Source organism: Curtobacterium sp. NPDC089185 (assembly GCF_040685235.1).
Lineage (GTDB): Bacteria > Actinomycetota > Actinomycetes > Actinomycetales > Microbacteriaceae > Curtobacterium > Curtobacterium citri.
This window is the reverse complement of record NZ_JBFBHK010000012.1, coordinates 1-54,477: the sequence shown is the minus strand read 5'-3', so window position 1 is coordinate 54,477 and position 54,477 is coordinate 1. Positions and strand designations below refer to the sequence as shown.

Sequence of the window (54,477 nt, the reverse complement as noted above, 5' to 3'; positions counted from 1 at the left end):
GGAGCCCGGGTCGATGACGAGCGAGGCGCCGTCCTGCTCGAGGACGACGGTGGCGTGGTTGTACTTCGTCAGCTTCATGCAGCCAACTGTACAACACTGTTGTACAGTTGGCTGGTCCTTCAGTCGGCCCGGCGGGCCAGGCGCTCGAAGACCTCCGGCAGCCGGGCCAGCAGGGCGCGCTCGTCGTCGTCGAGCTCCGCACGCATCGCGGTTGCGAGCCAGTCCGCACGGCCGTCCATGTCCTGCTGCAGCGCGGCTCTGCCCGCATCGGTGATGCGGATGACCGAGGCCCGCCGGTCGGTCTCGGACGCGGTCCGCTCGACGTACTCCTGGTTCGTCAGCTCCGCCACCGTCCGGGACTGTCCCTGGTGCTTCACCCCGCGTCGCCGCGCGAGCTCCGCGATCGTCATCGGCCCCTCGCGTCCGAGGAACCCCAGCGTCGCCGAGTGCGCCGGCGGCAGGCTGTCGCCCTCGCGTCGGGCCGCGCGCACGAGGCGGCCGATCGACCGGCGCAACTCGGCGGCGAGCTCGTCGATCTGGTCCATGGGCCACGACGCTACCGCGGAACGGACGGGAGGCCCGTGGCGGTGTCGCCACGGGCCTCCCGTCCGTCCTGTGCTGACGTCCGTCAGCTGCTGCGCACGTCGTCCGCGGCGCTCTTCGCGTGGTCCTGGACGTCGGACGCGGCGCCCTGCGCCTCGTCCTTCACGGTCTGGGCGGCGTCCTGCGCGGTCCCCTTGAGGTCCTGCGCGTGCTCCTTCGCCACGTCGCCCAGCTGCGACCCGACGTCCTTCGCCTGGGACTTGACGTCCTCGACGAGGGGTGCCGCCTTGTCCTTGAGCTCACCGGCGAGCTGCTCCTCCTTGTCGGAGGTCGGGATGAGCGACGACGCGAGCCACCCCGCACCGAAGGCGATCAGGCCGACGGCGAGCGGGTTGCCCTTCGCCTTCCGGACGCCCTCGTGCGCGACGTCCTTCGCCCGGTCGGTCGCACCCGAGGCGGACCCCGAGACGCTCGAGCCCGCCGAGTGCGCGGACCCCATCACGGAGTCGCGGACGCCCTGGAAGCGGCTCTTGACCTTCTCGCTCTGCCGGTGGGCGATGGACGAGGGGCTGACCTTGTCGGCCAGGGCGTCGACGTCGGACCCGAGGGCACCGCGGGTGCGCTCGATGTCGGCACGGATCTCTTCTGGGGTGCTCATGGCTTCCTCCCGGTGTTCGGCTTGAGTGCTTCGGGGACTTCCTTGACGGTCTCGACCGTCTGCGGGACGCCCTGGATCTCCTTGATCTCCTTGCGTCCACGGACGTAGAGGATCGCGGCGACGATCGCGTAGACCACGGCGATCACGACGGCGGACCACGCGTTGCCGATGAGGTACCCGAGACCCCACCACGCGGCGATGGACAGGAACAGCAGGGCGAACAGGGCGGTGAGCCCGGCGCCGCCGAACATGCCGCCGGCCTTGCCCGCCTTCTTGGCGGACTCGGTGAGCTCCGCCTTGGCGAGGGCGACCTCCTGGCGGAACAGCGACGACAGGTCCTTCGACACGTCGGTCAGCAGTTCGCCCAGGGGCGTCGTGGCGGCGCGTTCCTCGGGCGTCGGCTCGCCCAGCGGGGTCGCGCCCGGGACCGTGTGGCTCATACGCCGCTCCCGGTGCCCGTCGAGGACTCGCCGGCCTCCTTCTCGTGCTTCACCTCGGTGGCGAGGGCCTTCGTCAGGCGTCCGGCGAGGATGCCGGCGCCCGCGGCGAGCGCGATGAACGTGCCGGGACGCTCCGCGGCGAAGGACTTCACCTCGTCGAGGAGCGACCCCGGGTCGCGGTTCTCGAGGTACCCGGCCGCGGAGCCCGCACGGTTCGACAGGTCGCGGACGACCTTCGCGGCGATGCCCTGCTCGTCGTCCTTGTCGGCCATGCGGCCGAGCTGCTCGCCGAGGCTGCGGAGGCCCCCGGCGGCGCGCTCCTGCTGGCCGGCCGCCTGCTCCTTGAGCGTGTCGGAGGCCTGGGAGTAGAGCTGCTTGGCGTGGTCGGTCGCCTCGGAGGCGACGTTCGACGCCTGCTCCTTCGCGGTACCGGCCACGTTCGCGGCCTTGTCCTTCGCGTCGCCGGCGACGTCCTGCGCGGCGCCCTTGGCGGCGTCGGCCTTGCCGCCACCGTCGGTGCCGCCGGCGCCGGAGCCCGCGCTGCCGGTGCCCGTGCTGGTGCCCACGGGCGGAAGGTAGCCGGTGCTCGTCGTCGTGGAGTCGTGCAGCGGTGCCGAGGCGCCGGCGGCGGACGGCGTCGCCGGGAGCTGCTCGTCGGCGGGCAGCGCGTCGAGCGGCTCGACGTCGTCGAAGCCCTCGGGTCGGCGGACGTCGCCCTCGGGCAGGAGGACGTCGTCGAACTCGCGGTCGGTGTCGCGCGGCGCGGGGGTGTCGCTGCCGAACGAGGGCACGGTCACGCCCGGGTACACCTCGTGTCCCTCGGACGCGGCGGTGCGGTCGTGGATGGGCGTCCCGGAGTCGTTCCCGGGTGGGTTCGTGGTCATGGTCGGCCTTCCGGTTCGGTCGCGGCGGGTACGGCACCCGTCGCGTGGACCCGACGGTGCGCGACCCTGCCTGCGCCACACCACAGGAACGTCGGCAAACGCGGTGACGCCCGCCCCCGACGGCCCGTCCAGCACCCCTCCGGCAGGATCGGGGGGTGCCGCTGGTCTCCGTCGTCGTCCCCGTGCTCGACGACGCCGAGCACCTGCGCCGGTGCCTCGCCGCCCTCGCGGCACAGACGCGGCCCGTGGACGAGGTGGTGGTCGTCGACAACGGCAGCACCGACGACAGCGCCGCGGTCGCCCGGGCCGCCGGCGCGACGGTGCTGCACGAACCGGTCCGCGGCATCGCCCGGGCCTCGGCGCGCGGCTACGACCACGCCTCGGGCGACGTGCTCGTCCGGCTCGACGCCGACTCGGTCCCGCCGCCCGGGTGGGTGGCGGCGGCGGTCCGCCTCCTCGGCGGCACGGGGGTCGTCGCGGTCACCGGTCCGGGCCGTCCGCACGACGGCGGTCCGCTGGTCCGACGGCTCTGGGACACGCTCTACATGGGCCCGTACTTCGTCCTGATGCGCGGCGCGCTCGCCCGGCCGCCGCTGTTCGGGTCCGCGACGGCGATGCACCGCTCGACGTGGCTCGCGGCGCGCTCACGGACGCACCGCGACGACCCCGAGGTGCACGACGACGTCGACCTCTCGATGGCACTCGACCCGGCGTGGCGGGTGGTCGTGGACCGAGCCCTGCTCGTCGAGGTCTCGGCGAGGCCCTTCTCGGGCGTCGCCTCGGCCGCGCTCCGCACCCGGCGGGCGTTCCACACGTTCCGGGTGCACGGCCGTCGGGCGAACCCCTGCCGACGGTGGGCGCGGCGGTGCCGGGCCGCGCTCCGCGCCTGCCTCCCGTCCCGCTCCCGGGGCGCCTGGTCCGGCCGCTGACGAGGGCCCGGCGCTCCGGTCACGATCGGGTGTCGGGCCGGCCACGGATCGGTCTCGGGGGCACCGGCGGTCGTCGCGCCCGGCTACCGTCGGGGACGAGCGGGCCGGCGCCTCCGTCGGACCGCGATCGAGGGGGAGAACCATGCGGCACGCGCCCGCCACCACACTGCTCGTCACGATCGGCCTCGGTGCCGCACTCGTCCTGAGCGCCTGCACGGACGGATCGACCACCGGCCCGAGCGCCACAGCCACGTCCACGTCGGCGGCGAGCACGGGTGCGGCGACGACCGCGCCGACGAGCGACGCCACGGCGGACGCCGGCAGCACGCCGAGTCCGACCTCGACCATCCCGCAGGTCCCCGGCGTCGACCACGACGGCGGCACCCTGCCCTCGTCGTGCAGCGGACTGGTCACCGCTGGCAGGTGGCAGTTCACCGACGACCCGCTCAACGACCCCTCGGTCGTCGGCGATCCCGTCGCCGTCCCGAAGACCGCCTTCACCCCGGTGCTGCAGCCCGGTGGCGGGCGGCTGTACTGCGTCTGGCGCGACCCGCGGGTGGACGTCACGAACGTGGTCATCGACGTCGCCGTCGTCGACTCGACGAAGGCGTTCGCCGCACTGCAGCAGCTGTCGGGCTTCGACTGCGACCGCGAGTCCGAGGGCTACCGCTGCCAGAAGATCTCCCAGAACCCGCAGTACCCGGTCACCGACGGGGACACCTACTTCACGCGTGGCGACATCGGCATCCGCATCACCCAGTCGAACGTCCCGACCGACGGCCTGCTCGAGGACGTCGAGGCGCACGTCTTCGGCTGACCCCTACCCGTCGTCCTGCCGGGAAGCGGGCCGGGACCGCACGTGCGCCCGCTCCCCCTGCGGCCCGTACAGGCAGAGCACCTCGGTGACCTCGTCCGTCGTGTTGCCGACCCAGTGCGGGGTGTGGGTGTCGAACTCGACCACCTCGCCGGGTCCGAGGTCGAAGTCGCGGTCGCCCAGCAGCAGCCGCAGGCGCCCGGACAGCACGTAGAGCCACTCGTACCCCTCGTGCGTCCGGAGGGTCCGGTCGCTGTCCGCGGGCTCCGGCGGGATGAGCTGCTTGAAGGACCGGACGCCGCCGGTGCGCCGCGTCAGCGGGATCACCACCCGTCCGCCGTGCCGCTCGGGCCTGAGGTGCACCCGCGGGTCCCCCGTCTGCGGCGCTCCGACCAGGTCGTCGAGCGGCACCTGGTAGGCGCGGGCGAGCGGCAGCAGGAGCTCGAGGGTCGGCCGCCGCTGGCCCGACTCGAGCCGGGAGAGCGTCGACACCGAGATCCCGGTCTCGTCGGCGAGCGCCGCGAGGGTGACCTGGCGGCGCTCGCGCAGCGCCCGCAGGCGTGGGCCGACCGCGTCGACCACCTCCGCCGTCGTCGGCGGGGTGATCCGTTCCTCCCGGCTGTGCACCATGGTGGCCATGTTGCCAGACCGGCAAGCATCCTTGCTGGTCTCGAGCAGGTCGCGCAGGCTGCGACCATGCAAGAGAACTTCGACGTCATCGTCATCGGCGGCTCGGCCGCCGGCCTGTCCGCCGCGCTCATCCTGGGGCGCTCGCGACGCTCCGTGCTCGTCGTCGACAGCGGCGAACCACGGAACGCGCCGGCCGCCGGCGCCCACAACTACCTCGGGCGCGAGGGCGTCGCGCCGACCGAGCTGACCCGGATCGGGCGCGACGAGGTCGCCGCCTACGGGGCCGAGGTGACGGCCGGGAGGGTCGTGGCCGCGTCCGTCACCGCGGGCACCGACACCGACCCGGTCGGCTTCTCGGTCACGCTCGACTCCGGCAGGGTCGTCACCGCCCGCCGGTTGGTCGTCGCCTCCGGCGCCGTCGACGTCCTGCCGGACGTCCCGGGGCTCGCCGAGCAGTGGGGACGCGGGGTCGTCCACTGCCCGTTCTGCCACGGGTGGGAGATCCGCGACCGACGCATCGGCGTCCTCGTGACGACGCCGAACGGGGCGCACCACGCGCAGATGTTCCGCGCCCTGAGCGACCGGGTCACCGCGTTCGTCATCGACCCGGACCTGCTCGACGACACCGCCCGCAGCGCCTTCCGGGCCCGGGGCATCGCGGTCGTCGAGGGGCCGGTGGCCCGGGTGCTGTCGACGGACGGGGTCCTCACCGGGGTCGAACTCGGGTCGGGCGAGGTCGTCCCGCTCGACGCCCTGGCGGCGGCGAGCACGGCGGAGCCGCGGGTCGCGTTCCTCGAGGGGCTCGGGCTCCGGGCCGAGGACGTCGTGGTGAACGGGTTCCGCTTCGGCGGCGGCCTGACGGTCGACGCGACGGGGCAGACGGGCGTGCGCGGAGTCTGGGCCGCGGGCAACGTGACGTCGCCCATGGCCACGGTGATCGCCTCGGCCGCCGCGGGGACCCAGGCGGGGGCCGCGGTGCACGGCGACCTCGTGCAGGCCGACATCGCGGCGGCGCTCGCAGCGGCCGCTGACCCGAGCGTCCCGACCGGTCAGTCGACGCGGTAACCGGCCTGGGCCGCCAGGAGGGGTGCGAGGGCGAAGAGCTGGTCGGAGCCGATCGTGGCACCGCGCAGACCCTCGAGCCGCTCCACCCGGTCGAGGTCGGCCTCCCGCAGGTCCACGTGCTCGATGCGGCTGTTCGTCCCCTCGACGGCGCGGATGCTCGTGCCGGGGAAGGACACCCGGAGCAGCCGGGCGTCGGCGACGTCGAGCTCGTCGACGACGCAGTCGCGGAAGACCACGTCGGTCAGCGTCGAGCCGCGCAGGTTCACGAACCCGAGCTTCATCCCGACGAACTCGACCCCGTTGAGCGTCGCGTCGTACAGCTCGGCGGAGCCGACCCGGCCACCGGCGACCCGGACCTCCCGCCAGGCACTGCTCGACGCCCGGAGCACGGGGGCGTCGAGCGTCTCCACCACGGAGTCGCGGACGCGCAGGCCGCGCAGGTCGGCGTCGTCCGCGCGGAGGGTCTCGACCACGCACTCCTCGAGCTCGAGGTCGGGCAGACGCTCCCCCGCCAGGTCGAGCACGGCGACGCGCTTGCCCTCGACGCGGTCACCCGTCAGCAGGTCGCCGGGGGCCGGCGTCCAGTCCTCGAGGTCACGGGGGTCGACCGGGGTGATGCGGGGAGCGACGGTGCCGGTGGGCTTGCCGGGGGTGCGGGCCATGCGCTCAGTCTGCCGTGGCGGCCCGACGTTCGAGCACGCTGTCGAGCCGGAGGTCCTTCGCCGGGCCGCGGGCCTCCCAGCGCACCGTCCACCGGTCGGCACTGCCGGCGAGCACGCCCGTGTAGTCGTCGGGCGCGCACGCGTGCTCGACGGACGCGCCCCACGCCCAGTCGTGGAACACCCGGCCGTCGGCGAAGTGCACGGTCCAGCGGTCGTCCTGGCCGTGGCGCACGACGAGCGTCCGGGACACCGGGGTCTCGCGGCCGTCGAGGCGCATGACGCCGGCCTCGTCCCAGCGGACCTCGTCGGGCGTCACCAGTGTCAGGGACGTCGTCCCGGCGACGTCACCGGTCACCCCGGCCCGGCGGTCGACGACCGTCCGGCGCAGGGTCCACTCCCCGATCAGGTCCGTCGGCAGCATCCCGCCAGGCTACGCGCGGAGGGCCTCGGCCCGGGCCGTCCGGTGCTCGTCGTCGGAGATCACGCCATGACGGTGCAGGTCGTCGAGTTCGGCCAGCCGCTGCTCGAGCGTCGTCGGCGGTGCGAGCGTCTGACTCTGCATCGCCCGGTACGCCAGGTCCTCCTGCAGGGTCAACGGGTTCTGACCGCGGTCGGACATGCGCTTGGCGCGGTAGATCGCCAGCACGATCGTGGCGACGATGCCGAGCACCACGAGGACCCCGCCGACCGTGATGATCGTCGCGGCGACGTCGAACGCCGGCGGGATCAGCGGGTTGTTCCCCTCGTCCGGGAACCCGAAGTCGTCGATCGACATGACACCCTCCCCCTGGGGCACGATCGCGCCCTCGTCGGGATCGTAACGCGCCCGTTCCTTCCCAGCACACCCGCGATGGAAGGTGGTTCCGGGCGTCCCTGGTCGAACGGATCGACCGGGTACGCCCGGAACCTCCGGGTACGCCCGGAACGACCAGGCATGCGAGGGCCACCACCGACGCCCGGAACGACCGCCCGCAACCGCTGCCGCCCGGGCCCCGCCTCAGCCGCGCAGCGGCCCCGACGCCTCCACGTTCGCGCCGTCCGCGAACCCGCCCACGAGCTCGCGCAGTGCCTCGTCCGCCGTGTGCCGCGGCTCCCACCCGAGCTCGCTCCGGGCCCGGTCGGTCCGCATGATCGGCACCCCCGCGGCGATGTCGAGCCACCCGGCGTCGGTCGGCTGGAGCCGGAGCCGCCAGGTGAGCGTGACGATCCCGCGGAGCAGCCGCAGCGGGATCCGCACGGCGCCGAGCATCCCGAGGGCCCGTGCGATCCGCGGCGGCGTCAGCACGGGGGTCGCCGCGATGTTGAACGCGCCCGCGGCCCGTCGGTCGATCGTCCGCCAGAACGCGTCCGCCAGGTCGTCGGCGTGCACGGCCTGGAACACGAACGGCAGCGGGAGCGGCAGGACCGCCCAGCGGACCCACCGCACGATCGACATCGGCACGAGGTGGCCGAGGAACAGCCCGCGGAGCTCGGCGGCGACCCCGCGTTGGAACACCAGGCCGGGGCGGAGCCGGGTCACGACGACCTCGGGGTGGGCGCGCTCGAACGCGTCCATCGCCCGCTCGTTCTCGGCCTTGTGGATCGAGTACGTCGCCGTCGGGATGCCCGTCGCCGGGAACGACTCGTCGACCGGCGTGCGCTTCCCGTCGACGTCGACGCCGCGGTAGGCGCCGACCGACGACGCGACGACGACCTGCCCGACCCCGGCGCGAGCGACGGCCTCGAGCACGTTCGCCGTGCCGGTGACGTTCGTCCGGTGCTGCGCGGGGATGTCGTGCGTCGGCTGGAGCGCCCACGCCAGGTGCACGACGGCGTCCGCGCCCCGGAACGCCGCGGTGAGCTCGTCGACCGCCCGCGGTGCCCCGACGTCGACGGCGCGCCACTCGGCGACGTCGTAGGGTGCGACGCGCGCGTCGGGCAGGCGGCGGGCGACGCCGACGACCTGCAGGCCGTCCTCGTCGCCCGCCCGGCCGTCACCGGTGAGCCGTGCCGCGGCGAGCCGCCGCAGCACGGCGGTGCCGACGTTGCCGGTGGCACCCACCACGACGACGCGCATCAGCGCACCAGTCCCGACCGGTCGCCCGTCACGCCGCGGCCATCGAGGGGTCGAGCACGACCTTGATGCAGCCGTCCTCCTTCTTCTGGAAGACGGAGTACATGTGCGGGGCGTCCTCGAGCGCCACCCGGTGGGTGGTCAGGTCGAGGGTGCCGAGCGGGTCCGAGGGGTCGGACACGAGCGGCATGAGGTCGTCGACCCAGCGGCGGACGTTGCACTGCCCCTCGCGGATCGTGATCTGCTTGTCGAACAGGGTCATCATCGGCATCGGGTCGGCCATGCCGCCGTAGACACCGGACAGCGACACCGTGCCACCACGGCGGACGAGGTCGATCGCCGCGTGCACGGCTGCGAGCCGGTCGACACCGGCGGTCTCGATCGCCTTCTGCGCGAGCTTGTCGGGCAGCAGCCCGGCCGCGCGCTGGGCGAACCCGGCGACGGGGTTGCCGTGCGCCTCCATGCCGACCGCGTCGACGACACCGTCCGGACCGCGCCCGTCGGTCAGGTCGATCAGCTTCGACACCATGTCGTCGTCGAGGTCGAACACCTCGATGCCGTGCTTCGCGCCGAGGTCGCGACGGACCTGCTCCGGGTCGACGGCGAGCACGCGGTAGCCCAGGTGCTTGCCGATGCGCGCGGCGAACTGGCCGACCGGGCCGAGGCCGAGCACCGCGAGCGTGCCGCCCTCGGGGACCTCGGCGTACTGCACGGCCTGCCACGCGGTCGGGATGATGTCGCTCATGAAGAGCCACTGGTCGTCGGCACCGGTGTCGGGCACCTTGATGGGGCCGTAGTCGGCGTGCGGCACGCGCAGGTACTCGGCCTGGCCGCCGGGGACCTGGCCGTACATCTTCGTGTACCCGAAGAGCGAGGCACCGGTGCCGTACTCCTTCACCTGGGTGGTCTCGCACTGCGACTGGAAGCCGTGCTGGCACATCCAGCAGTGGCCGCAGGAGATGTTGAAGGGGACGACGACGCGGTCGCCGACCTTGAGGTTCGTGACGGCCGAGCCGACCTCCTCGACGATGCCCATCGGCTCGTGGCCGAGGACGTCGCCCTTGTCGATGTACGGGCCGAGGACCCGGTACAGGTGCAGGTCGGAGCCGCAGATCGCCGTGGAGGTGATCCGCACGATCGCGTCGGTCGGCTCCTGGATGGTCGGGTCGGGGACGGTCTCGACGGACACCTTCTCGGTGCCCTGCCAGGTCAGTGCGCGCACGTCGCGTTCCTCTCGTGGTCGCTTCCGAGCCGGCCGGGAGGCACGACTCGCGTGACCTCCTCGCTACGCGCCCGCCCCGTGGTGCGTTCCCAGCCCCGTCCGCAGCGCGCTGCGGCGGCGGTGGTGGGGCGGGCCTCCCGTCCGCCCCGGTGGCCGGTCGGCCACCGGGGGTCAGCCCGTCCGCCGATGTGCGGATCCGCAGGCTCGACCACGCTGGGACCGATGGACCACGGCACCACCCGACGCGCACTCCTCGCCGGCGCGACCGGCGCCCTCGCGACGGGGGTGCTCGCCGCGTGCTCGACCGGCAGCCGACCCGCGGGGCGGACCGCCTCGGCGACCACTCTCCCGACGGCCACCGCCACGGGGACGCCGAAACCGACGCCGACACCGACGGCGACGTCGACCCCCACCCCGACACCGACGCGGCCCGCACTCACCCGCGTCCCCCTGCCCGCCGGGACCGTGACCGCCCTGCCCGCCCGTACCCCCGGGATCGCGTGGACGGTCGACGACGGGGCGTCCGCGGACGTCGTCGCCGCCTACGCCCGCTCCGCTTCGGCCACCGGCACGCGGTTGACGTTCTTCGTGAACGGCGACCGGCCCGCGTGGACCGAGCACGCCGACCTGCTCCGCCCGCTCGTCGAGTCCGGGCAGGTGCAGCTCGGCAACCACACGTGGGACCACCCGGCGCTGACGAAGCTGAGCGACCAGGCGATCCAGGACGAGCTCACCCGGAACCACGAGTTCCTCGAGCGGACCTTCGGCGTCGATGCGCGCCCGTACTTCCGGCCGCCCTTCGGGTACCACGACGCCCGGGTGGACCGTGCGGCGGCGGCGGTCGGCTACACGACCCCGCTGCTCTGGTACGGCACGCTCGCGGACTCGGGCGACATCTCCCCGGACCAGATCGTCGGCTTCGCCGAGCAGTGGTTCCAGCCGGCGCACATCGTGATCGGGCACGCGAACTTCCCGGGCACCATCGGGGCGCTGCCGCGGCTGCACGCCCTGCTCGAGGAGCGCCACCTGGCGACGTACACGCTCGACGACGTCTTCTCGCGCTGACCCGTCGCGGTGCCCGTCCGCGTGCTCGTGCCGCGAAACGCAACGTCGGCGGTTCCTCGCAGTGCCCTACCGCTGCGAGCAGTCGCTCCCGTTGCGTCTCGCGGGCGGCGGAGCCTGCGCAGGTGCGCTCGCGTCAGCCGCGCAGGCGGTCGCGCTCGGCCGCGGGCAGGTGCTCGGTCGCCGTCGCGCGCGCCGCCGGTGACAGGAACCGTCCCTGGCGCTCGAGGAACGCCACGAGCGCGGGCTCCGACGCCCGCTTCCCGGTCTCGCGCAGCACCCACCCGAGGGCGGACTGCACGGTCTCACCGCGCTCCCGGACGAGCCGGCCGGCGATCGCGAGCGGCACCTCGGCGTCGCCCTGCTTGACGAACGCCAGGGTCGCGACGGCCGCGACCCGACGGACCATCGCCACGTCGGACTTGGCGAGGGCGAACAGCGGTCCCGTCGAACCGCCGACGAGCGGCGCCCCGACGAGCTCCTCGGCGGCGATGTCGACCAGGACCGGGTCGTCGAACCGTTCGGCCTTCGCCGCGGCGAGGTACTCCTCGGTCAGCTCCGGGTCCGGGTGGGCGCGCATCGCCTGGACGAGCAGCACGACGGCCACCAGCCGCGCCCCGGGGTCCTCGCTCCAGAGCAGTGCGGACCGCTCGCCCGCGTCGAGGTCGGCGAACTGCCGCGCGACCCGGCGTGCACCCGCCACGTCGCCGGGGGTGCGGGCGAAGGCGGCGAGCACGGCCTCGGCGTCGCGGGTGTCCATCGCGACCACGCTAGCCGCTCGACGGGCACCCTCCGGCCAGGGCGATCAGGCGCTGCAGCGCCCTCGACTCACCGGAAGGAGAGCACCTTCAGCGGGTCGACGAGCGTGCTGCCCTGGCGGACCTCGACGTGCACGTGCGGACCGGTGGACTGGCCGGTGTTGCCGGACTTCCCGATCTGCGTGCCGACCTTGACGACCTGGCCCTTCTGCACCTGGATCGCGCTGAGGTGCGCGGTGAGGACGGTGGTCATGCCGTAGGTGACGACGATGTAGTTGCCGTACGACGCGTTGTTCGGGACGACGGACGTCACCGTACCGGTGCCGGAGGCGTACACGGGCGTCCCGACGGGCACCGGCGCATCCGTGCCCTGGTGGTAGCGCGGGACGTGCCCGGCGCCGCGGTCGTCGCCGTAGCGCCCGGAGATCTTGGTGCCGACGACCGGCCAGGACAGGCTGCTGACCTTCCGCGTCGACCAGACACGGGTGTCGGCCTTGCCGTAGAGCACGACGTTGCCGTCGACCTGCACGAGCAGCTGCCCGGCACCCGCTCGGCTGGTGCTCGACGCCCAGAGCGCCCGCTTGTCGACCGAGTAGACGACGAGGTTGCCGTCCGTCTGCACCGCCGCGTACGCACCCTTGTTCCCGCTCGTCCGGGAGCTCCAGACCGCCTTCCCGTCCACGGTCTGCACGAGGTTGCCGTCGGCCTGCATGGTGAGCTTGCGCGCCCCGCTGCCGTCCGAGGTCAGCGCGGTCCCGGAGGCGATGACCGACCCCGCGGACACGCGGTCCTGGTAGGTGCGGGCCTGCCACACGTACTTCCCGTTGACGTCCATGGACGTCATGACGCCGTCGGCGCCGATCTGCAGGTGCTTGCCGACGTGTCCGGCCTCGCCCCAGCGGGCGATGAGCTTGCCGCTCCGGACGATCGTGATCTGCCCGTCCGGGTTGACCACGGCGCTCGCCCCGGGCGACGTCGACGTGCCCGACGCCCAGAGCACCCGGCCGCCGATGCCGTACTCGACGAGGTTGCCGTCGCCCTGCATGGTGAGCCGGAACTGGCCGTTGCGGGAGGTGAGCGAGTCCCCGGGGTTGATGAAGGTGTTGGCCTTGACGGTCCCGACGTACGTGACCGCCGCCTGGGCCGGGGCGGCTGCGACGACACTGCCGGTGAGGGTGACGGCGATCGCCGCCACGACGGCTGCGAGCCGTCGGGTGATGCTGCTGCGCACGGAAGGAGGTTCCCCTGATCGGTGTGGTCCCGTGGATGACGGGTCGTGGCCTGGTGGCCACGTGACGGCAGCCCGCCCTGTCCGGGCCGCCGAACGATGGTCACCCGGCCAGCGGCAGGAGACAAGGCCGCGGGCGACATCCGTTCTCCCCAGTTCCGGGGGTAGCAGCGGCCGGCGGATCGCCTCATCTGTTACACGATGGAAACAGACTGTGTACAAAACGGAGTGAGCAGGCGTGATTGTATGCAATCACCGCACTCCTGAGCGCGGCTCCACAAGAGCCGCCACGCACACCGCACGCTCCAGGAACACGATGTCCAACTCCCCCGCTCGACGCCGCCGGACACTGCTCGCGCTGCCCGCCGTCGCCCTGGCCGCCACGCTCGCCCTCACGGCGTGCGTCCCGGTCCAACGCTCGAAGGCCGGCGGCGCCACGGCCGGCACCGTCACCACCGTCGCGGTCGGCGACCGCCAGGTCCGCGAGGGCGGTGACCTCGTGATGGCGCTCTCCGCCGAACCGGACCGGCTCGACCCGACCACGTCGTCGTCGCTCTACACCCGGTACGTCATGGAGACGATGTGCCAGAAGCTCTACGACATCGATGCCGAGGGCACGGTGGTCCCGATGCTCGCGACCGAGCTGCCGACGGTCTCCGACGGCGGGAAGACCGTCACGTTCCCGGTCCACACCGGCTACCGCTTCGCCGACGGCACGCCCTTCGACGCGGCCGCCGTCGTGACGACGCTCGAGCGGAACCTGACGAAGGACGACTCGAGCCGGAAGAGCGAGATGGGTCCCGTCACGGGCATCGAGGCGGTCGACGACCACACGGTCCGCCTGCACTACAGCACGCCGTTCGCCCCGATCACCGCGGCGCTCGCCGACCGGGCCGGCATGGTCATGTCGCCGACCGCCCTCGAGCAGGAGGGCGACGGCTTCGGCGACGCCCCGGTCTGCGTCGGCCCGTACAAGTTCGTCGAGCGGGTGCCGCAGACGTCGATCACCGTCGAGCGCGACCCGATGTACCACGACCCGGCGAGCGCGCACTTCGACCGCATCACGTACCGGATCATCACCGACGCGAGCATCCGCGCGCAGAACCTGAAGTCCGGGGACGTCCAGGTCGCGGACACGATCTCGACCCAGGACGTCGACGAGCTGATGAAGCGGAAGGACCTCGAGGTCCTGCGCACCGGCTCGCTCGGGTACCAGGGCATCACGATCAACCTCGCGAACCAGGACGGTGTCGGCACCGATCCGAAGCCCCTCGACACCCCGCTCGCCACCCAGCGGAAGGTCCGCCAGGCCCTGTCGATGTCGATCAACCGCGGCGAGCTCGTGCAGAGCGTCTTCCGCGGCTGGGCGGACGTCGCGTGCTCCCCGATCCCGGACACGAGTGCCTTCGCGACGGACGCGAGCAAGGCGTGCCCGGCGTACGACCCGGAGCGGGCGCAGGAGCTCCTGGAGGAGGCCGGCGTCGAGCAGCCCTTCCCGATCGAGATGGAGGTGACGAACACCCCCGACACGGTCCGGTTCGCCCAGGCCCTGCAGGCGCAGGCCCGCGCCGGCGGCTTCGCGATCACGATCACCCCGGTCGAGTACACGACCCTGCTCGACGACCAGACGCGCGGCGACTTCCAGGCGCTGCAGCTCGGCTGGTCGGGCCGCGTCGACCCGCACGGCAACATCGGTTCGTTCCTCGGCACCGGCGGCGGCAACAACTACCCCGGGTACAGCGACCCCGAGGTCGACGACCTGATCAGTCGCGCGGCGCAGGCCACCGACCAGCAGGAGCGCGCCGACCTGTACGGCCAGCTCGTCACGAAGGTGCAGCAGGACGACCCGATCATCTACCTCTACCGGACCCGCAGCATCACCGGCGTCAGCACGGACGTCGCCGGTGTCTCCACCTACGCCGACGGCGTGGTCCGACTCAGCCAGGCGGCGTTCGTGGAAGGCGGCGACAAGTGATCCGGTACGTCCTGACCCGGCTCTGGCAGGCGGCGCTCACGCTCGTCCTCGCCTCGATCGTGGTGTTCTTCGGGGTCCGGCAGCTGCCGGGCGACCCCGCGCTGGCCCTGGCGGGCGAGGAGGCGAGCCCCGAACGGCTCGCCGCCGTCCGCGCCGACCTCGGCCTCGACGACTCCCTGCTCGTGCAGTACTGGCGCTTCGTCGTCAACGCGCTGCAGGGGGACCTCGGCCAGTCCACCCGGACGGGCACACCCGTCACCGAGCTCCTCGGCGCGACCCTGCCGGTCACGCTGTGGCTCGCGCTCTACGCGATCGTCGTCGCGGTCGTCGTGGGGGTCGCCCTCGGCACCCTCGCCGAGCGCTACCGCGGCCGCTGGCCCGAGTGGATGGCGAACGCCGCCGCGCTGGTGGGCCTGAGCGTGCCGAACTTCTGGCTCGGCATCCTCGCGATCGTGTGGCTCGCCGCGGGGCTCGGCTGGTTCCCGGCGTCCGGCTACGTGCCGGTGACGAGCGACCCGGTCGGCGCCCTGCACCACCTGACGCTCCCGGCCCTCATCCTCGGCACCTCGCTCGCCGCCGTGATCATGCGGCAGACCCGGGCGTCGATGATCGAGACGATGAAGACCGACTTCGTCCGGACGGCCCGCGCGAAGGGCCTGAGCCGTCCGCGGGTGCTGTTCCGGTACGGGTTGCGGAACTCGATGATCGTCGTCGTGACGATCGTCGGCCTGCAGCTCGGTGGCCTGATCTCCGGCGCCGTCGTCACGGAGCGCATCTTCGCGCTGCCGGGCTTCGGCAAGCTCACGCTCGACGCCGTCTTCACCCGTGACTACCCGGTCATCCAGGCCGTCGTGCTCGTCATCACCCTCGGCTACGTCCTCATCAACTTCGCCGTGGACGTCCTGTACTCCGTCATCAACCCGAAGATCCGCGTCGGAGGAACCGCATGACCACCATCACCGCCCCCTTCGACCTCGGCTCGAGTCGCGGCCGGATCTGGAAGCAGGTCCGGACGAACCGGCTCGGCATGACCGGCGGCATCATGCTCGCGGTCGTCGTGCTCGCCGGGATCACGGCGCCGCTGGTCGCCCCGCACGACCCGACGGCGACCCACTTCGACCTGCCGTTCCAGGTGCCCTTCACCGTCGGCTTCGGGTTCGGCACCGACGACCTCGGTCGCGACATCCTCTCCCGGACGCTCTACGGCATCCAGGTCTCGCTCGTCGTGGGCGTGCTGTCGGTGCTCCTCGCGGTCGTGGTCGGCACCCCGCTCGGTCTGCTCGCCGGGTACTGGCGCTGGCTCGACGCGATCATCAGCCGCCTGACCGACGTCGCGCTCGCGTTCCCGTTCCTCATCCTCGCGGTGGGCCTGGCGGCGATCAGCGGTCCGAGCCTGACGAACGCCGTCATCGCGATCGGCATCTCGCACGTCCCGGCGATGATCCGCATCGTCCGCGGCGAGACGCTCCGGATCACCAGCGCCGACTTCGTGACGAGCGCGAAGACCCTCGACGCCGGCGGCGCGCGGATCATCCTGCAGCACGTGCTGCCGAACTGCGTCTCCGCGATCATCGTGCAGGCGACCGTGATCATGCCGGTCGCGGTCATCGGCGAAGCCCTGCTCTCCTTCCTCGGCCTCGGCATCCAGCCGCCGACGGCGAGCCTCGGCATCATGCTCTCGGACGCGCAGCAGTACCTGGGCCAGGCCCCGTGGGCCGCCGTCGTGCCGGGCGTCGCGATCGCGGTCATCTGCCTCGGCTTCAACCTGTTCGGCGACGCCCTGCGCGACGCCCTCGACCCCACCGCATCGGACCGCTGAGAACACCGCCGAGAACACCGCTGAGGAGCACCAGCACCATGAGCACCAACCCCGCCTTCACCGCACCGCCGACCGAGACCACCCGGCCGGACCTGCAGGGCACCTTCGGCATGGCCGCGTCGACGCACTGGATCGCCACCGCGACGGCGCAGTCGGTCCTCGAGCGCGGCGGCAACGCCTTCGACGCCGCCGTCGCCGGTGCCTTCGTCCTGCACGTCGTCGAACCGCACCTCAACGGTCCGGGCGGCGACATGACCGCCGTGTACGCGACCGCCGAGGGGAAGACCCCGACCGTCCTGGTCGGTCAGGGCCCCGCCCCCGCGGGAGCGACGCCGGAGCACTACCGTGCCGAGGGGCTCGACCTGGTGCCCGGATCGGGTGCCCTCGCGGCCGCCGTCCCGGGCGCCGTCGACGCCTGGTTCCTGCTCCTCGCGGAGCGCGGCACCTGGGAGCTCGCCGACGTGCTCGCCCCCGCCGTCGGCTACGCCCGTGACGGCCACCCCGTCGCACCCCGGGTGGTCGCCACGATCGCGACGGTCCAGGACCTGTTCCGGGAGCACTGGCCGTCCTCCGCCGAGCGGTGGCTGCCGGGAGGCTCGGTGCCGGTCCCCGGGACCATGGTGCGCAACGAGGCGTGGGCCGCCGTGCTGGAGCGGCTCGTGCAGGCCGGGTCCGGTGTCGACGGGGACGACGGCGATGCGCGCGTCGCGCGCATCGAGGCCGCCCGCACCGAGTGGGCCGAGGGCTCCGTCGCCGAGGCCGTCGACCGCTTCGTGCGCGACCCGCACCGGCACGCGTCGGGCACCGACCACGCGGGCGTGATCCGGGCGTCGGACATGGCGGCGTTCCGGGCGACGACCGAACCCGCGACGACCGCGGAGTTCCGCGGGCACACCATCGCCAAGACCGGACCGTGGGGTCAGGGCCCGGCGCTCCTGCAGACCCTCCGGCTGCTCGAACCGCTCGACGACGAGCGGCTCGACCCCTCGACGGTCCTCGGCGCGCACACGATCGCCGAGGCGCAGAAGCTCGCGCTCGCCGACCGCGAGGCGTACTACGGCGACGGCGACGTCCCGATGGACGAGCTGCTGTCCGACGCCTACTCCGCCGAGCGGCGGGCGCTCATCGGCGACCGCGCCTCGCACGAGCTCCGCCCGGGGACGGTCTCGGTGCCCGGCGGGGTGCTGCCGCCGCTCCGCGAGTCGTACACGCCCCGAGGCGGACCGGTCGCCGGCGTCGGGGAGCCCACGGTCCCGGGGGCACGCGGCGAGGCCGTGGCCGCACCCGCCGAGGACGCGCCCGAGCACGAGGACCGCGGCGAGCCGATCGTGATGGAGACCGGCGAGACCCGGGGCGACACGTGCCACATCGACGTCGTCGACCGCTGGGGCAACATCGTCAGCGCCACGCCGTCCGGCGGGTGGCTGCAGTCGTCCCCGACGATCCCCGAGCTCGGGTTCTGCCTCGGCACCCGCCTGCAGATGGCCTGGCTCGAGGAGGGCACGGCGACGACGCTCACCCCCGGCGCCCGACCCCGCACGACGCTCACCCCGACGCTCGTCCTGCGGGACGGCGAACCGGTCGTGGCGATGGGGTCACCGGGCGGCGACCAGCAGGACCAGTGGCAGCTGCTCTACCTGCTGCGCACGATCGTCGGCGGGTGGTCCCCGCAGCAGGCGATCGACGCCCCCGCTCTGCACACGACGTCGTTCCCGGGGTCGTTCTGGCCCCGCACCTGGACCCCCGGCGGCCTCGTCGTCGAGGACCGACTGGGCGACGACGTCATCACCGGGCTCGAGGAGCTCGGCCACGTCGTCACCCGCGCCGGCGACTGGTCGCTCGGCCGCCTGTCGTGCGTGACGCGCGACCCCGACACCGGCGTCCTGGGCGCCGCCGCCAACCCGCGAGGAGCACAGGGCTATGCCGCAGGACGCTGAGAACGTGACCACCACCACCGGGGCCGAGCCGCGCCTCCCGTCCGACACCGCAGCCGACCATCTGCTGTCCGTGCGCGACCTGCGGGTCGCGTTCGGCGACCGCGAGGTGCTGCACGGCATCGACCTCGACGTCCGGCGCGGCGAGCGCGTCGCGATCGTGGGGCAGTCGGGCTCCGGCAAGTCGACGCTCATCGCCGCGCTGCTCCGGCTGCTCCCGGGCGCCGGACACATCACGGGCGGGGACATCCGCCTCGGCGACGACGACATCGCCCACGCCGACGAACCGCTCATGCGCCGCGTCCGCGGCGGACGGATCGGACTGGTGCCGCAGGACCCGTCGACGAACCTCAACCCCTCGATGCGGGTCGGGGCGCAGATCGCCGACGCCCTGCGCGCGGGCGGGCTGCGCGGGCGGTCCGCGATCCGGCAGCGGGTCGTCGCGCTCATGACCGAGGCCGGGATCCCCGAGGCGTCGCGCCGGGCGGACCAGTACCCGCACGAGTTCTCCGGCGGCATGCGGCAGCGCATCCTCATCGCGGTGGCCCTCGCCCGGCAGCCCGAGCTGCTCATCGCCGACGAGCCCACGAGCGCGCTCGACGTGACGGTGCAGCGGCAGATCCTCGACCACCTGCAGACCCTGGTGGACCAGCACGGCACGACGCTGCTGTTCGTGACGCACGACCTCGGCGTCGCCGCGGACCGGACCGACCGCGTCGTCGTGATGCTCGACGGCGAGATCGTCGAGCAGGGCGCGCCCGAGGCGATCCTCCGCGACCCGCAGCACGAGTACACGAAGCGGCTCATCGCGGCGGCGCCCGCGCTGTCCGGGGTCGCACCAGAGCCGGTCGCGGCCGGCGAGCCGATCCTCGTCGTGACCGACCTGGTGAAGGAGTACCGGCTCCGCGGCCGCGGTGCCGGCACGCTCCGCGCCGCGGACGGGGTGTCCTTCACGGTCCGCCGCGGCACGACGACCGCCGTCGTCGGCGAGTCCGGTTCCGGCAAGACGACCGTCGCCCGCATCGTGCTCGGGCTCGAGACGCCCACCTCGGGCAGTGCCCTCGTCGACGGGCTGTCGATCGGCAGCGCACGGGGACGGGAGCGGCGGGACGTCCGACGGCGGGTGCAGCCCGTGTTCCAGGACCCCTACGGCTCGCTCGACCCGACCTCGACGATCGAGCGGATCATCGACGAGCCGCTCCGGGTGTTCGGGATCGGCGACCGGGCCTCGCGCACCGAGCGGGTGGCGACGCTGCTCGACCAGGTCGCGCTGCCCCGGTCCGTGGCGCAGCTCCGCCCGAACGAGCTGTCCGGCGGGCAGCGGCAGCGCGTGGCGATCGCCCGGGCGCTGGCGCTCGAGCCGGAGCTCATCATCCTCGACGAGGCGGTCTCGGCGCTCGACGTGCTCGTGCAGGAGCAGATCCTGACGCTGCTCGACGACCTGCAGGACCGGCTCGGTCTGAGCTACCTGTTCATCACGCACGACCTCGGGGTGGTCCGCCGGATCGCGGACGACGTCGTCGTGATGCGTCGCGGCGAGGTGGTCGAACGGGGCACTGTCGCGGCGGTGTTCGACGACCCGCAGGAGCAGTACACGAAGGACCTGCTCGACGCCATCCCAGGGAAGCGTCTCGCCGAGGCGGCCGCGTGAGACGATCGGCACCGTGCTGAACGGGACGAGTGTCATCGACGCCATCCGCCTCGACATCGTCGCCGGCGTGCTCCAGCCGGGGACCCGGGTGACCGAGGCGTTCCTCGCCGACCGCTACGGCGTCTCGCGGGTCCCGGTGCGCGAGGCGCTGCGCGGGCTCGAGGGCGAGGGCTTCGTCGTGTCCCGTCCGAACGTCGGCTCCCGGATCGCCGACATCCCGTTCGACGAGGCCGACGACCTGTTCGCGGTGCGCGAGTCGCTCGAGACCGCGACGGCCCGCCGTGCCGCCACCCGCGCCCGCACCCTGTTCGACCAGGCGACCCCGCCCGAGGACTGGTGGCGGGTCCGCCGGGAGCTCGGCGCCGTCCTCGACGCGGGCGACGCCGCCGTCGAGCGCGAGGACCTCGACCAGCTCGTCGACCTGAACGAGCGCTTCCACCTGCTCGTCGCCGAGCTGTCCGGCAGCGCCACGCTCGCGACCCTGCTCCGGCAGCTCTCGCGGAAGATCGAGTGGCTCTACGCGCTCGACACCTTCTCGCGCGGCAAGCGGCTCTGGCCCGACCACCGGCGCATCCTCGCGGCGATCGACGCGGGCGACGTGGACGGGGCCGCCGAGCGCATGGCGTGGCACGTGCGCGAGAGCCGCATCGGCTACGCGGCCCGCTCCTCCCCCGAGCAGGCCGACGCCCTGCGCGAGGCCGGCCCCGCGGTCTGACGCGCCGGCCCGCGCGGCCGAGGCTCGCGCCCGCGGACACTTTCGTGGCCCGGTGGCCGCGAAAGTGTCCGCCCAGCCGAGCCTCGGGCAGCCGCGCCGCCCCGCCGTCCGCCGCTACAGCGTCGGGACGACCACCGCGCGACCGGACAGCTCGCCGGCCTCGAGCTTCCGGTACGCCTCGAGCGCGTCGCGCAGTGCGAACTGCTCGACGTCCGGCTCGATCTGCCCCGCCCGGTACATCGCGACGACCTCGTGCAGGTCCTCGATCGTGCCCCAGTAGGTGTTCGTGATCGTCGACTCGTACGGCGTCGAGAAGAAGTTCCACTCGACGGTCCCACCGGCGATCCCGACGACCGTGAGCCGACCGCCGATCGCCATCGAGGCCTTCGCCGTCGCGATCGTCGGCGTCGCGCCCACGAAGTCGAACGCCGCGTCGACGCCCTTCCCGCCGGTGAGCTCGCGGATCGCAGCGGCCTGGTCGGGCCCCGCGGGCACGGTGACCGCGCCACGGGCAGCCGCCCGCTCCATGGCGTCCTGCTTGGTGTCGGTCGCGATGACCGTGGCGCCGGTGAGCGCCGTGAGGATCTGCACCGCGATCTGTCCGAGCCCTCCGAGACCCACGACGAGCACGTGTCGACCGCCGCCGGCCAGGTTCGGCAGCGCGGCCTTGATCGCGTGGTACGGCGTCAGGGCCGCGTCGCTGAGCGGAGCCGCCGCGATCGGGTCGGCGTCACCGAGCGGCACGAGGTTGCGCGCCGGGACCGTGACGTACTCCGCCATGCCCCCGTCACGCCCGAGGCCGATGGCCGCGTACGGGTTCGTCGCGGCGTTCTCGCAGTAGGTGTCCTGCCCCTTCGAGCAGTACGAGCAGTGCCCACAGCCGACCGGCCCGTAGACGAGGTACGCGTCGCCCTCGGTGAACCCGGAGACGCCGTCACCGACGGCCTCGACCCAGCCGGAGTTCTCGTGGCCGAGCACGAACCCGGGGGCCTGCGCGCCCGGCTGCCCCTCCCGGAACTCGCGGTAGACGGCGACGTCGGAGTGACAGGCTCCTGCGCCGGCGACCCTGAGGAGCACCTCCCCCGGGCCCGGGACGGGCTTCTCGACCTCGGTCAGGACGGGGAACGTCTGGTACTGCTCGAACACGACGGCGTGCATGGGTGTCCTCCTTCGACGTCACCCAGACTACGCCCGTCGCTCAGGACGACACGTGTTGCTCGGATGGAGGCTCCGACGCAGGCGCGGACACCGCTGTCGACGACCAGGGAGCATCCCTCCGCCCCGCGAACAACCCCCGGTCGAACCGCGCCCCGTTCGGCCGCGACGACCGCAGCACCATCACGGCGAGCACGAGCGCACCGAACGGCCCGAGGCACACCATGAGCAGGATCCACGCCCCGCTGTGGTCGCGGTCGTGCAGTCGTCGGACGAGCAGGGACCACCGCGGGACGAACGTCAGCGCGAGCCCGGCCAGCACGGCGAGGTCCCACCCGGACGGACGGACGTCGCGGCCCGCTCCGATCCCCCACCACGAGTGCTCCGAGGACACCAGCCGGAACGTCACCTGCGGCGCCGGGACGATCCCGAACGGGTCGGCCGAGAGCGTCCAGTGCGACGCGAGACCCACACGCTGCAGGAGCCACCACACGCCGAGCGCCACGGGGACCTCGAGGAGCAGGACCCACCAGTACTCGGAGCGGCTCGCCCGCCCGTGGAAGCGCCACCCCTGCGTCCAGAACCGCAGCCACGCGACGACCGGGCGCGCCCCGACGTCGACCGGCCCCTGGTCGAGCACCTCGCCCCTGTCCCCCACGTGCCCGATCGTAGGGCAGACCTGCGTCTTCCCCGTGAGCCGGTTGCGAGAACGAGCGTTCTCCGATTGACTACGACACGTCGGCCCGCAGCGGGCCGGACCCCCACACGAAAGGAGCGGCCATGCCCACGCGCACCGCACGCACCGCCTGGAACGGCGGCCTCAACGACGGTTCCGGCCAGGTCGAACTGTCCAGCTCCAAGGTCGGCACCTACGACGTCTCCTTCCCGAAGCGCGCGGCCGACGAGGCCGGCGGCGCCACCAGCCCCGAGGAGCTCATCGCCGCAGCCCACTCGGCCTGCTACGCGATGCAGTTCTCCGCGATCCTCGGCGAGGCCGGCGGCACCGTCGAGGCCCTCGACGTCAAGGCCGACGTCTCGCTCGGCCCGGACAAGGACAACGGCGGCTTCAAGCTGACCGGCATCACCCTCACCGTCAACGGCGAGGTCTCCGGCATCGACGAGGCCGCCTTCCTCAAGGCCGCCGACGAGGCCAAGGCCACCTGCCCGGTCTCGAAGGCCCTCACCGGCGTCGACATCGAGCTCAAGGCGACCTTCGAGCAGTAGTCGTCACCAGCAGACGGACGGGAGGCACGGTGCCGGCTGGCACCGCGCCTCCCGTCCGTCCGTCGGTACCGTGGGCACATGCGCCGCCCCTTCCGCACACCGACCCACGTCGTCCTGTGGACGGGGGTCCTCGTGGCCGTCGTCGGCGTCCTGCTCGTCGTGACCGCCCCGGCGCCCTCGTTCGGCTGGTTCGCCTACGCACCACTGTCCCACGACGCCTTCGTCCCGGGCACGCGTCCGTGGCAGCTCGTCGTCGGCCCGGTCCTCGTGCTGGTCGGCGCCGTGGTCGCCGCGTTCGCCGGCGGCCGGCTCAGCGTCCGCCGCCGCTGACCGCTCGGGACGACCACCGGACGCGTCCAGCCGACGTCCGGGCTCACGGCCGAGCGGCTGGCACCATGGACGGATGGCCGAGCAGTTCCTCCCGGGTGTCCCACGGCCCGGACGCCCCCCGCGGCCGGGCGTCCGCAACCTCGCGCAGCACGACATCCGCGACGCCCGAGCGCGGCTCCGCGGCACGATCTACGAGGACGTGACCCCCGACACCCGGTCGCGCGAGCAGTACTCGCCCGTGCAGATCGTCGACTTCTGCCTCGACCTGGCCGAGGTGATGCTGGCCTCGGGCGCGGACACCCGCAGCGTCGAGACCGCCGTCGTCGCCGTGTCGACGAAGTGGAACCTCGCCCCGCTCGACCTCGACTTCTCGGGCAGCTCGGTGACGATCCAGTACGCCCCGTCCGACCACCCGCCGCTGGTGAAGGTCCGTACGGTGCAGTCCGACGGCTCCGACCTCGACCGCCTGGCACGGGCGAACCAGATCGTGGACGACCTCGTGCACGGCGTCCGGGACATGACCGGCGCGGTGAGCGCCCTGGTCGCCGTGCTCCGGATGCCGCCACGGTGGCCGACCTGGCTCGCCGACGTCGGGTTGTCCGTGCTCGGTACCTCGATCGCGATGCAGGCCGGTGGCGGATGGCGCGCGGGTGTCGGCGCGTTCGTGCTCATGCTCGGGATCATCGTGTCGGGCCGCTGGCTGACCGGCCGGGGCTTCCCGCAGTTCTTCGTCTCCGGCGCCCAGGCGGCGGTCGCCTCGGCGCTCGGCACGCTGGCCATCTGGGGCGACGTGCTCACGGCGACCGGTGCGGCGACCATGGTGGCGGCCCTGGTCGTCCTGCTCCTGCCGCACGTGTCCCTCGTCACCTGGGCCCAGGACGCGATCTCCGGGTTCCGGTCGATGGCGGTGGCCCGGGCGTTCTACATCGTGCTCGTGATCGCCGCGATCGTGGTCGGTGTCCCGGCCGGCATCGCGGTGCTGCACTGGCTCAGCATCGAGGTCGACCCGACCGGGATCGTCCTGCGCCCGCTGCCGCTCTGGGCGTCGCTGTCGCTGACCGTCGTGTCCGCGGCGGCGAACTGCTTCGTGCAGCAGGCGAGCGCGCGGGTCATCCCGGTGGCGGTGGTCTTCTCGGTCGCGGCGGGGGCGTTCCTCTGGGAGCTCCGGCACCTCGGCATGCCGCTCCTCGGTGCGACCTTCGTGGCGTCGGTGCTGCTCGGCGTCCTGTCCACCATCGCGGCGGCACGGATGCGGACTGCGGTGGCGGCGATCGCGGTGCCGGCGTTCTGCGGCGCCCTGCTGCCCGGTGTCGCCGTGTCGAACGCCCTGCTCAACTTCATGTCCGGCTCGTCCGGTGCCGCGCTCGACTTCGTGGCGGCCGTGTCCGTCGCCCTGGGGATCGGCGCGGGGCTCGTGCTCGGCGGCCTCGTCGCGACCCCGGGGGCCCGACGGGCACTGCGGCGGGCACGGCGGGTCACGGTGCACTCGGTCCACAACGACACGACCGCGATCCCGGTGCTGCGCGGGACCGGCTACGACCCGGGCAACGGCACCGTCCCGCGCGGACACCGCCCGCGCTAGCGGCCGAAGGACCGGACACGAGACTCGGGCTGGGCGACCGCCCTCGGCCGGATCGGCACGAGGAACGTCGCTCAGCCCGAGTCTCGGACCGCTCGGGCCCCACAGGACGCGGGGCTCCGCGGATCAGTTCGCGTCGGAGACGGCCTTCGTCACCGCGGTCGGCGCGTCGTAGTCGCCGTCCGGGATGCCCTTGAGGGCCTCGAGGACGTCGTCCGGCGCGCTCTCCTTCTCGGCGGTCGCGACGATGTCGTCCTTCGACGCGGGGTAGTCGATGCCGCTGAGGTACTTCTGGACCTGGATCGGGTTCGGTGCTGCCATGTCGGCTCCTTCGCTCGGAGCGTCCAGCAGTACGCCGGAGGTCCTGCGCACCGGCCGGGCGAGTGCGTCCCCCGGCTCAGATCTCCCAGCTGCCGCCGTCGCTCCACCGCGAGAAGCGGGCTGCGGCCTGCGGTTCGTACCGCTCCATCCACCCGCGCTCGAGCCGCGCCACCGCACGGTCGAAGGCGGGCACGAGGTCGAGGTCCGAGCGGAGCATGGCCTGCAGCTGCAGCCCCTCGTAGAGCGCGATGAGCTGCTCGGCACCGCGGCGCGGGTCCATCGTGTGGGGCGCCCGACCGACGGCGATGTCGTGCTCGAGGCCGCGACGGATCTGCGACGTGAAGAGCTGGTAGCGCGAGCGCAGGTACGTGGCCATCGGGTGCGCGGGGTTCCCGGCGACGGACAGCAGGGCGACGAGGAGCCGCATGAGCGCCGGGTCCTCGGCGTTCGAGGCCACGATCGCCCGGAGCAGGTCGACCGTGGGGCCGCCGCCGACCTCGCGGGTGACCTCGTCCATCCGGTTGCCGTTCCACCGGTCGAGGGCCGCGAGCACGAGACCGTCCCACGACGGGAAGTGCTGGTGCAGCTCGTCGACGGTGATGTCCATCCGGTCGGCGACCATGCCGGCGTGCGCCTCGTGGAAGGGCACGTCACGCAGCAGGTCGACGGTCGCCCCGACGATCGTGATCCGCAGGTGCAGGGTGGCGGCCGCGGCGGCTGCCGCCTGCGTGTCCGCACTGGTGTGTTCGAGCATCGTGCCCTCCGTCGTGCTGCGGACGTCCTGTCCGCTCCCCCATCAAACCGCAGACACGGGGGGCACAGCAGCCCCGGTCCGGGTGTCAGCATGTCGGGGGACAACGACCGTCCCCGCAGCACCTCGTCGGGGTTCCGTGCGACCATGCCGGGATGCACCCGGAGGACCCCATCGCACAGGGACTCGCCACCATGGCGTCGGCGGGCTACGAGTTCGGCGGCGACGACGAACAGGTCGCGCACGATGTCCGGACGATGTGGCAGCAACTCGGCGCGCCCGAGGGCGCCTTCGACGCCGCGGCTCGGGCGATCGCCGGGTTGCCGCAGCGCCCGGAGGTCCCCGTCGCCGACCAGGCCCGGCGGCGGGCCTTCGAGCGCGCGGTCGGGATCAACCCGGTCGAGGTCGAGCTCACCGCAGCCATGTCGGCGCGGGAGCTGCTCGAGCGGATGGCGCGGTCCGTCGCCTGCTGAGACGACGGACGGGAGGCACGGTGCCAGCTGGCACCGTGCCTCCCGTCCGTCTGCGGCGTGCGCGCGTCAGGCGACCCGGCTCACGGGGTCGGCATGCCGCCGTCGACGTGGAGGGTCTCACCGACCACGTAGGACGACTCGCCGCTCGCCAGGAACACGAACGCCGGCGCGAGCTCGGCGGGCTGGCCCCAGCGGCCGAGGTAGGTCTCCTCGCCCGCGGACGGCAGCGCCTCCGGCGGCTGGCCACCGGCCGGCTGCAGCGGGGTCCAGATCGGCCCCGGCGCGACGGCGTTGACGCGGATGCCCTTCGGCGCGAGCTGCGCGGCGAGGCCCTTCGCCATGTTGTTCACGGTCGCCTTGGTGGCGGCGTAGTGCACGAGGTGCGGGGACGGCGCGTAGGCCTGGATGGACGTCGTGTTGATGATCGTCGAGCCGGGCTGCAGGTGCGGGACCGCGGCCTTCGTGATGCGGAACGTGGCGTACGCGTTCGTCTTGAAGGTCTCGTCGAACTCCTCGTCGGAGATCTTCGTGATGTCGTCGACGTTCTGCTGCTTGCCGGCGTTGTTCACGAGGATGTCGAGCCCGCCGAGGCCGTCGACGGCCTGCTGGACGGCCTGCTCGCAGAACGCGAGGTCCTTGATGTCACCCGGGATCGCGACGGCCGTGCGGCCGGCGGCCTCGATGAGCCCGACGATGCGGTCGGCGTCCTCCTGCTCCTCGGGGAGGTAGACGATCGCGACGTCGGCGCCCTCGCGGGCGTAGGCGATCGCCACGGCGGCACCGATGCCGGAGTCGCCACCGGTGACGAGTGCCTTGCGGCCGGTCAGGCGACCCGAGCCGCGGTAGGTGTCCTCACCGTGGTCCGCGGGGACGTTCTCCGCCATCTCCTCGTCGGTACCGGCACCCGGCAGGTACTGCTCGTCGGGCTTCTTGTCGGCGTACATCTTCGTGGGGTCCTGCATCGTGTACTGGTCGATGCCGCCCTGGTCGTTCTGCTGCTCCGTCATGGCCTGGACGGTACGCACCCCGTTCGTTCCCGCCGTCCAGCCGGGTGTCCCCCGCGGTGCCGTCCTGACGTGTCCCCGAGGTCACGAACACGTGACGACCGGGCTGCGATTCGGTAACACCTGTCGTCCGAGCAGTCGGGAGGTCGTACGGTCGAGTGGTGAACCTCCGTCCTGCGCTCGCGATCGGCACCGCCGTGCTCGCCGCCGTCGTCGGCACCGTGGGTGCGGACGCGAGCGGGATCGTCGCCGCGTCGCCGGCGTCCGCGGCCGAGGACCGCAGCGACCTCGTGTCGTCTCGACCCGCCGTGCAGGTCACCAACCGCGAACTCCGACGGGTCGACTCGATCGAGCTCGACGCGGAGTCCCTCGTCTTCCGCGACGGTGACGACACCGTCGCCGACGTCTCCATGCGCGACTCGCGGTCGACGGTGGACCTGCTCGGCCGCCTGCTCGGCACACCGTCCCGCACGCAGACCGCCGCCGGAGACGGGGGCGCGTGCTTCCCTGCCGGCACCACCTCGACGTGGGGCGGCGCGATCCGGGTCGCCGCGCTGCGGACCCCGGCCGCGGTGGGCAACGCCGTCGAGATCCGCGTGCTGAAGTCCTCGGTGCGCACCCGCATCGGGAGCCGCGTCGAGCTCACCGGGCCCGGCGGCGTGCAGGTGGGCGACGACGTCGCGGACGAGCTGCACGACGCCCCGGCCGCCGACAAGGAGTCCTACGGCTCCGGCGACGCGCGCGCGTGGCAGCTGCTGCTCGAGCCCGGGTGGGAGGCGTCGGACGACGACGGGCCCCGGTCCGAGCACGACGCCGGCGCCGACACCCACGCCGACGAGCGCCACGGCGACGGCGACGACGAGCAGGGCTCGAACGGCGTGTCCGCGCTGACGGACGACACCGAGGTCACGGTCATCGGCGCTCCGATGCCCGTGCACGCCCGTCGCTCCTGCTGACCGCTCTCAGACGCGCAGGGTGGCGACCACGGGGAAGTGGTCGCTCGCGGCCCAGGTCTCGGGACCGTCGTGGTCGATCACGACCCGTTCCACCTCGACGCCACCGCGGGTCAGCACCCAGTCGATGCGCTCCCCGGAGTCGACCGGCGCCTGCCAGCCGTTGAAGGACGCGGTGCGGTCGTCGGGATCGCCCGCGACGGCCCAGGCGTCCTCGTACCCGGCGTCGGCGAAGACCTGCCACGCCGGCCCCTGTCCAGCCGGCTCGTTGCAGTCGCCCGCGAACACCACCGGACCCTCGACCGACCGCAGCCGCTCGACGACCAGGGCCGCGCTGCGTCGACGCACCTCGTCGCCGTGGTCGTTCTCCTCGTGGTCGAAGTGCGAGGTCAGGAGCGTGAAGGCCCCGCCGTCGACGTCGACGAAGTGCGCGTGGTTCGCGACGCGGGGGTACAGGCTGCCCCAGGTGTTCGACACCGGCTCGTCCGGGGTGTCCGACAGCCAGAACGTGCCCGTGTCGACGGGGCGCAGGCGGTCGCGGCGGAAGAAGACGGCCGCGTGCTCGCCGGCGGTGCCGCCCTCGCGCCCCTGGCCGACGTCGCCGTGGTCCGGCAGCCCGGCGCGCAGCGCGTCCATCTGGTGGTCGAACGCCTCCTGGACGCACAGCACGTCCGGGTCGTGTCGCCGGATGATGTCCAGGACCAGCGGCAGCCGTGCGGGCCAGTCGTGGCGGGGATCCGGGTTCTTCACGTTGTAGGTCATCAGGGTGATCGGACGCGCGACGTGGCTCACCGGTCGAACCTACCCGTCGAGCCCCGTCAGTTGATGCAGACGCCTTCCTTGCCGTACGTCTTCACGTCGGTCGAGCTCGGCTTCGGCTCGGACGACTTCGACCCGTCGTCCTTCGGCGTCGCGGGTGCCGCGTCCTGCGTCCCGCCGTCCGCCGGTGCCGACGAGGCACCGCCGGCGGGGGCCGGAGCGCTCACGGTCTTCCCGTCCGACCCGAGCACCAGGGTCACGCCGGTGACCGTCGTCGACCGGACCGCGACCGCACCGGGCACGACGGCGGCGACGGCCTTGGCCTGTGCCTCCTGCCCCGCCGGGTACTGCACCTGGGTGGTCTTCGTCGTCTCCGAGGAGCCGGGGGCACCGGCCTGGAAGCCCCGCGCGGTCAGGTTCGCGCTCGCGGTGGCCGCGGCACCCTCGACCCCGCTGCCGTTCAGCACCGTCACGGTCGTGGACGCCGGCGCGGCGGCGGTGGCCTTCGTGTACTCCTCGGGCTCACCGACCAGGCCCTGCACGAACGCGGGGATGCCGACCGTGTCGACCTGGACGATGGACAGCGCGGAGCCGTTCACGGTGATGGTCGGCGTCCCGAGGGTGGGGATCGTCGCCGACTGGATGTTGCCCGGACGCAGGTCGCGCATCTGCGTCGCCAGGGACACCAGGTCGGTGTCGGTCTGGATCGACCCGCCGACCGCGCTGAGGATCGCGTTCATCTTGATCGGGTTGAGGAGGGTGCCCGCCGAGAGCACCTTGCGGGCCTCCTGCGACAGGAAGTACTGCTGGCGGACGTTGCGGTCGAGGTCGCCGTTCGGCAGGCCGTGCCGCTGGCGGACGAACGAGAGCGCCTGCTTGGCGTCGAGCTGCGAGGTGCCGGCGGGCAGGTCGACGCCGGAGTACGGATCGTTCACCGCCTCGTTCAGGCACACCTCGACCGGCCCGAGCTCCTTGACCACCTGGTAGAAGCCGAGCAGGGACACCCGCACGTAGTGGTCGATCGACAGGCCGCTGAGGTCCTGGATCGTCTGGATGAGCAGCTTGGCGCCGCCGGTGTCGCCACCGCCGTTGAGGGTGCCGTAGTAGAAGGCGCTGTTGAGCTTGCCCTTGCCGACGCCGGGGATGTCGACGTACGAGTCGCGCGGGAAGGAGATCATCGTCGCCTGCGTGCCGTCGGCGTTGATGTGCAGGACGATCATCGTGTCGGTGTTGGTCGCACCGCCGTCGCTGGTCGTGCTCAGCTCCGCCATCTGCTCGGGCGTCGCGTTGTCCGGCCGGTGGTCGTCACCGACGAGCAGGATGTTCTGGGCCGTGCCGTCCACGTCGTGGTCGTCCTGCGACCGCGGAGCGATCGCGTCGATCTTCGTGACGCCGTTGTTCAGGCTCGTGAAGGCCGCCGCGGCGTAGCCACCCATCAGGACCAGGCCCATCGTCAGCACGCCGGCGATCGCGGGGAGGACGATCCCGCCCCCGCGCTTCTGGCGCCCGTGGCGCGGCGGCACGTGGCCGCGGCGTGCACGGCGCGTCGTCTGCTCGGGTTCGATGCTCACCCGGAAACCATAACCGCACAGCGTGGAACGGACAGGGAATCCGCTGAGGGTCGTGCGCGGACCCTGAGCGCGGTCAGTCCGCGCTGCGGGTGGGCAGGAGGTGGATGGCCTCCATCGCCAGCTCGGCCGCGATCGGGTCCTGTGCGAGCACGGCCGCGCGGAGCTTGTCGATCTCGGGACGGACCACGTCGGCCGGCACCAGCTCGGTCAGCTCGGGCACGCGCAGCTTGAACGCCAGGCCGTCGGTGGTCGCCCGGCACAGCTGCGCGAGCGAGGCGTTGCCGCACGCCTCGACCCACATGGCGTAGATGTCGGACCCCTCGCGGGCCACGTCGTCCATGTGCTCGCCGTCCACCCGCGCGGCGACGTCGTCGAGCACCGCGACGATCTTCTTCCGCTGCGCGGCCGTGAACCGGGGCACCGCGAGCCGCACGACACCGCCGTAGATGACGCCCAGCGTGCGGTAGGCGTCGAGGAGTTCGTCCTTCGTCGGCGCAGCGACGCGGGTGTAGCGGTTCGGTGCCATCTCGATGAGCCCGGCCCGCGCCAGCTCCGCCAGGGCCTCGCGGATCGGGGTCCGGGACACCCCGAGCCACGCGATCAGGTCGTCGTCGTTCAGACGTTCGCCCGGTTCGAGCGTGCCGTCCATGATCGCCGCACGGATCTTGTCCTGCACGGTGTCACGGAGGAGCTTGCGTTCGGCGGCCGGCTGCGTCGAGGGGACTGGCATGGCACCAGCGTGTCACATGTGACGGCCGGTCCGCGAGAGGCGCGAGGGCCACCACGCGCGTCGGCCGAGGTCGTGCACCACCGCCGGGACGAGCAGCGACCGCACCACGACGGTGTCGAGCAGCACACCGAACGCGACGACGAACGCGATCTGCACGAGGAACAGGATCGGGATCACCCCGAGCGCCGCGAAGGTCGCCGCCAGGACGACCCCGGCGGAGGTGATGACGCCGCCCGTCGCCCCGAGCCCGCGCAGCACGCCCTCGCGGGGCCCGTGGCGCAGGCTCTCCTCGCGCACCCGGGTCATGAGGAAGATGTTGTAGTCCACCCCGAGCGCGACGAGGAACACGAACGAGAACAGCGGGACCGACGGGTCCGCTCCCGGCAGGTGCAGCACGTGGTCGAACACGAGCGCGCCGACCCCGAGGGCGGCCGCGAAGGACACCACCACGCTGCCGATGAGCACGAGCGGCGCCACGACGCTCCGCAGCAGGAGCATCAGGATGCCGAGGATCACCAGGAGCACGATCGGGATGATCACCGTGCGGTCGCGGATCCCGGTGTCGTCGGTGTCGAGCGCCGTCGCGGTGACACCACCGACGAGCGCGTCCGGCGACACCCGCTCCACAGCCGTACGGAGGTCGCGGACGGTCTGCTCGGCTGCCGACGAGTCCGCCGGTGCGCGCAGCGTCGCCTCGAGCAGGACGTCCCCGTCGGACACGGTCGGTCGGGCGGTGGGGCCGCTCGCGGCTCCGGCCGTGTCGCCGACCGCCGTCGTGCCGGACGGGCTGTCCGCCGCCGCCGCGACCACGTCGTCCACGCCGTCGACCCCACGGACCGCCGCGACGAGCCGGTCGAGGTCGCGCTCCGGGCCGATGACCTGCGCCGGGCTGCCCGAGCCGCCCGGGAAGTGGTCGGCGAGCACGTCCTGCCCGTCGCGCGCCTGGGACGCTCCGATGACGAGGTCGCTCTGCGGCACCCCGTCCGCGCGGAGTCCGACGAGTCCGGCACCCATCGCGAGCAGCGCCACCGTGCAGACGATCCACACCGTCCGGGCGCGACGGGCGACCAGGCGCCCGACGCGGGCCCACACGCCGCGGGCGTCGGCCCCGGTCAGCACCGGGTGCGCGCTGCCGTTCGCCGGGCGCCGCGGCCAGAACGCGGCACGCCCGAAGGCCATCAGGAGCGCGGGGAGCAGGGTCAGGGACGCGAGGAGGCTGAACGCGATGCCGATCGCAGCCACCGGACCGAGCGCCTTGTTCGAGTTCAGGTCCGAGAAGAGCAGGCACAGGACGCCGACGATGACGGTGCCGCCCGAGGCGAGGATCGGTTCGACGGACCCGCGGAGCGCCGCCCGGGTCGCACCCCAGCCCGTGCGGTGGTCCCGCAGGGCCTCGCGGAACCGCGCGGTGTAGAGGAGTGCGTAGTCGGTCGCGGCACCGATCACGAGGATCGACAGGATGCCCTGCACCTGGCCGTTCACGGTGACGACGCCCGCCTCCGCCAGCGCGTACACGACGAGGATCGAGGCGCACAGCGCGAACGTGGCCGTCCCGAGCACGAGGAACGGCAGCAGGGGCGACCGGTAGACGACCACGAGGATGACGAACACCGCGGCGAGCGCGACGCCGAGGAGCAGCCCGTCGATCCCCGCGAACGCCGCCGTGAGGTCGGCCGTGAAACCCGCCGGCCCGGTGACGTACCCGGCCACCCCGGTCGGGAGCGCCGCGTCCACGTCGGCCCGGATCGCTGCGACGGCGTCGCCGGGGTCGGCGGCCTCGGTGAGGGTGGCCACGATCTCGGCGGCCTCGCCGTCCTCGCTCGGGATGACCGGACTGACGCCCTGCACGTCGTCCCGGTCGGCGAGCACGGCCGCGAGCTGCCGGGCGTCCGCCAGGTCGTCGCGGGTCAGGCCGCCGTCGCGCTCGAGCACGACGATCGCCGGGGCACCCGCCGGCTGCCGGAAGTCGGCCGCGCGCTCCTGCACGGTCGTCGCGTCCGCCGAGGCCGGCAGGAACGAGGTCTGGTCGTTGGTCGCCACCTCGCCGATCTTCCCGAACACGGGGCCGCCGACACCGGCGACGACGAGCCACACGAGGATGACGAGGGCCGGCAGGACGATGCGGAGGGAGCGCTTCACGGGGTGAGCGTACATGGATCGTCAGCATGCTGACCATCTCGCGTCCGCGGCCCCGGTCGTAGGATCCCACCATGCACGATCCCGCCGCGCAGTGGCCCCTCGGACGCCTGCTCTCGGCCGCAGCCCGTGCCGTCGAGCGCGAGTGGGACGAGCGCCTCCGCGCGGTCGGGCTGTCCCACGCGGCGCTCGTCGCCATCGACATCCTGCTGCGCACCGGGCCGACCGGCGCCGACACCATCGCCCGGACCGCGCGCGTGCAGCCCCAGACGATGTCCCGGACGCTCGAACGGGCCGAACGCGACGGCCTCGTGGCCCGCACCGCACACCCGGAGGACCGTCGTCGGCGGGTGGTCTCGGTCACCGCGGACGGCCGGCGCGCGTGGGAGACCGCGCAGCACATCGAGCGCGAGGTCCTGCCCGAGGACGAGGGCCTGCGGAAGCGGCTGACCGCCCTCCTCCACAACAGTAGCGTCTGAAATACTGCATGTAGTAGGCTGCTCCGGTCGGCGCAGGGCCGACCCGACCGGCAGGAGTCCCGCATGCCCGAACGTCGCGCCGACCGAGCAGCGGCCGCAACAGCCGCGCCCGTGCGACGGCAGCGGCGACGGCGTCCGGTCCTCGTCGCACTGATCGCCACGGTCGGGTCGCTCCTCGGCATCGCCACGGTCGTCGCGGTCGTGGCGGCGACCTTCGTGGGCGGTCTCGCCCGGAGCTTCGACGAGCACACCGAGGTCCTGACCGAACCGTTCCCCACCGGGGCGCGTCCGTCGCCCACCGGGAGCGCCGAGGACATCCTGCTCATCGGGTCGGACTCGCGGGCCGCCCTCGACCCGGACGGCGACCACACGGCCGGCGGACGGTCGGACACCCTGATGCTCGCGCACGTCCCCGCGGACCGTCGCCACGTCTACCTCGTGTCGATCATGCGCGACTCGTGGGTGGAGATCCCGGGGCACGGCACCGCGAAGATCAACGCGGCGTACTCCTGGGGCGGCATCCCCCTGACCGTGCAGACCGTCGAGCAGCTGCTCGACGTGCGGATCGACCACGTCGCCGAGATCGACTTCGCCGGGTTCGCCAGCATGACGGACGCCCTCGGCGGCGTCACGGTGCAGTCCTCCACCGACTTCACGGCGCGGGGTCACCACTTCACGCAGGGACCGAACCACCTCGACGGCCAGCAGGCGCTGGCCTTCGTGCGCGAACGGTACGCCTTCTCCGACGGCGACCAGGCGCGTGTGCGCAACCAGCAGGCGTTCCTGCGGGGGGTGTTCCAGCAGGCGCTGTCCCGGGGCACCCTGACGGACCCCGGACGGATCGGGGACCTCGTGACCGCGACGAGCGAACACCTCGCGGTCGACCCGGGCCTCGACGTCCCGACGATCGCGCGCCTCGGGTGGTCGCTCCGGCACCTCGACGCGGACGACCTCGTCACGGTCACGATGCCGATCGACGGGAGCGGGACGTCACCGGACGGACAGTCCTTCGTCCGGCTCAACGAACTCGAGCGTCGTGCACTCTCGCAGTCCCTGCGGTCCGACGACCTGCAGCGGTGGGTCGATTCGCACGGGCGCTGACGCGCGAGCGGCGCCACGACGCACGAGGCCCCGTGGCGTCGTGCCACGGGGCCTCGTGCTGGATCGGGAGCTCGATCAGGCCGGGAGCTGGAGCTCCTGGCCGGCGTAGATCAGGTTCGCGTCGTCCACGGTCGACGTGTTCGCGGCCCACAGCTTCATGTAGCCACCGTCGATGCCCAGCTGCGTCGCGATCTTGTCGAGCGTGTCGCCCGACTTGATCGTGTAGGTCTTGCCGCTGGTCGGCACGGCGGCCGGCTTGCTCGGCGCGGAGACCGCCGGCGCGGCCGGGGTGGTCGTCTTCGGGGCGGCCTGCTGCTGCGGCGCGGCCTGACGCTGGGGAGCGGCCTGCTGCGGGGCAGCCTGCTGCTGCGGCGCGGCCTGCTGGGGTGCGGCCTGCTGCGGCGCAGCAGCCTGCGGGGCGGCTCCGGCGGTACCGCTCAGGCCGAGCTTCGCGGAGCAGGCGGGCCATGCGCCCCAACCCTGGGACGCGAGGACGCGCTCGGCCACGGCGATCTGGGTCGCGCGGCTCGCCGAGGCGGGGTTGCCCGCGCCGCCGTTGGCCTGCCAGGTGCCGAGGTTGAACTGCAGGCCGCCGTAGTAGCCGTTGCCGGTGTTGATGGCCCAGTTGCCGCCGGACTCGCACTGCGCGAGGGCGTCCCAGGTCGAGCCGGACGCTGCGTTCGCGGGCGCTGCCGCGAGGCCGACACCGGTCGCGGCGATGCCGGCGAAGGCCAGGCCACCGACGATGGTGCGGGTACGGGAAAGCTTCTTCATGGTTGATCGCTCCACCGGGACCACTGACCGACGGACCGCCGGAGCGGTCTCGGTCGCCACTGCCCGTCCCGACCGATCGCGGTCGAGTTGTGGGGTGCGCCTCCGGGGGCAGTGGACTGGTGCCGGCGGCGTCTGGTCGGCAACCATAGGAAATTCGTCACTGTTATCAAACCGAGACAATGGGTTCTACCGGTAGATGCTATGTACCCCGACGGTGTTCCTGTACGTCCGCATCGGTACGGCTGCGGCGATCGGGACGTACCCGGGTACGCGACCTTGGCAGTTCCCTGGCAATGCGGCGGACGGGAGGCCCGTGGCGGCCTGGCCGGGAGCCTCCCGTCCGCCTCCTGGTCACCGCCTGTTCACGCCCTGGACAGCAGCGTCACGGCTTCCAGGTGGCCGGTCTGCGGGAACATGTCGAGCACACGCGCGCGCCGCAGGCGCAGCGAGGGCATGCGGGCGAGGTCCTTCGCGAGCGTCACCGGGTTGCAGCTCGAGTAGACGACGTGCTCGACCGAGGAGTCCTCCAGCCAGCCCGCGAGCGTCTCGCCGATGCCCCGTCGCGGCGGGTTCACCACGACGAGTCCCGGCACGGCGTCGGGGCGGGCACGGAGCGCGTGCTCGGTGGCGTCGTCGGCGGCGAAGCGGACGTCGGTCAGGCCGGCCTCACGCGCCGACTGCTTCGCGGACCGGATCGCCTCACGACTCGTCTCGATGCCCGTGACCGCGCGGCCGGGTCGAGCGGCGTGCAGGGCGAACCCGCCGACGCCGCAGTACAGGTCCCACATCGACGCGGGCGCGACCTCGTCGATCCACGCGGACGCCTGGTCGTAGAGCTGGGCGGCCACGGCCGTGTTCGTCTGGAAGAAGCTCTGCGGGCGCAGGTGCATGGTGACCGCGTCGAAGCGCATCGGCAGGGTCTCCTGCTCCGTGAGCACCACCTCGCGGTCCCCCTCGGTGACGGCCTTGTGCTCGGGCAGCAGGTTCGCGGTCACCACGACGGCCTCCGGCAGCACCCGGCGCAGGGCACCGAGGTGGTCACGGAGCCGGGGCAGCTGTCCCTCCGAGCGCAGCACGAAGCGCACCATCAGGTCACCGTCGGGCGACTCCGTCACGAGCACGAACTTCAGCTCGCCGCGGCGGGCGGCCACGTCGTAGGGGATGAGCCCTGCGTCGGCGACGAAGTCCGCCAGGATCGGCAGCGCCCGCCGGATGCCCGGCGTGCAGATCCCGCAGTGCCGCAGGTCCACCCCGCGCTGCCGGTGGTCGAGGATGCCCACCGTCGGCTGCTGCACGGTCCCACCGACGACCATCTTCGCCTTGTTCCGGTAGCCGGCCTCGGGGCTGGTGATCGCCGGGAGCCACTCGACGGCCCCCGGCCCCCCGGACGCCTCGACCGCGTCGCGCAGGAGTTCGCGCGTGCGGATCTCCTTGTCGAGCACCTGGTCGGCGTAGGGCTGGCCCATCAGGGTGCAGGACCGGCACACCCCGCGGTCGAAGTAGTCGCACTGCATGGCCGGGTCAGGATACGGCAGCGGCGCCCCGGGTCGTCGTCGCGATGCGGTACACCGACGTCGTCGCCGTGACGAACAGGGTCGTGCCGTCGTCGCCGCCGAAGCAGAGGTTGGCGACCACCTCGGGCACGGGGACGTCGCCGATGCGGGTGCCGTCCGGGGTGAAGACCGAGACACCGCGGTGTGTGGAGGACCAGACGTTGCCGTGCTCGTCCACGCGGATGCCGTCCGGCACGCCCTCGCCCGCACCGAGCCGGACGACGACCCGGCCGTTCTTCACCCGGGCGCCGTCGACGTCGTACGCCCGGACGACCGGCTCGTCGGACGACGAGCTCGCGACGTAGAGCACGCGCTCGTCCGGCGAGAACGCCAGCCCGTTCGGCTCGTCGACGTCGAGGACGACCGGGCGGAGGTCCTCGCCGTCGGGACCGCACCGGAACACCCAGTGGTCGCCGTACTCCCGCTCGCCGGGGTGGCCCTCGCGCGGCTGCGTGATGCCGTAGGCGGGATCGGTGAACCAGATGCCGCCGTCCCCCGCGACGACGACGTCGTTCGGGGAGTTCAGCCGGCCACCGCCCCACCCGTCGACGATCGGCGTGACGACCCCGTCACGGTCGCGCTCGACCCGTCGGCGTCCGTGCGAGCACTGCACGACCGACCCGTCGCGGTCGCGGGTGCGGCCGTTCGTGAACTCGACCCCGGCGGCGTACGTCGAGGTCTCGCCGGTGTCCTGGTGCCACTGCAGGATGCGGTCGCCGGGGATGTCCGACCACCGGAGCGTGCGCGAGGACGGGATCCAGCACGGCCCCTCGGCCCACGTGCTGCCGGTCGCGATCCGGTCGAGGGCGCCCGGGTCGGGGACGAGGTCGGTCAGCTGCACGGGTTCTCCTTCGAACGGCGAGCGGGGTCAGGCTGCGGCAGCGGCCTCGCTGCGTCGGTGCACGGCCTTCTCGATCGCCGAGATCGCGAGGCCGAGCAGGATCGACGCCACGACCGCGAGCGTGGTGACGAGGAACGGCTGCTCGCGGCTCCAGTGCCCGGTGGCGGCGGCGATCCCGACGCAGTACGCGGCCCAGACGACGTCGGCGAGCGCGCAGCTGAGCAGGAACCGGCGGAGGTCGAGGCCGCTGTCGGCACCGACGAGGTTCGTGGTCAACCGTCCCATCGGGATGAAGCGGCCGAGGACCGCGATCCGGCCGGGGGCCTTGCGGTAGCGACCGTCGATGGCCTCGCGGGCCTTCCGGATCTTCGGACGCGTGAACCAGGACCGGGAGCCGAGGTCGACCGAACGGGCCAGGCGCCAGAGCACGAGGTCGCCGAGCACCATGCCGACCGTCGCGGCGACGACGAGGAACAGCACGGGCAACAGACCACCGTCGCCCCCGACGAGCAGGGTGCCGATCGCGACGACCATCGCCTGGCTCGGCAGGAACACCGCGACACTGCCGACGGCGAGCACGAGGCCGACGGCGAGGAACGCCCACGGGGTGCCGACGAGCTGGACCACCACGTCCTGCGCTGCGTCCACCGGTCCACCTCCACGGGCGCGGGGAGGCACGCCGGCACCCATCATCCCAGGTCGGTGCGCGGTCCGTGCTCCGTCCGGTGCACGATGTCGCGCATCGTGTCGGCTGCGCCGTCCGCGTCCCCCGCGGCGACCGCCCGCGCGAGCGCGAGGTGGAGCCCGACGTCGTGGCGGTCGGGTCGGATGCTCCCGCGCTCCCGGAGGGCCTCGCCGACGACCCGGTGCAGTCGGCGGTAGAGGACGTTGCCGGACAGGTCGAGCACGCGCGCGTGGAACCGGATGTCCGCGCTCGTGAAGTCGAGGCGGCGGTCCTGGGTCGCGGCGGCGGCGAGCTCGTCCGCGGTGGCGAGCAGCGCCTCCCGTCCGGCCGCGCACTCGTCGCGCGACGCGCGTCGGGCCGCCGCGGCGGCCGCGAGCGGTTCCACGGCGGCACGGAGCTCGCGCAGCTCGGCCGATGCCCGCTCGCGGTCCGGGCCCTGCAGCCGCCACCGCACCACCCGCGGGTCGAGGACGTCCCACTCCACGGCGCCGAGGACGGTGATGCCGACCCGACGACCGGCGTGCAGCAGCCCGAGGGAGACCAGGACCCGGACGGCCTCGCGGACGATGCTGCGGCTCGCACCGGTCCAGGCGACCAGCTCGTCCGTGCTGCGTCGGCTCCCGCGGGCGAACTCCCCGGAGACGACCGCCGTGCCGATCGCGTCGAGGACCCGGTCGTAGGTGCTCGTCACCGCTGCGAGACGGGTGAGAGCACGAGTTCGTCGATCCGCACGTGCGCCGGCGACCCCAGCACGAACGCGACGGTCCGGCCGACGTCCTCCGGTTGGAGCATGCGCTGCCGCGCCGCTGCGTCGGGGACCTCGGGGCGCTGGTCGAGGAAGTCGGTCGCCACGTCGCCCGGGCAGAGGTGCGTCGCACGGACGCCGTGCTCGGCCTCCTGCTGGTTGAGCGTCCGGACGATCGACCCGAGCGCGGTCTTGCTCGCCGAGTACGCCACACCGGCGCCCGGCTGGAAGGACCACCCGGCGTAGGAGGACACCACGACGACGACACCGCCGGACGCCCGGAGCGCGGGCAGCGCGGCGTCGACGACGGTCACGACCGCGGTGGTGTTCGTGTCGAGGACCGCGCGGACGTCGGCGAGCGACTGGTCGGCCCACCGCCGGGCCGGGGTGTTCAGGCCCGCGGCCAGCACGAGGCCGTCGATCCGCCCGTGGTGTTCGAGCACCCGGTCCCGGGCGGCCACCACGGCGTCGGCGTCGGTGACGTCGAGCGGCAGCACCGCCGCGTTCCCGCCGGCGGCACGCACCGCGTCGGCGACCTGCTCGAGCCGGTCGGGGCGACGGCCGCTGAGCACGACCGTCCAGCCGTCCCGGGCCGCGGCGAGCGCGCTGGCCGCACCCATCCCGCTGCCGCCACCCGTGGTCCAGAGCACCTTCGCCGTCATGCTCGAATAGTATGACCATTCGAGGCACGGGCGCCCACGGCACCCGGCCTCCGGAGAACGGGACCGACGAACCGGCCCGGTGAACGGGAGCGACGATGCACCTCGACCTGACCGACCGCGTGGTCGTCGTGACCGGAGCCGCCCGCGGCATCGGCCGGACCCTCGCCGCACGCTTCGTCGCCGAGGGCTGCCGCGTGGTCGCCCTCGACCTCGCCTTCGACGATGCGGCATCCCCCGGCGTCGACGAGGTGGTGTGCAACGTGGCTGACCCGGCGTCGGTCAGCGCCGCGATCGACGAGGTCGTCGCCCGGCACGGCACGATCGACGTACTCGTCAACAACGCCGGCATCAACGTCACCGGGACCGTCGCGGAGCTGGACTGGGACGCCTGGCGCCGGTGCATGGACGTCAACCTGGGCGGCACGTTCCTCGTCAGCCAGGCGGTGGCGCCCGTGATGCAGGCGGCGGGGCGCGGACGCATCGTCAACGCGGCGTCCTTCGCGGCGATCGCGCCGAGCGTCGGCAGTGCGGCGTACGCGGCGTCGAAGTCGGCGGTCGTGGCGTTCACGCGCGTGCTCGCGTCCGAGCTCGGCCCGTGGGGCATCACCGTCAACGCCTACGCCCCCGGGATGGTCCCGACGACGATGAACGGCTTCGCCGAGATGCCGACCGCCGAGCAGGACCGACTGCTCGACACGCTGTCGCTGCGCCGGTGGGAGACCCCGGACGACGTCGCCGACCTGCTCGTGTTCCTGGCGAGCGACGCCGCGGGCTACATCACCGGCACGCTCGTCGACGTGTCGGGCGGGAAGTTGGCGACGCAGATCCCGGCGCGGGCGTACGGGCGCTGAGAACGGGACTGTCCGGCCGTTCAGGAAGTTGCCATCCGGCGTTCCGTAAGCTGTGAGGACCCAGTGAGCCGGACTGCTGCCCGACCCCGAGGAGGTGCCCGATGGTCTCCGTCCTCATCGCGTTCGCGATCGTCGCCCTGATCGTCCCCGCCCTGACCCCCCTGATCGGCCGCCGCGTGTTCTACGTGGCCGCGCTCGCTCCCGCGGCCGCCGCGGTGCTGACGATCGCCCAGACCGACCGGGCGTTGCACGGCGGGGTGACGAGCCGGTGGCAGTGGATCCCGCAGCTCGACCTCGCGCTGTCGCTGCGGATGGACGCCCTGTCGTGGGTCCTCGCCCTCGTGGTCTCGGTCGTCGGTGCCCTCGTGCTCGTCTACTGCGCGTCGTACTTCGGCCGCGACGAGCCGGGACTCGGCCGGTTCGCCGGCGTCCTCACCGCCTTCGCCGGGTCGATGTACGGGCTGGTGGTCGCCGACGACGTCATCGTGCTCTTCGTGCTGTGGGAGGCCACGACGGTCTTCTCGTACCTGCTCATCGGCCACGACGCCGCGAAGCGGGCCAGTCGGGCGGCCGCGATGCAGGCGCTCGTCGTCACCACCGCCGGCGGTCTGGCGATGCTCGCGGGCCTCGTCGCGCTCTCGGTCACCGCGGGCACCACGAGCCTATCCGGCATCATCGCGCAGGCTCCGGAGCTGGTCGACCGTCCGGGTCCGCTCGTGCCGGTGTCCGTCGTGCTCGTGCTGCTCGGCGCCCTGACGAAGTCGGCGATCGTCCCCTTCCACTTCTGGCTCCCGGCCGCCATGGCGGCACCGACCCCGGTCAGCGCGTACCTGCACGCCGCCGCGATGGTGAAGGCCGGCATCTACCTCGTGGCGCGCCTCGCCCCCGCGTTCGCGCTGATGACCGGCTGGCGCGAGACGGTCACGGTGCTCGGGGTGGCCGGCATGCTCGTCGGCGGGTACCGCGCGCTCCGGCAGACCGACCTCAAGCTCCTGCTCGCCTACGGCACCGTCGCGCAGCTCGGCTTCCTCGTGCTCGCCGCCGGCTGGGGCGCCCCCGCCGTGGCGCTGGGCGGCGTGGCGCTGCTCGTCGCACACGCCACGTTCAAGTCGACGCTCTTCCTGGTCGTGGGGTCGATCGACCACGTCACCGGCACCCGTGACCTCGGCAGGCTGAGCGGCCTCGGCCGTCGGATGCCGTGGCTCGTGGTGGTGGCCGTCCTCGCGCTGGCCTCGATGGCGGGGATCCCGCCGACCATCGGGTTCGTCGCGAAGGAGGCCGTGCTGACCGGCTTCGTCGAGGAGCTGCACGGACCGCAGGCCGGGTGGGCATGCGTCGCGCTCGTCGGCGTCACGCTCGGCTCGCTCCTCACCGTCGCGTACTCACTCCGCTTCCTCTGGGGCGCCTTCGCCCGGAAGCCCGGCGTGCAGGAGACCGCGCCGCACGGGCTGCACGGTCTCGGCGTCGTGCCGTCGGTCCTCGCGGTCACGGGCCTCGCACTCGGACTCCTCACCCCGGTCGTCGCGCACGGCATCGAGCCCGCGGCCACCGCGGCGGCGCTCCCCGAGGGCGAGGTCCCGCACCTCGCGCTCTGGCACGGCCTCGAGCCGGCGCTCGGCCTGTCCGCGATCACACTCGTCGGCGGCGTCGCCCTGTTCCTGCTCCGGCGCCCCGTCGAGGCCCTGCAGCACCGCCTCGCCGGCTCGCCGAGCGCCTCCGGCACCTACCGCGCGATCATGCGCGGGCTCGACCGCGTCGCCACCGGCCTGACCGCGGGCGTGCAGCGCGGATCGCTCCCCTACTACCTGACCGTGATCCTCTCGGTGTTCGTCGCCGGGGCCCTCGCCAACCTCGTGCTCGGCGGGCCGTGGGCGTTCCACGTCCGGTTCGCCGACTCGTGGGGCCAGGTACCGGTCGTGATCGTCATGGCGGTCGCCGCGATCGCGGTGCTCACCGCCAAGACCCGGTTCGCCGCCGCCGTCCTCGTCGGGGTGACCGGCTACGGCATGTCCGTGCTGTTCGTCCTGCACGGCGCGGTCGACCTCGCGCTCACGCAGCTCGTCGTCGAGACCGTCACGCTCATCGCCTTCGTGCTCGTGCTCCGGCGGCTCCCCCCGCGGATCGCGACGGCGAACCCCTCGCGCTTCCGGATCGCGCGTGCGCTGTTCGCCGCGCTGGCCGGCGTGACCCTGGCGATCGTCGTGATCGTCGCCGCCTCCGCGCGGAACGCCGCACCGGTCTGGCCGGACCTGCCCGCCCTGACGAGCTCGTTCGGCCACGGCCTGAACGTCGTGAACGTCGCGCTCGTCGACCTGCGCGGCTGGGACACCCTCGGCGAGCTGACGGTCGTCGTCGCCGCGGCCACCGGTGTCGCGAGCCTCATCTTCCTCGACTCGCGCGAGGACACGCTCCCCCGCCTGCGGGACATGCCCGCCAGCGTGGCCGAGGACAAGCACCGCCCCGACGGCGAGCCCCGCGCATGGCTGCCGACGAGCGCCGCGATCCCGACCGGGCGCTCCGCACTGCTCGACGTCGTCGTGCGGCTGCTCTTCCACGGCCTCGTGGTGCTCTCGCTCTACCTGCTGTTCGCCGGGCACAACGCGGCCGGCGGCGGGTTCGCCGGCGGACTGGTCGCCGGCATCGCCCTCGCGGCCCGCTACCTGGCCGGCGGCCCCGCCGAGCTCGGTGCCGCTGCCCCGGTGCGTGCGGGCCGCCTGCTCGGGCTCGGCGTCGCGGTCGCCGCGACCACCGCCATCGTGCCGCTGTTGTTCGGCAAGGAGGCGCTCTACTCCGAGTTCTTCGAGGCGACCGTCCCCGTCCTCGGCCACGTCGAGTTCGTCACCGCCACCTTCTTCGACATCGGGGTGTACCTGGTCGTCGTCGGGCTCGTGCTCGACGTGCTCCGGAGCCTCGGCGCCGAGGTCGACCGGCAGCGCCTCGAGGACTCGCGTGCCCCGGTCGCGGACACCACCGAGGGCGACCCCGCCGACAACGTCGCAGCCACCACCCCGGAAGGGAGTGCCACATGACCATCACGCTGGTCCTCGTCATCGCGATGGCGGTGCTGTTCTCGTGCGGGGTGTACCTGCTGCTCGAACGGTCCCTGACCCGGATGCTGCTCGGCTTCCTGCTGCTCGGCAACGCCCTCAACCTGCTCCTGCTCATCATGTCCGGCGCCGCCGGCAAGCCCCCGGTCGGCAAGTCCGCCGAGGGGATCACCGACCCGCTGCCGCAGGCGTTCGCCCTGACCGCCATCGTCATCACCTTCGCCGTCAGCGCCTTCCTGCTCGCGCTCATCCACCGGTCGTGGAAGCTCTCCCGCGCCGACGAGGTCGAGGTCGACGAGGCCGACGCCGCCATCGGCCGCGACCGCGACGACCCGGCCGACGAGGACCCCGAGATCGACACCGACCCCGAGGCCGCGCAGCGCGAGGAGGCCGCACGATGACCTGGCTCGTCCCGCTCCTCGTCCTGGTCCCGCTGCTCGGGGCCGCCGTCGCCCTCGGCCTCCTGCGCCACCGGAAGCTCCAGCGTGCGATCACCGTCGCGGTCCTCGCCGTCGCGGTGGCCGTCGCGGCGACGCTCATGGTGCTCGTCGACCAGCACGGCACGATCGTCGTGCAGGTCGGCGGTTGGCAGGCCCCGTACGGCATCTCGCTCGTGGTCGACCGGCTGAGCGCCCTGCTCCTCACCGTCAGCGCGAGCGTGCTCCTGCTCGTCCTGCTGTTCTCGATCGGCCAGGACCTCGCGCCCGACGACGAGGACGCCCCGGTCACGATCTTCTACCCGACGTACCTCGTGCTCGCCGCCGGCGTGCTCGACGCCTTCATGGCCGGCGACCTCTTCAACCTCTACGTCGCGTTCGAGATGCTGCTCGTGGCGAGCTACGTGCTCATCACCCTCGGCGGCAGCGAGCAGCGCGTCCGGGCCGGCACGACGTACATCGTCACCAGCCTCATCGCGTCGGCGATCTTCCTCGCCGCCATCGGCCTGGTCTACGGCGCGACCGGAACCGTGAACATCGCGCAGATCTCCGAGCGGGTCGCCGGTCTGCCGGAGCACGTGCAGCTCCTGCTCCACACGATGCTGCTCATCGGCTTCGGCATCAAGGCCGCCGTGTTCCCCCTGGCGTTCTGGCTGCCGGACTCGTACCCGACCGCACCGGCACCGGTCACGGCGGTGTTCGCGGGCCTGCTGACGAAGGTCGGCATCTACGCGATCATCCGGCTCGAGACCATCATCTTCCCGGGGCCGCAGCTCAACGACGTCCTGCTCGTCGTCGCGGTCCTGACGATGGTCGTCGGCGTGCTCGGCGCCGTCTCGCAGACCGACGTCAAGCGACTGCTGTCCTTCACCCTCATCAGCCACATCGGCTTCATGGTGATGGGCATCGGCCTCGGCTCGGTCGTGGGGACCGCCGCAGCGGTGTTCTACACCGTGCACCACATCGTCGTGCAGACCACGCTGTTCCTGGTGTCCGGCGTCATGGAGCGCATCGGCGGCACCACCTCGACGCGGTCGCTCGGTGGCCTGCTCAGGGCCGCGCCGCTCCTCGCCGCGCTGTACCTCGTGCCGGCGTTCAACCTCGGAGGCATCCCGCCGTTCTCCGGCTTCATCGGCAAGCTCGGCCTCTTCCGGGCCGCAGCCGAGGACGGCTCCCCCATGGCATGGGTGACGATCGGCGCCGGGGTCGTGACGAGCCTCCTCACCCTGTACGCGCTGATGCGCGTCTGGGACGCCGCCTTCTGGCGGCCGAAGCCGGCCGCCGAGGCGGCGGCACCGCACGCCAGCACGGCGGAACCGCACGCGCACCTGCGGTCGCCGGAACCGGCGCCCCTCACCGTGTCCGAGGAGACCGGCGAGGCGTACCACCCGGGAGGCTCGACCACCGTCACCGACGCACCCCACGCGAGCAGCGCCTCCAGTCCGGCCACCGGGCAGACCGCCGCGGTCGAGCCGTCGGCGCACGCGCCGCTGCCGCGCATGCTGGTGGCGGTCACGACGGTGGCGGTCCTCGGTTCGGTCGCCCTGACCGTCGTCGCCGGACCGCTCTACGGGTACGCGACCCGCGCCGCCGAGTCGCTGGAGTCACCCGACCGCTACGTGCAGGCCGTCCTGGGAGGTGCACGATGAGCGACCTCCGCCGCACGTCGAACGCCCGCCGCATCGCGCTCGCGTGGCGCTACGACGTCCCGCTCGTCGCCGGGCTGACCGTGCTGTGGGCGCTGCTCTGGGGTTCGTGGACCGTGCTGACGCTGCTGTGCGGCGTCGTGGTCGCACTCCTCGTGACGCAGCTGCTGCCGCTCCCGCCGGTCCCGCTCTCGAAGCGCCTGTCGGTGCCGCGGCTGCTCTGGTTCCTCGTGGTCTGGGCGGGGCTCGTCGTCGTGGCGTCCTTCCGGGTCGCCTGGGTCGCCGTGCGTCCGCGCGGTGTCCGCCGCAGCTCGATCGTGCTCGTGCAGATGCACACCACGTCCGAGATGACCTTCACGCTCGCCACCCTGGCGATCTCCCTCGTGCCCGGGTCGTTCGTCGCCGACGTCGACCTGCCGCGCCGGCGCCTGCTGCTGCACGTGCTCGACACCGAGCGCACCGAGCAGGTCGAGGCCGCCGCGCACGAGGCCCACCGCATCGAGGAGCTCGTCATCCGCGCCATCGGGTCGAAGCAGGACGTGTCCGAACTCGCCGAGCCGCTGCCGGCGGTGACCCGGTGAGCGCCGCCGTGGTCGTCATGGGCATCGGCGTCCTGCTCGTGCTCGCCCTGCTCGGGGCGACCCTCGCCCTGGCGGTCGGGCGGATCGTCCGCGGTCCGACCATCCTCGACCGCATGATCGGCTCGGACATCGTGCTGACCACCGCGCTCGTGGTGATCGCCGCGGCGATGGTCGTCCGGCAGGACCTGACCGCCGTCCCCGTGCTCGTGGTGATCGCGGCGACGAGCGTGTTCGCCACGATCGCCGTCGCCCGGATCGTGACGCCGTCCTCGGACCCGTCCGACGAAGGCACGGACGCGACCACGCCGGAGCACGCCGTGGAGGAGGAGTCGAAGTGATCGCGATCCTGGAGTCCTTCGTCGACGGGGCCGGTGTCCGCGCCTGGATCGCCCTCGCGCTGCTGCTGGTCGCCTCGGCGCTCTCGCTCGCCGCCGCGATCGGCATCGTGCGGTTCCCCGACCCGCTCGTGCGCCTGCACGCGATGGCGAAGCCGCAGGTCCTGGGGTTGGCGCTCGCCCTCGCGGCGGTCGTCGTCGCGGTGTGGACGTGGACGGCGTTCTGGGTCGTCGTGCCGGTCCTCGTGTTCCAGCTGTTCCTGGTGCCGGTGTCGACGCACATGATCGCGCGCGCCGGTCTGCGGTCGAACGACTACCGGCACGAGGACCTGCTGGTGGACGACACCGAGGACTGACCCCGAGGCCCGACTCAGCCCGCCGCGGCGGCCTCGGACGGCTCGGGCGCCGGCGAGCGGGTGTCCCGCCGCGCGAGCAACAGGTCGGCCACGGCGGCGAGCACCACCAGCCCCGCCGCGAACGCCGGGAAGAGCATCGCGGCGCCCGTCCCCGCCCGTTCGGCGACCTCGCCGACGACCGCGGACGCGACCGACTGCCCGACGATGACCGCCGAACCGAGGATCGTCATCGTCGTCGCCGAGCGGCCGACCGGGGAGCGGTCCGACCCGAGGCTGTACTGCGCGACGAGCGTCGGGCCGATGCCGATCCCCAGGATCCCGAGGACGAGCACGACGGACCCGATCGAGTCGGCACGGCTGAACGCGATCGCCCCGCCGAGCAGCACGAGGCCGGACACGAGCCAGCGCCACGTGACCCCGAAGGACCGCGGGAAGGCCGCCGAGCCGAGCGCGAGCGCCGCGGAGCCGATGCCCATGACGCCGTAGAGCAGGCCCGCCTGGGACGCCTCGCCGTGACCTTCCACGAAGGCGGTCAGCGAGGTCAGCGTCGAGCCGAAGAACAGACCGACGCCGAGGATGCCGACGACCACGACGAGCAACCGGGGGCGGAGGAGCTGCCGGGCGGGCGCCCGGGTCTCCTGCGCCGGCCCACCGACGACGAGCCTGCCGGTGGGGTGCAGCGCGAAGGCGGTGACGAACACGAGCGTCAGCGCGGCGGCCCCCGCGACGGCCACCCACGGCGCGATCGCACTCGCGAGCAGGCCGACCAGGAACGGGCCGATGATGAACACGGTCTCGTCGGCGGCGGACTCGTAGGCCATCGTGCCGCTGAAGACCCTGTCGCGACGGGCGGGCGAGGTGTGGCGTCGGATGAGCGCGACGAGTCGCGTCCGGGACATCGGGGCGACCTGCGGGGCGGTCGCGCCGATGCAGAACGACATCGCGAGGACCGCGAGGTCGGGCGCGGTCCCCGCGACGACGAGGGGCAGGACGCCGAGGAGGACGGCGTTCGCGAGTCCGACGGGCACGAGCACGGCCCGCTGGCCGAAGCGGTCGGCGGCGACGCCGACGAGCGGGCCGAAGACCGCCGAGCCGATGCCGACGGACGCGGAGTTGATGCCGCCCAGCGCGACGGAGTCACGGGAGGCGACGACGAGGGTGAGGACGCCGACGACCATCATCGCGAAGGGCAGCCGGGCGATGAACGCGATCGGGAAGTACCACCGACCGGCGAGGGAGACGAGGGGCGCGTCGGCGCGACGTTCGTGGAGCATGAGGGGTGTGCCTTCTGGGGCCCGGCCTGGTCGGTCGACGGGCCCGTCGGGGTGCCGCCGTTGATCCGCCGGGGGTGCCGACGGCCGGTAGGTACACACTGCGTACTGGTGGTGCCCGACCAGGGTAGCAAGCGTGACCGCGCGGCGGACGGGAGGCGCGTGCCGGTCCCGCCACGCGCCTCCCGTCCGCCGTCAGTCCCGTCGGCGCAGGCCGTCGTCGATGCGCGCCAGCAGGGTCGCCGCTGCGGCGAGCCCCTCCTCGTCCCCCGCGAGGGCGGCACGGAGCCGCCCGGCCCAGTGCGCGTGCAGCCGCTCGATGCTCTCGTTCGCGCGGGACGTGGCGTGCAGCTGCACCGTGCGGGCGTCGTCCGGGTCGGTGCGGCGCTCGACCATGCCCTTCGCAACGAGCGAGCGGAGCGCGACGCTGCAGTTGCTGCGCTGGAGTGCGGTGGCGTCGGCCACAGCGCTCGGCGAGGCGCCGGGGTTCCGGTGCACCCAGCGCATCACGAGCGCCTCGGTCCCGGTGAGCGGCACGATGTCGGGGGCGTGCGGGCCGTGCGGGTCGACCTCGCGGCCGATGCGCAGGACGACGTCGGCGAACTCGGCGAGGGCGTCGTCGGAGACCGCTGGTGCCATGCCGTCACTGTACCGCTGCCGACGGATGAGTTATGGTTTCATAACCATGACGACCGACACCGGATCCATCCGCGCCGCGACGGCGAAGCCCTCCACCCGGCCGACGGGCATCACGACGCCGCTCCTGCTCGTGCTCGGCCTGCTCAGCGCGGTCGCGCCGTTCGCGACCGACCTCTACCTGCCGGCGTTCCCGCAGATGACGACCGAGCTCTCGGCGTCCGCGACCACCGTGCAGCTGACCCTGACCGCCTTCCTGGTCGGCGTGACCGCGGGGCAGCTCGTCTTCGGGCCGCTGTCCGACCGCTTCGGCCGCGTGCCGCCGCTCCTGGCGGGTGCCGCGCTGTGCGTGCTCGCGAGCGCGGCCGCGGTGCTGGCACCCAACGTCGGCGTGCTCGTCGTGGCACGCCTGCTGCAGGGCCTCGGCGGCGCGGCCGGCATGGTGATCGGCCGCGCCGTCATCTCGGACCTCGCGACCGGCAGGCCCGCGGCCCGGGCGTTCTCGCTCATGATGATCGTCGGCGGGGTCGCCCCGGTGGTCGCACCGCTGCTCGGCGGGTTGCTCACCGGCCCGATCGGGTGGCGCGGGCTGCTCGCGATCGTCCTCGGCCTGTCGGTCGTGATGCTCGTGTCCGTGCTGGCGGTGGTCCGCGAGACGCACCTGCGCGCCCGTCGCGACGCGCTGCGGGCCGAACGCACCGCCTCCGGTTCTCCGCTGCGAGCGCTGCGCTCGCGGACGTTCGTCGGCTGGACCGCCGTGTTCGGCTTCGCGTTCGCGGTGATGATGGCGTACATCTCGGCGTCGCCCTTCCTGTACCAGGGCATGCTCGGCCTCGACACGGTCGGCTACGGACTCGCCTTCGGCCTGAACGCGCTCGCGCTGATGGGCGTCAGCATCCTGTCCGCGAAGCTCACCGCGACCCGCTCCGTCGAGGGTGTCCTGACCCTCGGGATCGTCCTGGTGACGGCGTCGACCGTCGCGTTCGCGCTGCTCGTCGTCACCGGTGCGCCGGTCCTCTGGCTCGCCGTCCCGCTGTTCACCGCCGTCGGTTCGCTGGGCCTCGTGCTCGGCAACGCCACGGCGATGGCGCTCGGCGCGGTGCCCGGCGTGGCCGGGAGCGCCTCCGCCGCGCTCGGAGCGCTGCAGTTCGGGCTCGCGGCGCTCGTGTCACCCCTCGTGAGCATCGGCGGCGAGGGCACGGCGGCACCGCTCGCGATCGTCATGCTCGCCGCCGCGGTCGTCGCCGTCGTCGCGCTCGTCGTGGCGCGGCGCAGCCGGGCGTAGGACGCCGTCGGCGCGGCTGCGCGCAGGTTCCTCAGCGACGGACGCGCAGCGGGACGGCCGCTCCGTCGCGCGGCCGGAGGACCGGGATGCGCGGCATCGCCCAGTCCACCCACACCACGCGCGCGGCCGGTGCCACGGCGACCGCCCAGAGGATCGACGCGGCCGCGTCGGTCGGGTAGTGCACGGCGTCGATCGACACCGACAGGAAGACGACCACGATCGCGACGACGCCGACGACCCGTGCCACCTGGTGCCACCGCGTCTCGCGGACGACCCAGACCAGGGCGATGACGAACGCGGTGATGTACACGGTGTGCCCACTCGGGTAGCCGGGGTCCGGCTGCACGGGGAACGGGTGCGGCAGCAGTGCGACGTCCGGCCGGGCCCGGTGCACGAGCTCCTTCACCGCCGCCGACGGCAGCCAGGTGATCGCGATCGTCATGCCGAAGCCGAGCGCGGGGCGGACGTCGCGTGCCCGCCACCAGATGATCCCCGCGACGACGAACGTGATCGCGATCGCCGGCACTGGACTGATCACGTGGTAGACCGCCGTGGTGAACGCCCCGAGGGCGCCGACGTGCAGCGTGTTGAACGCCTTCGCGAGCCCCAGGTCGACCGTGCCGAGGAAGAACCCGACCACGGTGAGCACGAGCACGGCGACGACGGCGATCGCGATCGTCGACAGCGGACGGGGGTTCGGCTCGAGGATGCCGACGACGTCGGCCCTCCTGCGGCGGCGCTCGGGGTCGGTGCTCATCCGTCCATCGTCCCAGGGGATCGTCCGACCGCCCGGCGTGCCGGCCCCGCTCCGCATCAGAGACCGTTCAGCCCCGTGGCTGCGTTGCCACCCGTCGCGCATCCACAGGTCCCTCCGGGCGACTCCGCCCCGTGCGAGGCTGACGGGATGCTCGTCGCCTACGTCGATGAATCGTACGACCGCGACCGCTACTTCATCGGTGCCGCGATCGCGACGCTGGAGGGGTGGGAAGCGGTCTCATCGCGTCTCGCGGCGGTCCGGCAGCGAACTGCTCGTGAACACGGGACCGATCCCGAGATCGAGTTCCACGGGCACGAGCTCATGGGCGGCAGCGGCCCGTGGTCGCCACTGCGCGGCAAGCACCGCGAAGCCGCCGGCGTCTCACTCGCCGTCCTCGACGCCGCCCGGGACGGTGGCGTCCGGTACCTCTTCCGCGGCGTCGACGTGGCTCGACTCCATGCGCGATTCCGGTACCCGGCGCCTCCGCACGCCGTCGTCTTCGGTCACGTCCTCGAACAGATCGACCAGTACACCGCCGCGCACGGCGACGAGGAGCAGGCGATCGTGGTCGCGGACGAGATCGCGACACAGGCAGAACACCAACGCGCCTTCGCCGGGTACCAGGAGTTCGGGACGGGCGGCGCCGGATCGTCGATGCTCCGGCACATCTCCTCGCCGATCAACTTCGCCTGCTCGCGGTTCTCGGACGGGCTGCAGGTCGTCGACCTCGCCGTGTACGTCCACTTCCGACGTCAGCGCATCCACAACCCGCACCCCGCCGCCCGCCGGACGCTGGCCCGGCAGTGGGCAGCGATCGCGCCCGCAGTGGCACACGAGCAGACCTGGGTGCCGTGAGCGGGACGACCCGGGCAGAACGAAGGCCCCGCGAGCGGGGCCTTCGGCTGGCGACGTCCCGGGAACCGGCCCGTCGTGCCTCCAAGGGTAGTCGACCACTCGCTAGCGTGCAGTCCGGGCAGTGCTTCGACTTCGCAACACCTAGGATGGACGGGTGCCCGCTCCCTTCCCGCCGCTCGACCCCGCCGAGCTCGGCGCGTACTTCTCGCTCATCGAGGTCAGCAGCCTGCTCCGGCACACCGTCGAGCAGCAGCTCAAGGACGCCGGCGGCCTGAGCTACGTGCAGTTCCAGCTGCTCGCGACGCTGGGCGACGCCCCCGACGGCAGCCTGCGCATGACCGACCTCGCCGACGGTGTCGTCTACAGCCGGAGCGGCCTGACCTACCAGGTCGGCCTGCTCGAGCGCGACGGGCTCGTCGTGCGCGCGCCCTCGACGGAGGACGAACGGAGCACCACGGTCGCGCTCACCGACGCCGGGCGCGAGGTGCTCGGCCGGGTCTTCCCCGGGCACGTCGAGGTGCTCCGGCAGCTGTTCCTCGAGCCGCTGTCGGCCGACGACGTCCACGCCCTCGACGACGTGCTCGGACGGGTCCGCGACCACATGCGGACCGTCCCGCCACGCTCCGCCCGGCCCCGACCGAAGCGCGGCTGACCCCTCGCGTCAGTCGGCGACGTCGAACACCACGACCCGTCCGGCTGCCGCGCCGATCGCGTCGGCGACCGGGCGGTGCTCCGGGTGCGGCAGGTAGGCGGCGAGCGCGTCGGCGTCGCGGAAGCGCACCGTCAGCATCCACCCGAAGTCCGCCTCGAGCCCCTCCGTGCTGATGCTCGTCCCCGAGCGCACCGACTCCACCCCGTCGATGCGCTGCAGGTGCTCACGGCACAGCGCGTCGAGGCGCTCGGTGACGCCCTGCCCGTCATCGGTCAGTGCCACCAGCACCACGTGCGTCACGCCAGCCATCCGCTGCTCCCGTCGTCCCCGCACAGCCTGCCACCGGGGTACTGGGACACCACTCCACCTGTGTCCGCACGCAACCCGGCGACCTACCGTCTCCCCCGTACGCAACGACGACGAGAGGCATCACCATGGCAAGTGGAGTGGCAGCGGTCTGGGTACCGGTCAGTGACATGCAGCGCGCGGTCGCGTTCTACCGCGACGCGCTCGGCCTGACGGTCAAGAGCGAGGACGACGACTGGAGCGAGATCGACGCGAACGGGCTGCTCATCGGCCTGAACGGACGAGAGTCGGCGGGCCCGTCGAGCGACGGCGGCGCGGTCGTCTCGTTCCAGCCGGACGGCAGCATCGAGGACGAGGTCGCCGATCTCAAGGCGAAGGGCGTCGACTTCGCGGGCGACGTCAGCGAGCACCCGTGGGGCAAGATCATCCCGTTCAAGGACAGCGAGGGCAACGACCTGCAGCTGTACTCGCCGCCGCAGGGTTGAGGCGACGACCTGCAGACGGGAGGCGGGGGGGGGGCGGGGCCCCCCCCCCCCCCCCCGGGGGGGGGGGGGGGGGGAACCGGGGGGGCCCCCCCCGCAACGGGGCGGGGGA

At 73.1% G+C, this 54,477-nt stretch carries 60 protein-coding genes (1 of these 60 only partly in view); 28 read left to right on the top strand and 32 right to left on the bottom strand.

The window, feature by feature from the left end:
• The 5 genes from AB0N84_RS12730 to AB0N84_RS12710 all read right to left on the bottom strand — a co-directional run.
• A protein-coding gene (locus tag AB0N84_RS12730; protein WP_363546831.1) for an MBL fold metallo-hydrolase crosses the window boundary here: on the bottom strand, positions 1-78 show its 5' end (the start). Its footprint begins 564 nt before the window's first position; 78 of the gene's 642 nt are visible here — the first part of the coding sequence; its start codon is at positions 76-78; the stop codon falls past the left edge of the window.
• 41 nt (positions 79-119) lie between these two features.
• Entirely contained in the window at positions 120-545 is a 426-nt protein-coding gene (locus tag AB0N84_RS12725) for a MarR family transcriptional regulator (protein ID WP_363546828.1), read from the bottom strand.
• Between the two features lie 83 nt (positions 546-628).
• Entirely contained in the window at positions 629-1,201 is a 573-nt protein-coding gene (locus AB0N84_RS12720; protein ID WP_182046859.1) for a DUF3618 domain-containing protein, read from the bottom strand.
• Positions 1,198-1,641 carry a phage holin family protein gene (locus AB0N84_RS12715; protein ID WP_289459337.1) on the bottom strand — a complete coding sequence of 148 codons (444 nt, stop codon included), beginning with the start codon at positions 1,639-1,641 and terminating at the stop codon, positions 1,198-1,200. Before AB0N84_RS12715 ends, AB0N84_RS12720 begins: the two co-directional genes overlap by 4 nt.
• Complete coding sequence (locus AB0N84_RS12710; RefSeq protein ID WP_363546824.1) at positions 1,638-2,525, bottom strand: hypothetical protein; 888 nt, start codon at positions 2,523-2,525, stop codon at positions 1,638-1,640. Before AB0N84_RS12710 ends, AB0N84_RS12715 begins: the two co-directional genes overlap by 4 nt.
• A 155-nt stretch (positions 2,526-2,680) precedes the next feature.
• Between AB0N84_RS12710 and AB0N84_RS12705 the strand changes: the two genes are divergently transcribed.
• Both AB0N84_RS12705 and AB0N84_RS12700 read left to right on the top strand, forming a co-directional pair.
• The gene (locus AB0N84_RS12705) at positions 2,681-3,454 is read left to right on the top strand and encodes a glycosyltransferase family A protein (RefSeq protein WP_289459335.1); all 774 of its coding nucleotides are present in this window, start codon (positions 2,681-2,683) and stop codon (positions 3,452-3,454) included.
• A 142-nt stretch (positions 3,455-3,596) separates the two neighbouring features.
• A complete protein-coding gene (locus AB0N84_RS12700) occupies positions 3,597-4,271 on the top strand; it encodes a hypothetical protein (protein ID WP_363546821.1) in 675 nt (224 codons plus the stop codon).
• 3 nt (positions 4,272-4,274) lie between these two features.
• Here AB0N84_RS12700 and AB0N84_RS12695 read toward each other — a convergent pair whose 3' ends face one another.
• The gene (locus tag AB0N84_RS12695) at positions 4,275-4,898 is read right to left on the bottom strand and encodes a helix-turn-helix domain-containing protein (RefSeq protein WP_363546818.1); all 624 of its coding nucleotides are present in this window, start codon (positions 4,896-4,898) and stop codon (positions 4,275-4,277) included.
• A gap of 66 nt (positions 4,899-4,964) precedes the next feature.
• On the opposite strand from AB0N84_RS12695, the gene AB0N84_RS12690 reads away from it, so the two are divergent.
• The gene (locus tag AB0N84_RS12690) at positions 4,965-5,963 is read left to right on the top strand and encodes an NAD(P)/FAD-dependent oxidoreductase (protein WP_363546815.1); all 999 of its coding nucleotides are present in this window, start codon (positions 4,965-4,967) and stop codon (positions 5,961-5,963) included.
• Here the strand turns inward: AB0N84_RS12690 and AB0N84_RS12685 are convergent.
• From AB0N84_RS12685 to AB0N84_RS12665, 5 genes are all read right to left on the bottom strand, one after another.
• Entirely contained in the window at positions 5,948-6,625 is a 678-nt protein-coding gene (locus AB0N84_RS12685; protein ID WP_182046867.1) for a pentapeptide repeat-containing protein, read from the bottom strand. The genes AB0N84_RS12690 and AB0N84_RS12685 overlap by 16 nt on opposite strands.
• 4 nt (positions 6,626-6,629) lie before the next feature.
• The gene (locus AB0N84_RS12680) at positions 6,630-7,046 is read right to left on the bottom strand and encodes a DUF6314 family protein (protein WP_289459331.1); all 417 of its coding nucleotides are present in this window, start codon (positions 7,044-7,046) and stop codon (positions 6,630-6,632) included.
• Between the two features lie 9 nt (positions 7,047-7,055).
• Entirely contained in the window at positions 7,056-7,400 is a 345-nt protein-coding gene (locus tag AB0N84_RS12675) for a hypothetical protein (protein ID WP_363546811.1), read from the bottom strand.
• Between the two features lie 222 nt (positions 7,401-7,622).
• Positions 7,623-8,681 (bottom strand): NAD-dependent epimerase/dehydratase family protein, encoded by a 1,059-nt coding sequence (locus tag AB0N84_RS12670; protein WP_289459329.1) that lies wholly within the window; start codon positions 8,679-8,681, stop codon positions 7,623-7,625.
• A gap of 28 nt (positions 8,682-8,709) precedes the next feature.
• Entirely contained in the window at positions 8,710-9,900 is a 1,191-nt protein-coding gene (locus AB0N84_RS12665; RefSeq protein ID WP_069711910.1) for a zinc-dependent alcohol dehydrogenase, read from the bottom strand.
• Between the two features lie 222 nt (positions 9,901-10,122).
• Here AB0N84_RS12665 and AB0N84_RS12660 point away from each other — a divergent pair, with 222 nt between their 5' ends.
• A complete protein-coding gene (locus AB0N84_RS12660) occupies positions 10,123-10,965 on the top strand; it encodes a polysaccharide deacetylase family protein (RefSeq protein WP_363546807.1) in 843 nt (280 codons plus the stop codon).
• A gap of 133 nt (positions 10,966-11,098) precedes the next feature.
• Here the strand turns inward: AB0N84_RS12660 and AB0N84_RS12655 are convergent, their stop codons facing one another.
• Positions 11,099-11,722: a DNA alkylation repair protein gene (locus AB0N84_RS12655; protein WP_363546804.1), complete on the bottom strand. Its 624-nt coding sequence runs from the start codon at positions 11,720-11,722 to the stop codon at positions 11,099-11,101.
• A 68-nt stretch (positions 11,723-11,790) separates the two neighbouring features.
• Positions 11,791-12,951, bottom strand: coding sequence for a peptidoglycan DD-metalloendopeptidase family protein (locus AB0N84_RS12650; RefSeq protein WP_289459325.1), 1,161 nt, complete (start codon positions 12,949-12,951; stop codon positions 11,791-11,793).
• A gap of 313 nt (positions 12,952-13,264) precedes the next feature.
• On the opposite strand from AB0N84_RS12650, the gene AB0N84_RS12645 reads away from it, so the two are divergent.
• The 6 genes from AB0N84_RS12645 to AB0N84_RS12620 all read left to right on the top strand — a co-directional run bounded on the left by AB0N84_RS12645 (position 13,265) and on the right by AB0N84_RS12620 (position 21,042).
• Positions 13,265-14,923 (top strand): ABC transporter substrate-binding protein, encoded by a 1,659-nt coding sequence (locus AB0N84_RS12645; RefSeq protein WP_363546801.1) that lies wholly within the window; start codon positions 13,265-13,267, stop codon positions 14,921-14,923.
• Positions 14,920-15,873 (top strand): ABC transporter permease, encoded by a 954-nt coding sequence (locus tag AB0N84_RS12640; RefSeq protein ID WP_182046875.1) that lies wholly within the window; start codon positions 14,920-14,922, stop codon positions 15,871-15,873. Before AB0N84_RS12645 ends, AB0N84_RS12640 begins: the two co-directional genes overlap by 4 nt.
• Positions 15,870-16,742: an ABC transporter permease gene (locus tag AB0N84_RS12635; RefSeq protein WP_069711902.1), complete on the top strand. Its 873-nt coding sequence runs from the start codon at positions 15,870-15,872 to the stop codon at positions 16,740-16,742. The genes AB0N84_RS12640 and AB0N84_RS12635 overlap by 4 nt, the downstream gene beginning before the upstream one ends.
• A 38-nt stretch (positions 16,743-16,780) precedes the next feature.
• Positions 16,781-18,679 (top strand): gamma-glutamyltransferase, encoded by a 1,899-nt coding sequence (locus AB0N84_RS12630; protein WP_363546796.1) that lies wholly within the window; start codon positions 16,781-16,783, stop codon positions 18,677-18,679.
• A 79-nt stretch (positions 18,680-18,758) separates the two neighbouring features.
• Positions 18,759-20,327, top strand: a complete 1,569-nt coding sequence (locus AB0N84_RS12625; protein WP_363546876.1) for an ABC transporter ATP-binding protein — start codon at positions 18,759-18,761, stop codon at positions 20,325-20,327.
• Positions 20,328-20,340: 13 nt separating this feature from the next.
• The gene (locus AB0N84_RS12620; protein WP_259346172.1) at positions 20,341-21,042 is read left to right on the top strand and encodes a GntR family transcriptional regulator; all 702 of its coding nucleotides are present in this window, start codon (positions 20,341-20,343) and stop codon (positions 21,040-21,042) included.
• A gap of 114 nt (positions 21,043-21,156) precedes the next feature.
• Here the strand turns inward: AB0N84_RS12620 and AB0N84_RS12615 are convergent, their stop codons facing one another.
• Positions 21,157-22,200, bottom strand: a complete 1,044-nt coding sequence (locus tag AB0N84_RS12615; RefSeq protein WP_363546792.1) for an NAD(P)-dependent alcohol dehydrogenase — start codon at positions 22,198-22,200, stop codon at positions 21,157-21,159.
• Positions 22,201-22,240: 40 nt separating this feature from the next.
• A complete protein-coding gene (locus tag AB0N84_RS12610; protein WP_363546790.1) occupies positions 22,241-22,855 on the bottom strand; it encodes a DUF805 domain-containing protein in 615 nt (204 codons plus the stop codon).
• Positions 22,856-22,977: 122 nt separating this feature from the next.
• Here AB0N84_RS12610 and AB0N84_RS12605 point away from each other — a divergent pair, with 122 nt between their 5' ends.
• The 3 genes from AB0N84_RS12605 (at position 22,978) to AB0N84_RS12595 (ending at position 25,333) form a co-directional block, all read left to right on the top strand.
• On the top strand, positions 22,978-23,421 hold the full coding sequence (locus AB0N84_RS12605; RefSeq protein WP_069711898.1) for an OsmC family protein: 444 nt from the start codon (positions 22,978-22,980) through the stop codon (positions 23,419-23,421).
• A 78-nt stretch (positions 23,422-23,499) separates the two neighbouring features.
• Positions 23,500-23,751, top strand: coding sequence for a hypothetical protein (locus AB0N84_RS12600; RefSeq protein ID WP_182046879.1), 252 nt, complete (start codon positions 23,500-23,502; stop codon positions 23,749-23,751).
• Positions 23,752-23,824: 73 nt separating this feature from the next.
• Positions 23,825-25,333 carry a threonine/serine exporter family protein gene (locus tag AB0N84_RS12595; RefSeq protein WP_363546787.1) on the top strand — a complete coding sequence of 503 codons (1,509 nt, stop codon included), beginning with the start codon at positions 23,825-23,827 and terminating at the stop codon, positions 25,331-25,333.
• Between the two features lie 123 nt (positions 25,334-25,456).
• On the opposite strand, the gene AB0N84_RS12590 is transcribed toward AB0N84_RS12595, so the two are convergent.
• Entirely contained in the window at positions 25,457-25,651 is a 195-nt protein-coding gene (locus AB0N84_RS12590; RefSeq protein WP_069711895.1) for a DUF2795 domain-containing protein, read from the bottom strand.
• A 76-nt stretch (positions 25,652-25,727) separates the two neighbouring features.
• Entirely contained in the window at positions 25,728-26,405 is a 678-nt protein-coding gene (locus AB0N84_RS12585; RefSeq protein ID WP_069711894.1) for a TetR/AcrR family transcriptional regulator, read from the bottom strand.
• 152 nt (positions 26,406-26,557) lie between these two features.
• Here AB0N84_RS12585 and AB0N84_RS12580 point away from each other — a divergent pair, with 152 nt between their 5' ends.
• Complete coding sequence (locus AB0N84_RS12580) at positions 26,558-26,875, top strand: hypothetical protein (protein ID WP_069711893.1); 318 nt, start codon at positions 26,558-26,560, stop codon at positions 26,873-26,875.
• Positions 26,876-26,955: 80 nt separating this feature from the next.
• On the opposite strand, the gene AB0N84_RS12575 is transcribed toward AB0N84_RS12580, so the two are convergent.
• On the bottom strand, positions 26,956-27,837 hold the full coding sequence (locus tag AB0N84_RS12575) for an SDR family oxidoreductase (RefSeq protein ID WP_182046914.1): 882 nt from the start codon (positions 27,835-27,837) through the stop codon (positions 26,956-26,958).
• Between the two features lie 203 nt (positions 27,838-28,040).
• Here AB0N84_RS12575 and AB0N84_RS12570 point away from each other — a divergent pair, with 203 nt between their 5' ends.
• Positions 28,041-28,835, top strand: a complete 795-nt coding sequence (locus AB0N84_RS12570; protein ID WP_363546782.1) for a hypothetical protein — start codon at positions 28,041-28,043, stop codon at positions 28,833-28,835.
• Between the two features lie 6 nt (positions 28,836-28,841).
• Here AB0N84_RS12570 and AB0N84_RS12565 read toward each other — a convergent pair whose 3' ends face one another.
• The 4 genes from AB0N84_RS12565 to AB0N84_RS12550 all read right to left on the bottom strand — a co-directional run bounded on the left by AB0N84_RS12565 (position 28,842) and on the right by AB0N84_RS12550 (position 34,046).
• Positions 28,842-29,624 (bottom strand): endonuclease/exonuclease/phosphatase family protein, encoded by a 783-nt coding sequence (locus AB0N84_RS12565; protein ID WP_182046882.1) that lies wholly within the window; start codon positions 29,622-29,624, stop codon positions 28,842-28,844.
• Positions 29,625-29,650: 26 nt separating this feature from the next.
• A complete protein-coding gene (locus tag AB0N84_RS12560) occupies positions 29,651-31,162 on the bottom strand; it encodes an LCP family protein (RefSeq protein ID WP_363546779.1) in 1,512 nt (503 codons plus the stop codon).
• Positions 31,163-31,235: 73 nt separating this feature from the next.
• Positions 31,236-31,892 carry a GntR family transcriptional regulator gene (locus tag AB0N84_RS12555; RefSeq protein WP_289459318.1) on the bottom strand — a complete coding sequence of 219 codons (657 nt, stop codon included), beginning with the start codon at positions 31,890-31,892 and terminating at the stop codon, positions 31,236-31,238.
• A gap of 12 nt (positions 31,893-31,904) precedes the next feature.
• The gene (locus AB0N84_RS12550) at positions 31,905-34,046 is read right to left on the bottom strand and encodes an MMPL family transporter (protein WP_363546775.1); all 2,142 of its coding nucleotides are present in this window, start codon (positions 34,044-34,046) and stop codon (positions 31,905-31,907) included.
• A 56-nt stretch (positions 34,047-34,102) separates the two neighbouring features.
• Between AB0N84_RS12550 and AB0N84_RS12545 the strand changes: the two genes are divergently transcribed.
• Positions 34,103-34,507, top strand: coding sequence for a MarR family transcriptional regulator (locus tag AB0N84_RS12545; protein ID WP_182046886.1), 405 nt, complete (start codon positions 34,103-34,105; stop codon positions 34,505-34,507).
• Between the two features lie 63 nt (positions 34,508-34,570).
• Positions 34,571-35,608: an LCP family protein gene (locus AB0N84_RS12540; protein ID WP_363546772.1), complete on the top strand. Its 1,038-nt coding sequence runs from the start codon at positions 34,571-34,573 to the stop codon at positions 35,606-35,608.
• Between the two features lie 75 nt (positions 35,609-35,683).
• Here AB0N84_RS12540 and AB0N84_RS12535 read toward each other — a convergent pair whose 3' ends face one another.
• The 6 genes from AB0N84_RS12535 to AB0N84_RS12510 form a co-directional block, all read right to left on the bottom strand.
• Positions 35,684-36,382 (bottom strand): transglycosylase family protein, encoded by a 699-nt coding sequence (locus tag AB0N84_RS12535; RefSeq protein ID WP_363546769.1) that lies wholly within the window; start codon positions 36,380-36,382, stop codon positions 35,684-35,686.
• Positions 36,383-36,744: 362 nt separating this feature from the next.
• The gene (gene rlmC, locus AB0N84_RS12530; protein WP_363546766.1) at positions 36,745-37,896 is read right to left on the bottom strand and encodes a 23S rRNA (uracil(747)-C(5))-methyltransferase RlmC; all 1,152 of its coding nucleotides are present in this window, start codon (positions 37,894-37,896) and stop codon (positions 36,745-36,747) included.
• 7 nt (positions 37,897-37,903) lie between these two features.
• Positions 37,904-38,770, bottom strand: a complete 867-nt coding sequence (locus AB0N84_RS12525; protein ID WP_363546873.1) for an SMP-30/gluconolactonase/LRE family protein — start codon at positions 38,768-38,770, stop codon at positions 37,904-37,906.
• 33 nt (positions 38,771-38,803) lie between these two features.
• Positions 38,804-39,424 carry a VTT domain-containing protein gene (locus tag AB0N84_RS12520; RefSeq protein ID WP_182046890.1) on the bottom strand — a complete coding sequence of 207 codons (621 nt, stop codon included), beginning with the start codon at positions 39,422-39,424 and terminating at the stop codon, positions 38,804-38,806.
• Between the two features lie 41 nt (positions 39,425-39,465).
• Positions 39,466-40,152 carry an FCD domain-containing protein gene (locus tag AB0N84_RS12515; RefSeq protein WP_363546761.1) on the bottom strand — a complete coding sequence of 229 codons (687 nt, stop codon included), beginning with the start codon at positions 40,150-40,152 and terminating at the stop codon, positions 39,466-39,468.
• A complete protein-coding gene (locus AB0N84_RS12510; RefSeq protein WP_182046892.1) occupies positions 40,149-40,868 on the bottom strand; it encodes an SDR family NAD(P)-dependent oxidoreductase in 720 nt (239 codons plus the stop codon). The genes AB0N84_RS12515 and AB0N84_RS12510 overlap by 4 nt, the downstream gene beginning before the upstream one ends.
• 95 nt (positions 40,869-40,963) lie before the next feature.
• On the opposite strand from AB0N84_RS12510, the gene AB0N84_RS12505 reads away from it, so the two are divergent.
• The 7 genes from AB0N84_RS12505 (at position 40,964) to mnhG (ending at position 48,121) form a co-directional block, all read left to right on the top strand.
• A complete protein-coding gene (locus tag AB0N84_RS12505) occupies positions 40,964-41,719 on the top strand; it encodes an SDR family NAD(P)-dependent oxidoreductase (protein ID WP_363546759.1) in 756 nt (251 codons plus the stop codon).
• 101 nt (positions 41,720-41,820) lie between these two features.
• A complete protein-coding gene (locus tag AB0N84_RS12500) occupies positions 41,821-44,748 on the top strand; it encodes a Na+/H+ antiporter subunit A (RefSeq protein ID WP_363546756.1) in 2,928 nt (975 codons plus the stop codon).
• Positions 44,745-45,167 carry a Na(+)/H(+) antiporter subunit C gene (locus AB0N84_RS12495; protein WP_289459309.1) on the top strand — a complete coding sequence of 141 codons (423 nt, stop codon included), beginning with the start codon at positions 44,745-44,747 and terminating at the stop codon, positions 45,165-45,167. The genes AB0N84_RS12500 and AB0N84_RS12495 overlap by 4 nt, the downstream gene beginning before the upstream one ends.
• On the top strand, positions 45,164-46,852 hold the full coding sequence (locus tag AB0N84_RS12490) for a Na+/H+ antiporter subunit D (protein WP_363546752.1): 1,689 nt from the start codon (positions 45,164-45,166) through the stop codon (positions 46,850-46,852). The genes AB0N84_RS12495 and AB0N84_RS12490 overlap by 4 nt, the downstream gene beginning before the upstream one ends.
• Positions 46,849-47,430, top strand: a complete 582-nt coding sequence (locus tag AB0N84_RS12485) for a Na+/H+ antiporter subunit E (protein ID WP_069711877.1) — start codon at positions 46,849-46,851, stop codon at positions 47,428-47,430. The genes AB0N84_RS12490 and AB0N84_RS12485 overlap by 4 nt, the downstream gene beginning before the upstream one ends.
• Complete coding sequence (locus AB0N84_RS12480) at positions 47,427-47,768, top strand: sodium:proton antiporter (RefSeq protein WP_182046898.1); 342 nt, start codon at positions 47,427-47,429, stop codon at positions 47,766-47,768. Before AB0N84_RS12485 ends, AB0N84_RS12480 begins: the two co-directional genes overlap by 4 nt.
• Positions 47,765-48,121 carry a monovalent cation/H(+) antiporter subunit G gene (gene mnhG, locus AB0N84_RS12475; RefSeq protein WP_083263777.1) on the top strand — a complete coding sequence of 119 codons (357 nt, stop codon included), beginning with the start codon at positions 47,765-47,767 and terminating at the stop codon, positions 48,119-48,121. The genes AB0N84_RS12480 and mnhG overlap by 4 nt, the downstream gene beginning before the upstream one ends.
• A gap of 14 nt (positions 48,122-48,135) precedes the next feature.
• Here the strand turns inward: mnhG and AB0N84_RS12470 are convergent, their stop codons facing one another.
• Both AB0N84_RS12470 and AB0N84_RS12465 read right to left on the bottom strand, forming a co-directional pair.
• The gene (locus tag AB0N84_RS12470) at positions 48,136-49,395 is read right to left on the bottom strand and encodes an MFS transporter (protein WP_363546747.1); all 1,260 of its coding nucleotides are present in this window, start codon (positions 49,393-49,395) and stop codon (positions 48,136-48,138) included.
• Positions 49,396-49,587: 192 nt separating this feature from the next.
• Positions 49,588-50,031, bottom strand: coding sequence for a MarR family transcriptional regulator (locus AB0N84_RS12465; RefSeq protein ID WP_182046900.1), 444 nt, complete (start codon positions 50,029-50,031; stop codon positions 49,588-49,590).
• A gap of 46 nt (positions 50,032-50,077) precedes the next feature.
• Between AB0N84_RS12465 and AB0N84_RS12460 the strand changes: the two genes are divergently transcribed.
• Positions 50,078-51,313: a multidrug effflux MFS transporter gene (locus AB0N84_RS12460; RefSeq protein ID WP_363546744.1), complete on the top strand. Its 1,236-nt coding sequence runs from the start codon at positions 50,078-50,080 to the stop codon at positions 51,311-51,313.
• A 31-nt stretch (positions 51,314-51,344) separates the two neighbouring features.
• Here the strand turns inward: AB0N84_RS12460 and AB0N84_RS12455 are convergent, their stop codons facing one another.
• Positions 51,345-52,070: a phosphatase PAP2 family protein gene (locus AB0N84_RS12455; protein WP_182046902.1), complete on the bottom strand. Its 726-nt coding sequence runs from the start codon at positions 52,068-52,070 to the stop codon at positions 51,345-51,347.
• Positions 52,071-52,217: 147 nt separating this feature from the next.
• On the opposite strand from AB0N84_RS12455, the gene AB0N84_RS12450 reads away from it, so the two are divergent.
• Both AB0N84_RS12450 and AB0N84_RS12445 read left to right on the top strand, forming a co-directional pair.
• Positions 52,218-52,925: a DUF3800 domain-containing protein gene (locus AB0N84_RS12450; RefSeq protein ID WP_363546741.1), complete on the top strand. Its 708-nt coding sequence runs from the start codon at positions 52,218-52,220 to the stop codon at positions 52,923-52,925.
• Positions 52,926-53,079: 154 nt separating this feature from the next.
• Positions 53,080-53,577, top strand: coding sequence for a MarR family transcriptional regulator (locus tag AB0N84_RS12445; protein WP_363546738.1), 498 nt, complete (start codon positions 53,080-53,082; stop codon positions 53,575-53,577).
• 9 nt (positions 53,578-53,586) lie between these two features.
• On the opposite strand, the gene AB0N84_RS12440 is transcribed toward AB0N84_RS12445, so the two are convergent.
• Positions 53,587-53,886, bottom strand: coding sequence for a Dabb family protein (locus AB0N84_RS12440; RefSeq protein WP_363546736.1), 300 nt, complete (start codon positions 53,884-53,886; stop codon positions 53,587-53,589).
• Positions 53,887-54,011: 125 nt separating this feature from the next.
• Between AB0N84_RS12440 and AB0N84_RS12435 the strand changes: the two genes are divergently transcribed.
• Positions 54,012-54,368, top strand: coding sequence for a VOC family protein (locus AB0N84_RS12435; protein ID WP_182046905.1), 357 nt, complete (start codon positions 54,012-54,014; stop codon positions 54,366-54,368).
• Positions 54,369-54,477: the final 109 nt, after the last annotated feature.

Bases quoted from the DNA above. Each gene is read 5' to 3' on its own strand.
- AB0N84_RS12455 (WP_182046902.1), bottom strand. From the start codon at position 52,070: ATGAGCACCGACCCCGAGCGCCGCCGCAGGAGGGCCGACGTCGTCGGC.
- AB0N84_RS12590 (WP_069711895.1), bottom strand. From the start codon at position 25,651: ATGGCAGCACCGAACCCGATCCAGGTCCAGAAGTACCTCAGCGGCATC.
- AB0N84_RS12600 (WP_182046879.1), top strand. From the start codon at position 23,500: ATGCGCCGCCCCTTCCGCACACCGACCCACGTCGTCCTGTGGACGGGG.
- AB0N84_RS12710 (WP_363546824.1), bottom strand. From the start codon at position 2,525: ATGACCACGAACCCACCCGGGAACGACTCCGGGACGCCCATCCACGAC.
- AB0N84_RS12675 (WP_363546811.1), bottom strand. From the start codon at position 7,400: ATGTCGATCGACGACTTCGGGTTCCCGGACGAGGGGAACAACCCGCTG.
- AB0N84_RS12465 (WP_182046900.1), bottom strand. From the start codon at position 50,031: ATGGCACCAGCGGTCTCCGACGACGCCCTCGCCGAGTTCGCCGACGTC.
- AB0N84_RS12440 (WP_363546736.1), bottom strand. From the start codon at position 53,886: ATGGCTGGCGTGACGCACGTGGTGCTGGTGGCACTGACCGATGACGGG.
- AB0N84_RS12510 (WP_182046892.1), bottom strand. From the start codon at position 40,868: ATGACGGCGAAGGTGCTCTGGACCACGGGTGGCGGCAGCGGGATGGGT.
- AB0N84_RS12725 (WP_363546828.1), bottom strand. From the start codon at position 545: ATGGACCAGATCGACGAGCTCGCCGCCGAGTTGCGCCGGTCGATCGGC.
- AB0N84_RS12615 (WP_363546792.1), bottom strand. From the start codon at position 22,200: ATGCACGCCGTCGTGTTCGAGCAGTACCAGACGTTCCCCGTCCTGACC.
- AB0N84_RS12720 (WP_182046859.1), bottom strand. From the start codon at position 1,201: ATGAGCACCCCAGAAGAGATCCGTGCCGACATCGAGCGCACCCGCGGT.
- AB0N84_RS12435 (WP_182046905.1), top strand. From the start codon at position 54,012: ATGGCAAGTGGAGTGGCAGCGGTCTGGGTACCGGTCAGTGACATGCAG.
- AB0N84_RS12595 (WP_363546787.1), top strand. From the start codon at position 23,825: ATGGCCGAGCAGTTCCTCCCGGGTGTCCCACGGCCCGGACGCCCCCCG.
- AB0N84_RS12580 (WP_069711893.1), top strand. From the start codon at position 26,558: ATGCACCCGGAGGACCCCATCGCACAGGGACTCGCCACCATGGCGTCG.
- AB0N84_RS12585 (WP_069711894.1), bottom strand. From the start codon at position 26,405: ATGCTCGAACACACCAGTGCGGACACGCAGGCGGCAGCCGCCGCGGCC.
- AB0N84_RS12485 (WP_069711877.1), top strand. From the start codon at position 46,849: ATGAGCGACCTCCGCCGCACGTCGAACGCCCGCCGCATCGCGCTCGCG.
- AB0N84_RS12545 (WP_182046886.1), top strand. From the start codon at position 34,103: ATGCACGATCCCGCCGCGCAGTGGCCCCTCGGACGCCTGCTCTCGGCC.
- AB0N84_RS12500 (WP_363546756.1), top strand. From the start codon at position 41,821: ATGGTCTCCGTCCTCATCGCGTTCGCGATCGTCGCCCTGATCGTCCCC.
- AB0N84_RS12635 (WP_069711902.1), top strand. From the start codon at position 15,870: ATGACCACCATCACCGCCCCCTTCGACCTCGGCTCGAGTCGCGGCCGG.
- AB0N84_RS12505 (WP_363546759.1), top strand. From the start codon at position 40,964: ATGCACCTCGACCTGACCGACCGCGTGGTCGTCGTGACCGGAGCCGCC.
- AB0N84_RS12540 (WP_363546772.1), top strand. From the start codon at position 34,571: ATGCCCGAACGTCGCGCCGACCGAGCAGCGGCCGCAACAGCCGCGCCC.
- AB0N84_RS12575 (WP_182046914.1), bottom strand. From the start codon at position 27,837: ATGCAGGACCCCACGAAGATGTACGCCGACAAGAAGCCCGACGAGCAG.
- AB0N84_RS12680 (WP_289459331.1), bottom strand. From the start codon at position 7,046: ATGCTGCCGACGGACCTGATCGGGGAGTGGACCCTGCGCCGGACGGTC.
- AB0N84_RS12670 (WP_289459329.1), bottom strand. From the start codon at position 8,681: ATGCGCGTCGTCGTGGTGGGTGCCACCGGCAACGTCGGCACCGCCGTG.
- AB0N84_RS12700 (WP_363546821.1), top strand. From the start codon at position 3,597: ATGCGGCACGCGCCCGCCACCACACTGCTCGTCACGATCGGCCTCGGT.
- rlmC (WP_363546766.1), bottom strand. From the start codon at position 37,896: ATGCAGTGCGACTACTTCGACCGCGGGGTGTGCCGGTCCTGCACCCTG.
- AB0N84_RS12605 (WP_069711898.1), top strand. From the start codon at position 22,978: ATGCCCACGCGCACCGCACGCACCGCCTGGAACGGCGGCCTCAACGAC.
- AB0N84_RS12495 (WP_289459309.1), top strand. From the start codon at position 44,745: ATGACCATCACGCTGGTCCTCGTCATCGCGATGGCGGTGCTGTTCTCG.
- AB0N84_RS12460 (WP_363546744.1), top strand. From the start codon at position 50,078: ATGACGACCGACACCGGATCCATCCGCGCCGCGACGGCGAAGCCCTCC.
- AB0N84_RS12655 (WP_363546804.1), bottom strand. From the start codon at position 11,722: ATGGACACCCGCGACGCCGAGGCCGTGCTCGCCGCCTTCGCCCGCACC.
- AB0N84_RS12660 (WP_363546807.1), top strand. From the start codon at position 10,123: ATGGACCACGGCACCACCCGACGCGCACTCCTCGCCGGCGCGACCGGC.
- AB0N84_RS12535 (WP_363546769.1), bottom strand. From the start codon at position 36,382: ATGAAGAAGCTTTCCCGTACCCGCACCATCGTCGGTGGCCTGGCCTTC.
- AB0N84_RS12715 (WP_289459337.1), bottom strand. From the start codon at position 1,641: ATGAGCCACACGGTCCCGGGCGCGACCCCGCTGGGCGAGCCGACGCCC.
- AB0N84_RS12690 (WP_363546815.1), top strand. From the start codon at position 4,965: ATGCAAGAGAACTTCGACGTCATCGTCATCGGCGGCTCGGCCGCCGGC.
- AB0N84_RS12645 (WP_363546801.1), top strand. From the start codon at position 13,265: ATGTCCAACTCCCCCGCTCGACGCCGCCGGACACTGCTCGCGCTGCCC.
- AB0N84_RS12555 (WP_289459318.1), bottom strand. From the start codon at position 31,892: ATGCCAGTCCCCTCGACGCAGCCGGCCGCCGAACGCAAGCTCCTCCGT.
- AB0N84_RS12630 (WP_363546796.1), top strand. From the start codon at position 16,781: ATGAGCACCAACCCCGCCTTCACCGCACCGCCGACCGAGACCACCCGG.
- AB0N84_RS12470 (WP_363546747.1), bottom strand. From the start codon at position 49,395: ATGCTCCACGAACGTCGCGCCGACGCGCCCCTCGTCTCCCTCGCCGGT.
- AB0N84_RS12550 (WP_363546775.1), bottom strand. From the start codon at position 34,046: ATGTACGCTCACCCCGTGAAGCGCTCCCTCCGCATCGTCCTGCCGGCC.
- AB0N84_RS12490 (WP_363546752.1), top strand. From the start codon at position 45,164: ATGACCTGGCTCGTCCCGCTCCTCGTCCTGGTCCCGCTGCTCGGGGCC.
- AB0N84_RS12695 (WP_363546818.1), bottom strand. From the start codon at position 4,898: ATGGTGCACAGCCGGGAGGAACGGATCACCCCGCCGACGACGGCGGAG.
- AB0N84_RS12450 (WP_363546741.1), top strand. From the start codon at position 52,218: ATGCTCGTCGCCTACGTCGATGAATCGTACGACCGCGACCGCTACTTC.
- AB0N84_RS12685 (WP_182046867.1), bottom strand. From the start codon at position 6,625: ATGGCCCGCACCCCCGGCAAGCCCACCGGCACCGTCGCTCCCCGCATC.